General features: G+C 56.3%; 13 protein-coding genes. 9 read left to right on the top strand and 4 right to left on the bottom strand.

Going from position 1 to position 47,758, the window contains the following annotated elements; translation table 11 throughout:
* Positions 1-389 precede the first annotated feature (389 nt).
* The 3 genes from Poly41_RS31940 to Poly41_RS31950 form a co-directional block, all read right to left on the bottom strand.
* The gene (locus Poly41_RS31940) at positions 390-899 is read right to left on the bottom strand and encodes a hypothetical protein (RefSeq protein WP_146531437.1); all 510 of its coding nucleotides are present in this window, start codon (positions 897-899) and stop codon (positions 390-392) included.
* A gap of 281 nt (positions 900-1,180) precedes the next feature.
* Entirely contained in the window at positions 1,181-1,933 is a 753-nt protein-coding gene (locus tag Poly41_RS31945) for a DsbA family protein (protein WP_146531438.1), read from the bottom strand.
* Positions 1,934-2,384: 451 nt separating this feature from the next.
* Positions 2,385-3,575 (bottom strand): DmpA family aminopeptidase, encoded by a 1,191-nt coding sequence (locus Poly41_RS31950; RefSeq protein ID WP_146531439.1) that lies wholly within the window; start codon positions 3,573-3,575, stop codon positions 2,385-2,387.
* 484 nt (positions 3,576-4,059) lie between these two features.
* On the opposite strand from Poly41_RS31950, the gene Poly41_RS31955 reads away from it, so the two are divergent.
* From Poly41_RS31955 to Poly41_RS31975, 5 genes are all read left to right on the top strand, one after another.
* Positions 4,060-5,601, top strand: a complete 1,542-nt coding sequence (locus Poly41_RS31955) for an amidase (RefSeq protein WP_146531440.1) — start codon at positions 4,060-4,062, stop codon at positions 5,599-5,601.
* Between the two features lie 75 nt (positions 5,602-5,676).
* The gene (locus Poly41_RS31960) at positions 5,677-6,405 is read left to right on the top strand and encodes a hypothetical protein (RefSeq protein ID WP_146531441.1); all 729 of its coding nucleotides are present in this window, start codon (positions 5,677-5,679) and stop codon (positions 6,403-6,405) included.
* A gap of 308 nt (positions 6,406-6,713) precedes the next feature.
* Complete coding sequence (locus Poly41_RS31965) at positions 6,714-7,283, top strand: ECF-type sigma factor (RefSeq protein WP_197231923.1); 570 nt, start codon at positions 6,714-6,716, stop codon at positions 7,281-7,283.
* A gap of 77 nt (positions 7,284-7,360) precedes the next feature.
* Positions 7,361-10,318, top strand: a complete 2,958-nt coding sequence (locus Poly41_RS31970) for a serine/threonine protein kinase (RefSeq protein WP_146531442.1) — start codon at positions 7,361-7,363, stop codon at positions 10,316-10,318.
* Between the two features lie 275 nt (positions 10,319-10,593).
* Positions 10,594-10,911, top strand: a complete 318-nt coding sequence (locus Poly41_RS31975; protein WP_146531443.1) for a hypothetical protein — start codon at positions 10,594-10,596, stop codon at positions 10,909-10,911.
* Between the two features lie 39 nt (positions 10,912-10,950).
* Here Poly41_RS31975 and Poly41_RS31980 read toward each other — a convergent pair whose 3' ends face one another.
* Entirely contained in the window at positions 10,951-11,214 is a 264-nt protein-coding gene (locus tag Poly41_RS31980) for a hypothetical protein (protein WP_197231924.1), read from the bottom strand.
* Between the two features lie 1,072 nt (positions 11,215-12,286).
* Between Poly41_RS31980 and Poly41_RS31985 the strand changes: the two genes are divergently transcribed.
* The 4 genes from Poly41_RS31985 (at position 12,287) to Poly41_RS32000 (ending at position 47,415) form a co-directional block, all read left to right on the top strand.
* The gene (locus Poly41_RS31985) at positions 12,287-12,868 is read left to right on the top strand and encodes an ECF-type sigma factor (protein WP_146531445.1); all 582 of its coding nucleotides are present in this window, start codon (positions 12,287-12,289) and stop codon (positions 12,866-12,868) included.
* A gap of 252 nt (positions 12,869-13,120) precedes the next feature.
* Positions 13,121-17,248 carry a protein kinase domain-containing protein gene (locus tag Poly41_RS31990; RefSeq protein ID WP_146531446.1) on the top strand — a complete coding sequence of 1,376 codons (4,128 nt, stop codon included), beginning with the start codon at positions 13,121-13,123 and terminating at the stop codon, positions 17,246-17,248.
* 461 nt (positions 17,249-17,709) lie between these two features.
* Positions 17,710-46,623 (top strand): CARDB domain-containing protein, encoded by a 28,914-nt coding sequence (locus Poly41_RS31995; RefSeq protein ID WP_146531447.1) that lies wholly within the window; start codon positions 17,710-17,712, stop codon positions 46,621-46,623.
* Between the two features lie 69 nt (positions 46,624-46,692).
* Positions 46,693-47,415 carry a hypothetical protein gene (locus Poly41_RS32000; RefSeq protein WP_146531448.1) on the top strand — a complete coding sequence of 241 codons (723 nt, stop codon included), beginning with the start codon at positions 46,693-46,695 and terminating at the stop codon, positions 47,413-47,415.
* The last annotated feature ends 343 nt before the right edge of the window (positions 47,416-47,758 follow it).

Raw genomic sequence — 47,758 nt, forward strand, 5'->3', positions numbered from 1 at the left:
AGCGAGAGGCATCCAACCAATGATCGCTATCCTGAGCTATCTGACGTCATAACTTATTCTGACCGCCCTGGCTTGGCGTTTAACGCACTTTCTGAACCCCGCGACGATTCCCCTCGAAACCAGGCCCACAGTCGCCTCAGCAGGCGTTTTTCGCGGCCTAATCAAGCGGTTGGCCGTGTTCTGCTTTCCACTTGCGGATAATCGCCAGGCATCGCAACGGATCGACAAACGGAAACGCATTCTGGAAACCGTTCAGTACTCAGACTTGCTACCGCGGTCACGCACGATTTGGACGATCCGCACTACCACATAAGCAAGGACTCTCGTATGCGAAGGCGACCAGCTGTTGAGTGAGCTTTACGAGATAGCGGCATCCAATTGACGCAAGCTCAGTCGCCAATCTTCGAACACTTGACGGTCTTCTGTTTCCCATCCTCCGCATCCGTATATTTCACAAGCATGGTCCTGGCATCCTGCTTTTGATAGACAAAGTCGCTAACGGTTTTTTTGCCATCCATGTCATAGACTGTGTTGGTCCACACCAAATCCTCTCCCGCAACTCGCATCGTTGCTTGACCATTGCCACCGGCAGAGTTGGCGCCCCACATTTTGATCGTCCTGTCTGAAGGATCCCAATGAATCATGCTGAGTCCTTCCCAAGGTCCAATTTCCAAGTCCAGACGAATGACTTGTTTTTGCGCGACCCATTGGTATTTTGCTCTAGTCTTCTGAACCTGACCATCTGGTGCTGTCATCTCGGCCGACCACTCTCCGATCACCCACCCAAGGTGCTTGTTCAATTCATCATGGTTGTTCGGTTGGTTTTGGGCCAGGCTGATTTCGCCCGTCGCAAGAATGAAAGTGGCCACAACGACGAAATGAGTAACGGATGCTCTCATGATTCGGTTCCTTGACAATGCGTTAGTAGAAGCGGATTGAATCAATCATAACGCTTCCATGGAGGCAAGCAATCGTTTGTGCAAAAACATGTGGCTTTGCGATGGCGTAAAGCTTTCGCCGCACATTTGGTAAGAACAGCTTTGAACGGTCGCTTAATCGATCCATTCATCGTTGTGCATACGCGAGAATCGGTGGCCACGGAATCGCATGAATTGCCGCCGATGTCGAGCGGCGCTCCGCCCTTGGTAGGCACCTTGTCACCGAAATCGCGAGAGCCAACTCAATCGATTTCGACGCAGACAAGCTGATCGAGCATCGCAACGATTTCAGTGTTAAGCGTTACGGTGGTCATCCTAACGATGTTGTCGTCCCGTTCCTCGTGCATCGCTTGAAAGACATCGCGGCATGTGCCTCGCGCCACATCCATTCCGTTGTCCTCTTCATGGAACATAAACGCGATCGCTTGCTGCTCTTCGCGGAGTCCGTGTCGTCGCGATCGTGACAGGATCAACGTCCAAAGTGATTGTCCCGCTCGTAGTCGTCGATCGTAACCTCTAGACCGCATGGCGGTAAGCAACCGGCATGCGTTGACCGCAAAATGGCCCTCCACCAACTCAGCCGGCAGACCGTAGAACTCGTTCAGCATTTCATCCCAGCTCTGAAGGAACTCTCCCTCTACCGGCCTGCCTTGTTCGTAGTAGTCGGCGAGTGTTCCAATTTCCAGCCATGGGAACTCTTTTCGCAGGGCCGACGGCATCGCGTTGTCGCCGAGCCACCGATTCAACACGATTGCTAATTGATAAGTATCATCAACGTCAAAGGAGAAAAGAAAACTGTTGTCCCAAAAGAAACGTGCTGAGGGTAATGACACGCGATCGTCAGGAACGAGAAGACAGGATCGATGATGACCGGTAAACTTCAGGTGCTGGTTCCAAGTCCCAACAAACTCCGAGGCGATCGAAAGCTGTAAGTGGGGAGAAACGCCGTATAGGACGTCTTTCAAAACACTTGGTGGTTCGTAGCGGTCACTCATTGCGTTTCGGTAGTTATTTGTCTTTGTTCATTAGAGATGTTCCATCCCTGGTGAAAAACTCATCGAGGTGCGTGGCTATCCGTCCGTTTTTCAGGAGTTTGCAGAAACACATGTCCTGTGGGATGAACAAACATGGACCTGAAAGTCACAGCACTCAACCTTGAGACGGTGTTGCCATCCACATTGTAAGTAACCTTTCTGCTCGACTCTGCAGGAGCGGAATGAACCTCTCTCACTCCAAAATGAGCCGGATACCATCCCGCCTCGAGCACGGCTGCTTACAAACATTTCGCATCACGACTGCAAGGGTTTTCAATCTCTGATTGAGACTCCAGTTTACCCGAAAACGTCCGTTGAGGCGATGAAGTACTGTCAGAAGTCGTGTTGTTGGATCAATGAAATAGGACCGCGGTTGAGGCCAGCGACCAGCAACGCATCAATCGTGCAACCGCTAGTCAGTGCTGCTCGTTAGCCGACCGTATTTCTTCAATACATCTTTCATTTCGTCGTGCGGCAATGCAACAACCTGCGTGTCATTTATGCCGGTCATTGTTTTGGCTGCAACGATCGCGTTGATGATCGCTTCCTCTGTCGCCTGGACGGTTGCTTCAAACAACGGATCGATACGTTCATTTGGAAGCATCTTGACGTTGGCTATCCCCTTGTCGCGAGCAGCCTCCGTGTTCGCTGTCGAGAATGCGACAAAGATATCACCCGACCCGTTCCCAGACGTGGACCCCGTGCGAGCAAGCCCCATTGTGGCGCGTCGCGCAACGCGTTTGAGTTGATGTGGCAGCAAGGGCGCATCTGTTGCAATGACGATTATGATTGATCCCACATCGTCACCCTTGCCCCAAAGCTGCTTGGACAACCCAGGTTTTTCCGCCAGTTCACGCCCTACTGGAACTCCAGCGACCAACAGTTGCTTCTTGCCACCATGATTTGCTTGTACCAGCACACCCACTGTAAAGCCGCCCTCGTCATCCTCGGTCTTCCTCGACGCCGTACCAGTCCCGCCCTTGAATCCGTAGCAAATCATTCCTGTCCCGCCACCAACATTTCCCTCCTCAACCACGCCTGACTTTGCCGACTCGAGAGCCTGAATTGCGTGCTGGGGCCCCACGTGGAATCCATTAATGTCGTTCAACACGCCATCATAGGTTTCGGCAACGATTGGCAACGACCACCACCCGCCCGCATCGGGTTCACCTTGTTTTACCCGCCAAGCAATCACTGCTTCGTGGACTGTGCCAACACTGTGAGTGTTTGTAATCATCACTGGCCCTCGAAGGAATCCACGCTCCTCAATCGATGTCGTCCCCGTCATTTCCCCAAAGCCATTTTGCGAAAACCAGGCAGCGAAGACCGGAACACTGACCGATTTCTTTCCACGTGGGAGGATCGCGGTGACGCCTGTTCGGACCGGACCTTTTCCCACCTCCAGCGAACCATTTCCTGAAATGATGGTCGAGTACCCAACTTCGACGCCCGTGACATCGGTAATTGCGTTGAGTTCACCAGGCGTGCCATCGAATGGGACGCCCAAATCGCGAGCACGGATTCTTCCTGGATCAGCGATTGAACTTGGCCCGGTAAGAATACCGACGAGACCTAACGCGATAAGAGTCGTGGCGAGTCTCATTGTAGCTCTATCCTCATCTTGATTTGAATTACTCGATGTGTCAGGGTCGCGTTCGAAACCCCAGGATCGTCTGGGAATTCGACTCGAACGTATCCTATCCGATGCCGAAATCGGTTGGCCGGTGGTCACTTCCGATTGTCTACCCTGCCGGTAGGCAAGGCTAGCGAACTCAATCGAGAACATCATGGACCGCTAGAACGATTGATCAACTGAGTCGCAAATATGAAGTCGTTTTCGTAACGGCATCCGGCAACATTCACCCCGCTACCATTTTCGATTCGTTGATTTCCGGTGCCGACGCCTCGACCTACCTTTGCGATGATCAAGCATTCGGGCGAGTACTTGTTCGAGTTGATCATGCGTCGCCACGAGTTGTCGTGCGTACCACTATTCGGAGAGCTATGCGGGGACCTTTGGATGAATCGCGGGTACAATCAAATCCCATGGTTGTAAAGTTAGATCGATTAGCAATCGGGGAATTCAGATGGTGTTTTCACGCTCGTCACGGTTTGATCGCCGCTACGCTCTGAAGAGTGGCGGCTGCTTCATCGCGTCAATGCTTGGTTCGTCCGTGGCATCGGCTGACGAGACTCGAGCGCCCGTGTTCACAGATTATGACAAGTACGACGGTGTTGGCCTGTCCAATTTAGTGCGTCAAGGGTTGGTTTCACCGATCGAGTTACTTGAATCCGCTATTAGCCGCGCTGAGGCAGTCAATGCGAAGATCAATGCGATTGTGACGCCGCTCTACGATCTAGCTCGAAAGCAAGCTCGCACAGACTTGCCTACCGGAACGTTCCAGGGCGTACCGTTTCTCGTCAAGGACCTCGGCTACTGGATGAAGGGTATCGAATGCACGGAGGGTTCCAGCCTGTATCGCGGCAATCGCCCTACCGAAGACGATACGGTCGTGAAGCGACTTAAAGCGGCTGGCCTTGTGATCATGGGGCGAACCCATAGTTGCGAGTTTGGCGGTTCAGCCTCGTCAGAATCCGCGATCTTTGGCGTAACACGGAATCCGTGGGATCTTGATCGCATTGCTGGAGGGTCATCGGGTGGTTCCGCGGCAGCAGTGGCAGCCGGAATTGTCCCAATGGCAAGTGGCTCTGATGGTGGTGGCTCCATTCGCATACCAGCCTCTTGCTGTGGCCTGTTTGGGATGAAGGTGACTCGTGGACGAGTGCCGCTCGGACCGAGGGTCTATGAATTGCTTCAAGGACTGGCGACGCTGGGCGTTATCACAAGATCCGTGCGCGATAGCGCCGCAATGTTGGACACAATCGGTGGTCCCGCTAAGGGCGACGCTTATGCGCATCCTCCTCAGAAAAGAAACTACCTTGAGGAACTTGCGATTGAACCTGGTCAACTTCGCGTCGGGCTCGTCACGCGTTCCCCGTCTGGCAGCCCGGTTGATCCGAGTTGCGTGCGGGCGGCCGAGGAAGCGGGGCGATTGTGCGAGCGACTCGGGCACCGTGTCGACGATGTGACGGAATCCTTCGTCAACGAATTTGCGCCAGAGAAACTGATTGTCATGTGGACGACGAGTGCGAGACTGGCAGTTGAACATAGGCTCGCACAGCTTGGTCGCAAGCTCAAGGACGAGGATTTGGAGTACATCACGCGAGTCAATTATGAACAAGCAGGGAATGCCAAAGCGATCGACTTAGAACGTGAACGGTTGATACTTCATGAAATGTCGCGTCGGATGGCGCGGTTTCAACGCAATTACGACATGTTACTGATGCCAACGCTTGGTCAACTGCCGCTAGAGCCAGGACGCTTGTCACAGTCTCGCAACGATTTCGAGGGCTACATTGAGGACCTGTTGACCTTTACTCCGTTTTGCGTCATTGCCAATCAAACCGGCCAGCCAGCGATGTCCGTTCCGTTGCATTGGACGGCTGAGAACCTCCCCGTTGGCGTACAATTCTTCGGCCGTTTCGGCGATGAAGCGACTCTATTCAGACTCGCCTCACAACTTGAACAGGCACAGCCATGGAAGGACCGTCGACCCTTGTTGCGATAACACCGGAAAAACGGACTGCACAACATCCAAAACCACAATTGCCATCGTCCAACAGATCTAGGACAAAATCCGACAATGATCAAACCAACTTTTGTTTTTCTAGCACCACTCGGCTGCCTGTTGATGCTGATCTTCAGGTCCTTAACTCCGTTTCGGATGATGTCGATGATTGGTGAGATGATGCAGCCCGACTCGCGATTTTCCGACGTTACATCCATGGCTCCCGTTGGTGCGTTTGGCGCGGTGATGTTTGGCCTGGGAATGATGTCCTTGACGCTTCTTATGCGAAAGCCGAGTCACATTGCGAGAATCCTACTTGTCTATGCGGCATTGCTGATGATTGCAGGAGCCGCGTCAAACCTCTTCGGTGATTGGCTGATGATGTCTGCTTTCCGCGACTTGGCAATGGCCGATCACATTGACGCCGACGCGTTTCTCGATTCTTTTCGCTGGGCCAAGACTTCGATGTTGGTTGGCTATGCACTCCTACTGGCGGCCACTGCCGCTATTGCCGCAGGTGCGACGAGGATGGAAACCAAAGCTCGCATGGCGCGAACTTCGATCGTGATCGGCTCGATCAGTCTCCTCTTGCTGTTGCTGATGGTGCTCTGGAGTCAGATATCGATACTTCCGTTCTCGGAGGTCCTTGGCGGAGACAGCGTGAATCCGAGTTCCTTGGCAGGTAGCATGAACGGTGTCTTGCGTTCTGATTTCCTTTCCCAGGGATCGATGTTTGGCTTCGCTGTAGCGACGTTGATTGTGGCGGTCTCTCGTCGAAAGGGCCAAACCAAAGATGGGGGCTGACATCTCTCGACTGCGGTCGATTGGACAAAACGACGCGGGTCCCGCGTTCAGCTCTGTGCGTTCGCTGCCCATGACCAATGGGCGTTTGTTCGCTCCGCCTCGGTCGGTTCACCGATGCGACTTGCCCAGCTCCTTCCAGATAGCAAGCGATGCATCCGCTGTCTCGATGAAATCTAGCTATCTGCTGGCAGTGCGCTTCATCTCCGCGAAACAGTCGCCACATCATCGCCGCCAAATGGCCGGTGCCGCACGCCGCCTGTCTTCATCAGGGCTGATGGAATCTGCTCTCCAGCGGTGTTATCCTGGTAATGATGCCCGACGTAACCCAGATTCTCTCCCAGATCAAACAGGGTGATCCTGGTGCAGCCGAACAGTTGCTGCCCTTGGTCTATGAGGAGCTGCGCAAATTGGCGGCTGCGAAACTGACACGGGAAGAGCCCGGGCAAACCCTCCAGGCAACCGCTCTGGTCCACGAAGCCTACTTGCGGTTAGTTGATGTTGAAAGATTCCAGAACTGGAACAGTCGAGGACACTTCTTTGGGGCCGCCGCCGAAGCGATGCGGAGAATCCTGGTAGAGAACGCCCGCAGGCGCCAACGCTTACGACATGGCGGGGGACGGACACGAGTCGACTTGAACTTGGCCGCACCGTCCTCGAAGGAACCAGACGGCGAACTCCTCGCATTGAACGACGGGCTGGATCGTCTGGCCTCTGAGGAACCAGTGGCTGCTGAGGTCGTGAAGCTTCGCTACTTTGGGGGCATGACCACGCACCAAGCGGCCGAGGTATTGGGAATTTCCCCGCGAACCGCAAATCGGCATTGGGCATTTGCCAAGGCATGGCTGTTTAAAGACATGCGTGCCGAAGAAAACTCCTGAAATCTGGGAAAGCATGGCACATTTCTCGTCGCCACGTCGCACTGTTCGTAAACGAGCGTATCCACCAGGAGTTAGCCATGAATGACCGACAGCAGAAGATTCGAGAATTGTTCGACGAAGCCATCGAGATCGAATCTCATAGTGAACGCCACCAATTCGTCGACCAAGCGTGTCACGGAGATCAGGAACTTCAGCGCGAAGTCTACACGCTGTTAAACGCCCACGCGGGGGCGGGCAGTTTCCTCGACTCGCCCCCAAAGGAGATTCAGCCTACCGTCGCCGCGGCCGGCGCGCAGGAAGAACCCGGAACTCAAATCGGTCCTTACAAGCTGCTACAGAAGTTGGGAGAGGGCGGTTTTGGCGTCGTCTACATGGCCCAGCAAACCACTCCGATTCGGCGAAAGGTCGCATTGAAGATCATCAAGCAGGGGATGGATACCCAGCAGGTGATCGCGAGATTTGAAGCCGAACGGCAAGCCCTCGCGATGATGGAGCATCCGAACATTGCCAAGGTCTTGGATGCGGGCGCAACAGAGGCTGGGCGACCCTACTTCGTTATGGAGCTGGTACGAGGAGACCCCATCACCCATTACTGTGACAGAGAACGATTGGACACGGAGGCACGGTTGCGATTGTTCAGGGACGTTTGCCATGCCGTCCAGCACGCACACCAGAAAGGGATCATTCATCGAGACATTAAGCCGTCCAACGTCATGGTGACGCTCCATGACGGGAAACCCGTTCCGAAGGTCATCGACTTTGGCATTGCCAAAGCGACACAGCAGGACCTCACCGAAAAGACGCTGTTCACGGAATATGGCCAGTTCATCGGCACCCCCGCTTACATGAGCCCGGAACAGGCGGAAATGTCGGGTTTGGGCGTCGACACACGAAGCGACATCTACTCGCTGGGAGTGCTGCTTTACGAATTGCTGACGGGGACCACTCCATTCGAAGCAGCCCAATTTCGGCGGGCAGCGATTGATGAGATCATCCGAATGATCCGTCAGGATGAGCCCCCACGACCGTCGTTACGTCTCAGCACGTTGGCGGCAATGCAGCGTTCGCAGGGAAAACCACATGCGGAGGAAGCAGCTGAAGTTGCCGTTAAGACCTCCTCCATTGAGGATATCGCACGCAGCCGTCATGCTGACCCTTTCTCGCTTGCCAAAAGTCTGAGCGGCGATCTTGATTGGATCGTGATGAAAACTCTGGAAAAGGACCGGTCACGACGATATGGAACGGCGATTGAACTTGCCAGTGATGTGCAACGCCATCTGCAAGACGAGCCCGTACTGGCAAGTCCGCCGAGCACCACATACCGCGTCCGCAAGTACGTTCGCCGGAATCGAGGATTCGTCATCGCAATCAGCGCAGTTGCGGCATCGCTGATTGTTGGATTCGCGACAATGGGCATCGGATTCGCTCAAGCACGACAAGGACAGGCTGAAGCACGACGAGGACAGGCTGAAGCGCAACGAGACCGAGACCGTGCGCAACACGATCGAGACCGCGCGGTGCAGGCGGAAAAGGATGCTATCCAGGCGAAGGACAACGCTATTAAAGCGGAGAAGGAACTGCGTGAAGCCGAGTTGAGCTTCACCAAGGAGTTCTTCTTTTCCAACTTGTGGCGAGGAGATTTTCAGACCGCCGAAGAGATGCTGGCTCGGGCGCAAGACTTTGGCGCGACGGAGACTTGGGTACACAACGGCTCCGCAATGCTCGCCCAATTTCAAGGTGATGCGGCAACAGCGCGTAAAGAACTCGACCTGGTACTGAGATCATCTCCCAACAACACGCTCGCATTCGCTTTGCTAAGCATGGTCGACTACTGGGATGGCGACGAGATCGCATGGATGGAGGCTGTGGAAGATCTGCACGAGCAAAACCTAGATGAACGGACCTACGACGAGAAACTAATCGTTGCTTACACGATGGGGCTCGGCTACCCCAAAGAGGCAATTGAAATATTGACCGACTTGGAGACTGACCATCGAAACTATCCGGTCGTTCGTCTCCTGCGAGCCATGGCCCTTCGCTATCGTGCATTGTTTTGCGATGATTTGGGCGAGTCGCAGGAACTTCTACAAGCCGCCTTGGAAGATTTGAATTACGTGGAAGGGTCTCTGCGCCACAGTCCGTTAGCTTTCCAGGCGCTCATCACGATTAATCTGCAGGCCCGCGATGTCTGGAGAAAACTGGCGGTTTCTGACGCCGATAGAGCAGGGGAACTAAACGATGAGGCAAAGAGTTTTGAGCAAACAGCGATTCAATATGCAGATGAAGCCGTTGTTCAATTTCCTCGAAGTTTCGAGGCGATGTGGGCGTGCCTTATTGCCTTTCAGGAGACTGGCGAGAAGGGGCGCCTCGCTGATTTGATCGCCAAGGCGGATCTGCCACACAATCATCCATTTTGGAACCAAACTTGCGCCCTCTACTGGCTGGGTCTTGGTCGGGTAGACGAGGCAAACCAGACGATGGAGAAGATGCAGGACCATCCCCTTGCAGCGGTGGCAAGGTTCCACGAACACTGGATTCAAATATGCGATGCGCAAGCGAGCGATGCAACGTTTCGAGACGGACTGAAACAGGAAGTCTTGCGATACGCGGAAAACAAGATCGCCTCAGGAAAAGGGGGGTACTTGTTCCTCGATTTGTCGACATTGTTAATGCTTGGCGAGCGAGAAAAGGTAAGGGAACTTGCAAGCCGAGCAACGGACGAGCTTAAGGATGTCCTGACGGTGGGTTTCCAACCAGGTTACGACATCCTCATTGAGTTAGATTTTGATCCCGCGAAATTGCGAGACCGATGGCCGAGTTACGATTGGACCGAAGGCCCGGGACTCCTACTTGGCTACTTAGACTTCTACGCGGCGTGCGATGCAATCGGACAAGGCAACCCGGAGGCGGCGAGGGAGTCCTTTCAATCGTGTATTGAACATGGCTGGTTCTTCACGTCCTGGCACTGGGCGTCTCGCGCCTACCTGTCGCGTCTGGATGATGGGTGGCCCCAATGGATTGGCTCCCCAGAATAATCCAATTTGGGGCAACGACGCTTCCCGATCCCTGATAGGGAGGCCGAGTTCGAATGTCACGAAGCGACTTGTCGGTGCGATCGTTGAGAACACCGATTGCCGAATCGACTGAAAGCGATTCCAGTTCCCGGTTAAGGGCCAAGACTACCCGAGACTGAGTAGTTACATCGCACCGAGACGAGCAGAGCAGAGCTGTAAAACCGTATTGCCAAGAACGACGACAAAGATCAACTCCATTGGTTGTTACAACTTGATTAGCGAGAGGCATCCAACCAATGATCGCTATCCTGAGCTATCTGACGTCACAACTTGTTTTGGCTGCTCAGACTTGTCGCCTAACGCGTTTTCTGAACCCGGTGAGATTCACCGCAATCGCGTCAGCGAGCGTTTTTCGCGGCCTAGTCAAGCCGTTGGTTGTATTCGGCTTTCCACTCGCGGATAACGGCCAGGAATCGCAATGGATCGACAAACGGAAACGCAGTTTGGAAATCGTTCAGTACTCAGACTTGCTACCGCAGTCACGCACGATTTGGACGATCCGCCACTACCATCATGAGCAAGGACTCTCGTATGCGAAGGCGACCAGCTGTTGAGTAAGCTTTACGAGATAGCGGCATCCAATTGACGCAAGCTCAGTCGCCAATCTTCGTACACTTAACGGTCTTCTGTTTCCCATCCTCCGCATCCGTATATTTCACAAGCATGGTCCTGGCATCCTGCTTTTGATAGACAAAGTCGCTAACAGTTTTTTTGCCATCCATGTCATAGACTGTGTTGGTCCACACCAAATCCTCTCCCACAACTCGCATCGTTGCTTGACCATTGCCACCGGCACAGCAAGCATTGACTTGATCCGGCCTACATCGGTCATGAATCATCCGGGCTAAGGTACCCACAGCTCAATCAGTTCCTCGTCCAGTCAACCTTCGCTTTTGTCTTCGTCGGTCAAGGCCCAGTATTGGTCGACGGCCTATGCGTCGATCGAGGCACGACCTTGGATTACGCTGTAAGTCGGGTGGGGTGAACATGTTTGCCGCCACATGCCTGGCTGAGGTAGTCGCCCTCATCAGCATCTTCAAGAATTGCCAAGTCGATACAGGTCGAACACCGGAGCCGTTCGCCAGGACACTGTCCACTGTGGATGGTCCGAGGCCACGGGAGTGTGATTCGACGGAAGTGGAGGCACCGCGTTGGCACGTAACTGAGGGGCTCGGCATCCGCTTGGCGACGCCGCGGTGCGCTCAAGGCTGCAGGGAATGCATTGTCGATGGCGAAGGTCGAATCAACGAGAGCGAGGATTGGTGACGACTGGCATCAGCCGGGGACCTGTAAGGTCAAGGATCCGACGACATGGCTGACTGAGGCTTCCGGAGTGCAAACTGCTGACGGTAAAGCTTCGATCGCCTTCCGCAATTTCGGTGTCGAGAAGGAGGCAGTTGACGCGGAGGCGAAATCGGTTCGAAGATCGAATCGGACGAACCCGAGAGGGTAATCCGTCCATTTGGATTGAATTTCTAATGGAAACCCGAATGTCCTCTGAAGCGAGCTTAGTCAACGAATGATGTGCAAATCTCAACCTAGTCTTTTCGCGCCAAAACAAAACGTTTGTCAGGCACAGGATGACCTACTGACGTGCTTGCCGTCCACTGCGCCGAAGCAAATCGACGATCGCTGTTCGTGAGTTTGGCAACACGCGCGATCCATGCAATGTTTTGGCGTTACGCTGATCACGATGTCGGCCAGAGGATAAAAGAGAAGGCTCTCGGCCATATTCCGAAATCTATATCTTTGGCACTCGCGTCTTGAACGCAGATCGGTAAAAGCGTTGATCTGGCGGAATCCCCCCGTTTTAGAAAGAATAACCCCCTCCTTAGAGTGTGTCTTGGTAGAATTCGAGGGCTCAAGTGACGTCTCTTTCAACACTTTGCTGCGAGAGTATTGAGCATTTTACCTGCTGGCGACCCAACGATGAACGACGAAGAGACGGTGCTGACCCACAAGCCGCTTGGAGAAATTGCGGCAACCAAGGACCTGTTGCCAATTGTTTACACGGAATTACGGCGGATGGCGTCGGGCAAGTTGCGTCGTGAAGGCGGCAATCACTCGCTGCAGACCACCGGCTTGGTACACGAAGCCTACGTTCGCTTGGTCAATGAGAATTCTCAGTCTCTCTGGCAATCTCGCGCACACTTTTTCGGTGCTGCCGCCGAAGCGATGCGAAGGATCCTGGTTGACGAAGCGCGCCGTATCAAGTCGCTCAAACGCGGTGGAGATCGCATTCGTGTTTCAGGGCTCTCACGGATTTCTAGCAAGGTAACAGCTGACGACGAACGGATCCTCGAAGTCCAAGCGGCCCTCGATCAACTTGAAAAGGAATCGCCCCGGCGAGCGCAGGTCGTCAAAATGCGTTTCTTCGCGTCGATGACCAACGAGGAAATCGCCAACACACTCGGAGTCTCTGTGCCAACCGTCAAACGGGATTGGGCAGCATCAAGAGTCTGGATTTACCGTCATCTGCAACCGGACGCGGATAGAAAAAAAGAGGGTTAGCGAGCGTTCTTACCTCCCGCCTCTGCGGTCCTTGAACGTCCCTTCGTTGAATGCTGCACAACAAGATCCCCCGGATTGATCGATTTTGTGATCCCATTCGAGCCTCGTTTTCGCATGACAAGTGTGCGGTCACCTGTCGGGTAGCCGGGCTCGCCAGAGTTCGAGACAGAGATCAGGTGACATCTGCTTCGACGATTGAGTATGGCTCCGGCTTACCAATAAAATTACTGATGATGCTTTGAGGTTTGGAAAATGTCGTCCACGAATGATGTTTTAGCGGAAACCTTGCTGGTCAACGCAATTGAGATCGCCTGCCCCGCCGAACGGACGTTATACCTTGAAGCACATTGCGGCCATGACCGCGAACTGCTGCGGCAGGTCGAGTCGATGGTGGCCGACTACTTCGCGGCGGAGAGTCTGCTGCAACCTCCGGTCGGGATTGAGCGAAGCTCGGAGGTCGGTTGGGCCGTCGCCACGTCCCAACTGCCGGTAATCCAGATCGGCAACTACATGCTTCGCGAGCCGATCGGCGAAGGCGGGATGGGTGTGGTCTATGTCGCTGACCAGGTCGTGCCGATCCGGCGCCGTGTGGCGTTGAAAGTCATCAAGCCGGGCTTGGACAGCAAACAGGTTGTTGCCCGGTTCGAAAGCGAGCGACAAGCCCTGGGATTGATGGACCACCCCAACATCGCACGAGTGTTCGACGGGGGAAGGACGGAGGATGGAAGGCCCTACTTCGTGATGGAATTGGTCAAAGGGGTTCCGATCAACGATTTCTGCGAATCTCGCGACCTGGAGCTTCCCGCGAAACTTGATCTTTTCATCGATGTCTGCAGCGCCGTCGAACACGCACATAAAAAGGGAATCATCCATCGCGATCTCAAACCCAGCAATCTGCTGGTCACGATGCTCGACGACAAGCCGGTGGCCAAAGTCATCGACTTTGGAATCGCCAAGGCGACCACGCAGCCGTTGACCGACGGCACGGTTTACACCGGCTTTGCCCAGTTGATCGGAACCCCCGCCTACATGAGTCCCGAGCAGGTGGAGATGAACAATCTGGACGTCGACACTCGCAGCGACATCTACTCGCTCGGCGTCGTCCTGTACGAGTTGCTGACCGGATCGCTGCCGTTTGATCGCCAGACGCTCAAGGAAGCCAGCTTCGACGAATTGCGGCAGTTGATTCAAGAAAGTGTACCTCCGCGACCTAGTCAGCGGATCAGCACCCTAGCGGCCAAAGCGGAATCGACGTTTCATGATCGCCGTCGCGTCGATCCGCGGAAACTGGCCGATTCGCTCAAACGCGAAGTCGACTGGATCGTTCTCAAAGCGTTAGAAAAGGATCGCAAACGTCGATACCAATCGGCAAGCGACTTCGCCCATGACATTCGCCGATACTTAAACGATGAACCGGTCAAAGCACATCCACCGTCAATGGGATATCAGCTTGGCAAGTACGTCAAGAAACATCGAGCCTCGCTGACAGCCGCAAGCTTGATTTTTCTGACGGCCATCGCGGGCGCGGCGGCGAGCATCGGTTACGCAATCAACGCATTTGAGCGTGCAGCGGAAGCAAAGATCGCAGCGGCTGACGCTCAGCGCGAAGCCACTCGTGCTAACAAGATGACATCCGAGGCAAGCGTGGCGACACAACGAGCGAAATTCAATGCACAACAAGCCGATGAGGCGCGGCAACGCGAGGCACTTGAGCGTAACCGCGCGGAACAAGCACTGTATCGCGCCGACATGCGATTGGCAGCGTCGGAGATCCGCGAAGGTTTCCACTCTGACGCACGTGAGACATTGCTGAATCACGCACCCATCTATGGTTCCGCCAAGACCGGATCATGGGAATGGAGCTATCTGCTGGGCGAATCCAGCCAGAGTTCGATAACCTGGAGGGTGTCACAGGCTCACGTAGCCGGCGTCGATTGGAGTCCCGATGGCAAGCAAATCGCGACCGTTAGCTATGATGGTTCATGCCGAGTATTCAATGCCGCCACGGGCCAGCAGGATCAAGCATGGCATCTCGGGAAAACAATATTGAAATGTGTCGCTTGGGCTCCGGACGGACAAAGTCTGGCCTGGGGGAGTGCAGCTGACGAAGGTCTCGTCCGAATTTGGGACAAAGCCACCGATAAGGTGACGCAGTTCCAGCCCTCGAAGGAATCGGTCTGGTCAATTTGTTGGAACCAATCTGGAACTGAGATTATGACGGGTTCGATTCAAGCGAAAGAGCTTGAAAACAGATCCGAGAATTTCAACGTGTTTGAACGACACGATGATGATTGGACACGGATTCACAGTACATCGACCACGAATCACATTCATCACGCCGCATGGAATCATGAAGGATCGAAGATCGCGGTCGTCATGAATGACTCGCTTGAAATATTGTCCCCAACCGGACTGGAACGACTGTTTCGGATCGATGAACCAAAAAGGATTACCAAGGGAGCGTGGTCGAATGATTCACAGCGACTTGCATACACATGCGAGAATGGTGAGTGCGTCATCTTCGACGCCGAGCGGAATCAGGAGACCAAGCGATTTTCGGCACATTCAGGGATTTTCAACCGGGTCGCTTGGAGTCTGGATGGTAGTTACCTTGCCACGGCGGGTAACGATGGCGACGTCAAAATCTGGACCACGAATACGTGGAGTTTGGTCAAACGCATTCAGGCCCACGTTGGGATGGTAAATGCGATTTCGTGGAGGCCCGATTCACAAGAGTTGGTGTCTGTTGGCAGTGATGGATTCGCAAACGTCTGGACACTGAACGATCCACAGGACCGGCATGCATGGGACATCCCAGATCTTTTGACAGAGGCGTCGTTCGCTTGGAACGAAGCGGGGCATTTACGTGTCATTCGAGGTCCCCGCCAGCTCGCCGATGTGGATCCGCGAACGGGGCGTGTGGTGGCAACTCTGGCTCCTCCTGTCGGAAATGATTTGTTTTTGTTGGACGAGAATTGGGCCGTGGATAGGTCCTCTCGTCGCTTGCTCTCGTTGTTGAATCCTGCGTTGGGGTACGATCTCTTAATGGATGGCGGCCAAGTGATCGCCCTTTCACCTGACAACAAACGTGTGGCTCTTCGGCCCTCATGGAATTCGACTCCTGCGCTGTTTTCATTGAATGGATCACGGCACGTGCTTTGCTCCGACGATCCTATCAGGTCTGTTCAGCAGATCGCGTGGTCTCCCTCCGGCGAATCGATCGCGATGGCCGGGAACGGCAACGTGTCGGATGATGGCACAATTGGATACGCGGGCTGGCTCCACGTCTTCGATACGGACGGCTCAGGACATCGACGAGCCCGCGTTGGCCGTCATCGCGTGACCGCGACTGCGACGTGTTGGTCGCCGGATTCTCAGTGGATTGCGGCTGCATCCAAAGATGGTACTTGTTGCGTTTTCGCCACTCGTGACCTCCGTACACGCTGGACTCGGAAATCACATCGGGGATCGGTGCGCTCACTTGACTGGCATCCCGATGGAAATCGCGTCGCTTCGGCAGGTGAAGATCTGAGCGTCAAAATTTGGGATCCAACCACCGGTGCTGTCTTACTCTCGCTGCCCACTGAAAAGGGTATCGATCGCGTGAAGTTCTCGCCCGATGGAAGCATGCTGGCCGCCATGCAGGACGACGGACCTCTGCTCGTTTGGGATGCTCGGCATGGGCAGCAGATTGCCAAGTCAGACCACACCCGAGCGAGACTACAAGCACGAGTCAACCTGGCTTACTCTGATGCGATTGATCAGCAGGACTGGTCGACAGCACGCTTGATGCTGCATCGCGTGCTGAAATTTCCGGACGACGCTGTCACAGCCAATTTCTATCAGGCGGCGTTACTTGCCGTGCACGCGAAAGATCCTGCATCGTTTGCAGAGTGCTGTCGACGTGCTATCGATGACTCGCCAGCTGCAGGGATGGTCGTTGATCAGTATTCCGCTGCTTGGACGTGCGCGTTAGGTCCACATGGCCTCGACGACTATTCGCCAGCAATTTCGCTGGCGAGATCCGCGGCGGCGAGTGATCCCGCGAAACAGTCGTATTTCTGCGGTTTAGGGGCGATTTTGATGAGAGCTGGCGAGTACACGGAGGCAAAGCAGCAACTGGAAAAAGTCGCGGAATTGGAAACCGATTTCAGTACTTCTGAGTCATACGCCTATTACTTTCTGGCGATGACCGAATACAAACTCGGCAATTCAGCCGCGGCCGAGCAGCAGTTGCGGCAAGCGAACGCCGCAGCCGAGACGGAACTGGCCGGATTCATCGCGTGGCACCGTGGTTTGACAATCGAACTGCTGCGGAACGAGGCAACCGCGTTAATCGCCCCGCAAAGTGGTGACACCTTGGATGACACTCGCGATTGAGCGGATGACGGCGAAGTTTCGCCACAGATCGAGCTCGATTCGATAACGAGTGGGCGCAGACTCGGTTGGAAGCAGCTTCGTTGTTTTCAGAAACGTCATTCACGGCTTCACCTTCCAGAACGAGATTGTTGTCACGTGTCGAAGTCATGTTCCGGGCGAACTCCTTAGCGTAGAGACTCACTCGCTGGCGCTTGGAATTTCTGTTGTTTTTGCCTGGAAATAGCCTCTTGAGGATTTTTTGGCGGTTTCCTTGATCCCTTAAGCCGGTGGATTACGCATGAATAGGTACCCTGGGGGCTGCGCATCCCCCCGCAATGCGGTTGATCAAGCTAGGCGGACAGGCCATCAGGCCACTCTCCGAAGCGTGGGCGAAATGTCCTGTTCCCGAGTGGATCGCGATCATTGGTTGTTTGCGGAGATGTTGAGTTGGAAAAGCGGTAACAAAGTGTGGAGAAGCTTCCGTGAAAAAGACAGATCGAACCGGCAAGAAATCATCGGCCAGAAGACGGCGTCCTCGCCGAGATCGCTTGACCATGGAGCGGCTGGAAGACCGCCGGATGCTGGCTCAATTGGTTTGGGACGGTGGCGGAGATGGGACTTCGTGGTCCGATCCATTGAACTGGGATTTGAACCAACCACCCGGCGCGACCGACGAGGTCACGATCAACCAGACCGATGGAACACCGGTGCGTCTGACGTCCTCAGCGACGGTCCAGTCGCTGACGCTCGGCAGCATAGGTAATCCGACGCAACTGCGCATGGAGGGGGTCGACTTCTCCGCGTCGACGCTGATGATCGGTATCAACTCCACCCTGCTCGTCGATGGATCAAGCACGATTGCGGGCAATATCGAGAACAACGGTGTCTTCGAAGCGATCCACCACATCGTGGATGGTCCGAGCGCGCAATCGACCGTTGCGCTGACGGGAACGTTTCTCAACACTTACAACGGTCTGCTCCGATTGCTGCCTAGCAGCAGCAGTCCCAGCTACGCCGCCTCGGAGGCAACCCTGACTGTCGATTTCCAGAGCGGCCTAACAAACGACGGGGCCATGGAGTTGAGCGAAGGCTCTAGCGATGACGATGACATGGGCAGCACCGTCCTGAAGGTGAGTGGCGGCGTTCTCGCCAACAACGGATTCATTTCCTCAATCATCGGTGACGGAAGTGGCGAGATCGGTACGCGAACGATCATTGGAACAGTCGAGAACTACGCGAACCTAGAAGTTCATCGCAGCTTGACAATGGCGGGTGGACCCGTCAGCAATTTTGGCTCGTTTGACGTGCAGTCGGAGCGATTGGAGATCACTCAGCAGCTAACCAACTTCAGCAATCATGTGCTATCGGATGGTTACTATTCCTTGGCTGGCGAACTGGCGTTTCCCAACGATGGAATCGAGACCAATCAAGCCTCAATCGATTTCTACGGAGCCGGAAGCTCCGTCGTCAACCTTATCGGAGAGAGCTCGCTTGCCACGCTGCAATCGAACGAGGGAGGGCTTTCTCTCTACGCGGGCAAAACGCTGTCGCTGCCCGATCCGTTTATCAATCGTGGCTACATATACATTGGTGATGGCAGCTCGCTGGTGACCACGGGTGACTATCGCCAAAGCGACTTCTTCTACAACGGCACCACGGGAATTGAGTCGGGAGGTACGCTGGCTACTGGCGGCGCCGTTCAGATTGAGGCTGGGGAACTGTATGGAAACGGAACGATCCTCGGCGATCTGGTGAGCAGCGGCTATCTGTATATCTTCGAGGGCGAGCTGACGGTTCAGGGCGACTTTACGACAAGCGGCACTGTTTCGATTTTTCTCGATGACCCTGTTCCCAGTGTCGATGACGGAAAATTGGTTGTTACAGGGACTGCCAACCTGGGCGGCCGAATCGAAGTCGATCCAGAGGAACGTCCAAAGCCCGGCGCCGTTTTCGAGGCGATCACTTACTCCAGCCTAGCTGGTTTCGATGCTGAATTCGACTTTGACTATGGATTCGCTCGCTATTTCACATCCGAGGTCAGTTCGACATCGCTCTCCTTCCTCAGCAAGATGCCAAGCGTTCGCGTCGAACCGGTCGACGGTTTGATCACCACCGAGGAAGGAGGAGCCGCGAGATTTAAGGTTCAATTAGAAGACCTCCCGACCGCGCCCGTGACGGTTGGTTTTTCCACCAGCGACGACACCGAAGGTGCCGTGTCGTCTTCGATGTTGACCTTCACCGCCGCTGATTGGAATGTGCCACAGTACATCACGGTAACCGGCTTGAACGACCCGGAGGACGATGGCGACGTCATCTACACGATCATCAGTTCGTCCACGGCGAGTGCCGACCCCGACTTCGACGCTCGCCCCGTCGCCGACGTGACGCTCACCAATCGTGATGACGAAGGAGTCGATTTTGAACTCGGTGCTCCGTCGAGTGAGTTCACGACCGAGGCGGGTGGGCAGACCGAGTGGACGGTCGCATTGAACCGTCAACCGACTGCTGACGTCACGCTGTTCGTTCGGTCGAGCAACGTTCGCGAAGGGACTGTGTCCGCCGAATCACTCGTCTTCACACAGGCGAACTGGAATCTGCCGCGGAGCGTGACGATCACAGGCCAGGACGACCCGGTCGACGACGGCGACACCGAGTATTCGATCGCGGTGGGTCTGCTCGATACAGATGACCCTCTCTTTCAAAACGTCACCCCGCGTCACGTCTACCTGACCAACCAAGACGACGACACGGCCGACTTCGTTTGGGATGGAGGGGGCGACGAAGTCAACTGGACCGATCCATTGAACTGGACTGGGGATCAAGTCCCGGGGTTCGGAGCCAACGTGTTGATCCCGAACGTGCCGGGCGACGGCCTCATTCAGGTTCTCTACGGCACAGTCAACATCGCCTCCCTGTACAGCGAAGAACGGCTGTATTTGAATTCCTCGGACTTTCATGTCAGTGAAAGTGCGGTCGCGGCAAACGGCCTCGACTTCGAAAGTGGAACGATCGGCGGTGCCTGGACGACGTTTGGGGACTCTTACTGGAGTGACGGCACCCTCGATGTCGACGCGTCCTGGAATAACCTGGGCAACCTGGATATCGGGGGTTTTGCGACGCTGTACCTGTTCGGCATGCTCAGCAATTCGGGCATTATTTCGTTCGGATCCTCTTCCAACATCTACACGCAGAATCCGTCCAATTCGACTCAAGCTGGCACATTGAACAACCTTGCGGGCGGCGTGGTCGAATCTCGCGGCGGAACCATCCAGCCTTGGTACGTCAGCGGCAACTTTGGGACGATCAACAATGAGGGGACGTGGCGAAAGACCACTGCCGATGGAACGACGATCCGCACACCCTTCAATATGAAGGCGGGGACGATCGATGCGCAAGAGGGCACGTTGACCTTGAGTGCCGGCGTCGACAATACGGGCGGGACGTTTCTCTCGGATCCCGACGCGACGATTCAGTATTCGCAGTATGTACAAAGCGGGGTTTTCAGCGGGGTTTATAACGGCACTGGTACGGTGCAGTTCTCCTCCGGGACCATCGACGGGAACAACGTTGAGCTCCGCATGACGGGCGAGGCGAACGTCAGCGGCGGCGCGCTGACGGGCACATGGAACAACTACGACAATTTCGAACTGTCTGAGGGCAACGTCGCGGGTGTGTTCACGAATCTTGGCGACATGACATGGTCGGGTGGCTACGTTTCGACCAGCGGCCAGTTGATCAATCAGGCAGCGATCACGATCGGCGGCCCCTATTATCAGTTTCTTAGCGGGCAGCTCGATAACTTCGGAACGATCGTCGTCGAACCAACGGCCAATTTGATCACGCAGAATCCGTCCAATTCGACTCAAGCTGGCACATTGAACAACCTTGCGGGCGGCGTGGTCGAATCTCGCGGCGGAACCATCCAGCCTTGGTACGTCAGCGGCAACTTTGGGACGATCAACAATGAGGGGACGTGGCGAAAGACCACCGCCGATACGACGACGATCATGACTCCGATTGTGGTTGCCCCCAGCGGGACGTTGCAGGTTGACGAGGGATTACTCAACCTAACGAGAGACTTTGCAAACTTCGCCAACCAGACGCTGACCGGCGGCAGCTACATCGTTCGCGGTGAACTTCGTTTTGTCGGAGCGGACATCGTTACCAACGCGGCGGCGATCGAACTGATCGGATCGGATGCGATGATTCGAAGTGACAGCATGACCAATGCACTCGCCTCGATTGCAACCAACCAAGCCGGTGCAGCCCTGCGAATCAGCGATGGTGCAAACCTCACAACGCCAAGCTCGTTTGCCAACGCGGGTGAGGTGTATGTGGGTGGCGGGAGCACGCTGACCATTCAAGGCGTTTACAACCAGACGACCGGCACAACCTCCACCGGTCTCAATGGGAGTGCTGGGACCGTCGATCCGAGTGGCGACTTCTTTGTCGGATCGGGCGTGCTGTCCGGTGCGGGCTTTGTTGAAGCGAACGTGGTCAATACGGCGGGGGTGATCAGTCCCGGCATCAATGGACCCGCTCTGCTGAGCATCGTGGGTGACTTGACCCAGGGAACTGACGCCACGATCGAGGTGGACATCGCAGGGAGCCAAGCCTTTTCCCAGTATGACGTATTGGCAGTCGCTGGAGAGGCTACTTTGGACGGCACCCTTGCTGTCGCCATTGCCGGTACTTTCCTGCCGCTGCGCGACGACTTCTTTGATGTCCTTGTCTACGACAGTCTGGCGGGGGATTTTTCCGCCATCACCGGCTTAGTGATCGATGCGAATCGGGCACTCGTGCCAAGCCGTACCGCGACAACCTACACCTTGTCCAGCGTAGTAGCCGGCATTCGCGTCGAGCCAGCGGTTGGATTGCAAACGACCGAGGGCGGCGGAACGGCAGCCTTCACCGTCGTCCTGGAAGATCAACCTTCGGCCCCGGTCACGATCGCGCTCGTTTCAGACAACCTGAATGAGGGAACGATCGACAAGACCGAGTTGATTTTCACATCCGCCAACTGGGATCAACCTCAGAGCGTCACGATCACCGGCCAAGACGACTTTGTGGAAGATGGCAACGTTGCCTATTCGGTCGTGACGTCTGCGGCCGTCAGCACCGATCCCCTGTTCCATGGGCTGAATCCGTCCGATGTGCTGGTGGTCAACATCGACAACGACGTTGCCGGATTCACTCTCGGCGCGCCAACGTCACTGCAAACGACGGAAGCGGGTGGAAGTAGCGAGTTCACGATCGTGCTCGACACCGAGCCATCGGCAAGCGTCGAACTGCAGATCGTCTCAGGCACCCCCAGCGAAGGCTCACCCAACGTCGGCAAGGTGACGTTCACGGTCGACAACTGGAATCTGCCACAGACCGTCGAATTCACAGGACAGAACGACAACCTTGACGACGGCGACGTGCTCTACACCGTGACGGTGTCGGTCAAGACCACGACCGATTCCAAGTACTCGGTACTGCCGGCGAAGTCCTTTGATCTCACTAATCTGGACGACGATTCGGCCGGCGTGACGATTGTTTCACCGGCGCAATTGATCACCGCCGAAGCCGGCGGCCAGGCAACGTTCACCCTTGCTCTGTCAAGTGAACCGGTGGCACCCGTTGAAATCTCATTCGTTTCCACAAAGTCGCTCGAGGCGACGCTTGACTCCAGTTCCTACACGTTCTCTCCTTCGACATGGAATCAACCCTTCACCGTTACGGCGACCGGTTTGGATGACTTGCTCGATGACGGCGATGTTCCCTTCCAGGTGGCTTTCAGTCCCACGGTTAGCACGGATCCGCTGTACAACGGACTCAATCTGCTTTCAATCGACGGTCTGAATTTGGGAACCGACACCTTCGAGTTGTCGGTGACTGAGATCACCGTGCCAACATCGGTGGTGTTGCTCGACCCACCTCAGATCGCGGTAGATTGGACGGTCGCGAATTTCGCGCCGATCGATTTGCCGGCGACGATTGCTTGGATCGACCAGATCGTATTGAGCGTCGATGACGTGCTGGGTAATGGCGATGACGTGGTGGTTGCCTCAGTTCCACACAACACCGGATTGCCGGCGGGCCAGTCCTATGCCAAACAGGAATGGGTCACGCTTCCCAATGGGCTTTCTGGACCAGCCCATTTCTACGTCCGCGTTGACTCCGGAGATTCGGTTCCCGAACTGGACGACGTTGTCAACAACGTCTCGGTGCTGCGCGCGACGAATCTGATACTCGATCGACCTGACTTGATCGTCGAACTGGTCACGCCAAATGCGAGCGCCTTCAGTGGAGAAAACGTTACGGTTTCCTGGCGTGTGGCGAACGTAGGCCAGGGCGTCGCAGTGGCCAACTGGGTCGACAATGTCTATCTGTCGAGCGACCAAAGTTTGGATGCCACCGATCATTTCTTGGGGAGCGCTACCCGATCGACCGATCTGGCCAGCGGAGCAACGTACACCACACAACCATCGTTCACGCTGCCCGCCGAACTGGCCGGCGAGTTCTACCTGCTGATCGATACAGATGGTGGCGGTATCGTCAGCGAGTCGGACGAGGCGAACAACGTTACCGCGTCGACAACCACACTGACGGTGTCGCTTGCACCGGTGCCCGACCTCGTGGTCACACAGGTCATTGCTGACAAGACCGATGTTCAGCCCGGACAGACGCTGGAAGTGCAATGGACTGTCAGGAATCAGGGCACGGTCGGCCTCGCATCGCCGTGGTCGGATCATGTCTACCTGTCAACGGATGGAACGCTGGGAAATGCCACGCTGTTGGCGACGATTCCGCGCAGTGAAACTCTGGGAATCAACCAGACGATCGACGTCATGACAACGATTATGATGCCGATCATCGCCGATGGTACCTACCAGCTATTGGTCGTGACGGATGGGAACAACGAGGTCTTTGAACGCGGCGGCGAGTCCAACAACATCAAGTCGGCCGGTTCGCCAATCAATGTCGTCCATGCCGACTTGGTTCCTTTGTTGACCAATGCACCGGCCGCCATGCAGTCGGGTGACTCAACGCTCATCCAGTGGAGCACACGAAACGAAGGGTCGGGAGCCACGTTGGCAGCCTTCGATGATGAACTCTACCTGTCCCAAGACACGACGCTTGACGCCTCTGACCTGCAACTGGGCAGCGTGACGCGCGCGACATCGCTCGCCGCCGGCGGAAACGTCACGCACGGCGTGACCGCGGAGATACCGCTGGCTCTATCGGGTGCCTGGTATTTTCTGGTCGTCGCCGACGCCGGAAATGCGATTGCCGAGGCCGGTTTTGAAAACAACAACATCGTGGCGCAGCCGGTCGCGATTTCATTGGCGCCCTACGCCGATCTGGTCGTGACCTCGGTCACAGCGCCGACTCTTGTCATCGGCGATCCAGCACAAGCTGAAATTGGGTGGACGGTGCGAAATGATGGGACCGGCGTTGGAGCATCGAGTCGCTGGACTGACCGGATCGTATTGTCGACCGACGCGATTGCTGGCAACAGCGATGACGTCGTTGTGGGTGAATTCGTTCGTGACGCGAGCCTTGATCTTGGAAGTAGCTACTCACGACAAGTGTTGATCGATCTGCCGACGGGACTGCAAAATCGATTCCACGTTTTCGTCACGACCGATGCGGAAATGGTCGTCTTTGAGAACTCCAACGAAAGCAACAACACGGCCGAAGCAAGTCAGACTCTCGACATCAGCCCAACGGAGTTTTCCGATCTCGTCGTCGATAGCGTGTCCGCTGCTGGCGCGGCAAGCGGTCAGCCATTGACAGTGACCTGGACCGTGAAGAACGTTGGAATTGCGACGACCAACACGAGCCAGTGGGAAGATCTGATCTACTTGGCGCGGGATGCCGCCGGCACCGATCTGATTCCCAGTGGCACGTTTGACTCGATCTTCGGCGAGTTCGATCACGTGGGCAGCTTGGCGGTCGGGAACAGTTACACGCGATCGGCCGATGTGATCCTGCCCGATGGACTGAGCGGCGACGTGTATGTGATCGTCCATTCCGCGCCGGACGATCCCTATGAGTTCTTGTACAAAGGCAACAATCGCACGATCTCCGGCGCGATCAACGTCTCGCTTTCTCCGTCAGCTGATCTGCGAATGGCATCGATCGGCGCACCGCCGGAATTCAATTCCGGGGGAACGATTGCCGTGACCTGGACGGTGCGAAATGACGGTGCTGGCGACGCGGTGGCTCCCTGGATCGATCGAGTCAGCCTACGCAAAGCGGGGGATCCCAATGCGATCCCAATCACCCTGGGAAGCTACACCTACTCGCTGCCGATTCAGTCCGGCAAGACCTATCTGCGAGCCGAGCAGGTCAAGTTACCTAACGATCTGCAGGGGCTGTACGAGTTGTCGGTGCAAACGAACGTGACGGGCTCGCTGTATGAACAGGGTGCGACGGCCAACAATCAACTTTCTCAGACAATCCTGCTGACCTTGCCCGCGCGTGCGGATCTTCAAGTCCAAGCAATCGTCGCACCGTCGACGGTCTCTGCCGGTGGGACCGCACAATTTGCGTTCACGATCATCAACCAGGGAACGGTCTCGACGAAGGGCGGGTGGCAGGACCGCGTCTATCTTTCCCTCGACAATCTCGTCAGTCCTGATGATGTCGTCGTGGCCACCGTGCCCAACCAGGCCTCGCTCGGACCTGGAGAGCAGTACCAAACGCAGGTCGATAGTATTTTGGTGCCGCGTCGGTTCCGTGGCGACGTTTACGTGCTGATCGAGACCGACACAGGCAACACAATCCAGGAGTTTCCACAGGAAACCAACAACGTCAAGGCTCAATTGCTGAGCGTCGATGCGTTGCCGCCATCTGATCTGGTGACGTCCAACATCGTCTCGCCTGCCCAGGTCTATGACGGCAGTCAGATTGAGGTCCGCTACACCGTCACGAACCTTGGCGTCGGGGAAACCGATGTCGACGGTTGGACCGATACCGTTTGGCTGACGAGGGACAAAGATCGTCCCAACGTTTGTTCCGGCGATATGGCGTTGGGTCGTTTCCAACATTCCGGTTCGTTGGCGATCAACGAGTCGTACGACGAGATCGTGACGGTGACGATTCCCGAAGGTGGAACCCTAGGGCAATGTCGCGCTGATGATCCTCCTATTCCGATTCCCGGCGAGTGGTTTGTCACGGTCTGGTCCGATGCCTATGACGTGGTCACCGAAGACACGTTCGACATCAATATCAATCCCGACGATCCCAACGAGCTGGACAACAACAATTACAAGGCGCGGCCGATCTCGGTTTTGTTGTCGCCTCCGCCCGACTTGGTCGTGACCAATGTGGTCGCCCCCACCCAGGCCACCGGCGGCGATTCGATCACTGTTTCATGGACCGTGGAGAACCAGGGGGCCAAACCCACCAAGAGCGATTCCTGGACGGATCGAATCTACCTCTCAAGCCACGCCGCTCTGGATGATCCCGACGCGAAGTCCTGGGATCTTGGCTCGGTCGAACGCAGTGGGGCCTTGGACGACGGCAGCAGCTACTCGGCGGAAAGAACCTTTGTGTTATCACCCGAAGCGGCTGGCCAGTATGTGATCGTGGTCACGGATGTGAATGACAAGGCCTGGGAGGGGCCGTTTGAGGACAATAACGCGAACTCCGTCGACACCGACATCAACCCGCTCGCCGCCGCGGATCTTCGCGTGACGTCGGTGGCATTGCCAACCGATAGCGATTCGGGACAGGCGGTCGATGTTACCTGGACGGTTGAGAATTTTGGAGCGGATGTCTGGTCGGGCACCCGATTTTGGAACGACTACATATACCTGTCAACGTCTTCGCAGTTCGAACTTTCGCGTGCGACACTGTTGAAAAAAGTCCTTCACAACAACGACACGACGCTTGGCGCTGGCGAGTCCTATTCGACAACAGCTGAGATCGTGCTGCCGCGCGGCGCCGATCGCGAGTACTTCGTTCATGTCTGGACCGACCCGTCGCCGATTCCCGATGGTGGTCCGTTTGAGCCAACGGTTCCGTCAGCCGGACACAACGACGGCAACGTGCAATTCTATCTCCAAAAGGGAGCCGTCTACGAGGGCGGACAACTCCGACCCAACGAATTGAATAATCTTGGCTCCAGTTCCCTCGTAGTGCATTACGCAGAACCCGACTTGGTGGTGACGGATCTGATTCTTCCACCGCCGACTCCGCTGTCGGGGCAGAGCATTTCGCTCAGCTGGACCGTGACGAATCTCGGTAATGCTACAACTTATGCAAATCGGGCGGATTCAAGCAAAGCGGAGATGGCATGGTGGGATCGCGTTTATCTCTCCAAAGACCCTTCGCTCGATAGCACCGATGTGCTGCTAGGCGAGGCCACCCGTGATGAGAAAACGCCGTTGGGGATCGGCCAGTCCTACACGTTGACAACGGACGTCGAGCTTCCCCAGGGCGTGTTCGGTGACTTCTATGTCTTGGTGCTCAGCGACTCCAACATTGTCAATCGGTTCCCGATACCCGACGGCTTCTTGTTGGGCATTGAACGCGAGTTTTCACAACCGGCGGATTGTTGGGGCGCGAGTGGCAACTCAATCGTAACCTGCGATGCATTGTTCGGGACGATGGCGCGAGTACAGGAATTCGGAGACGAAGGCAACAACCTGATCGCGATGCCAATGACCGTCGGATTGGCTGATCCACCCGATTTGCAAGTCACCTCCCTGACGATTCCCGAGCGTGCCAAGCAGGGACAATTCTTTGAACTGACCTACACCGTTTCCAATGTCGGCACTGGCCCCATCCCGCTAGAGCAAGTGAGCTGGGATGATCTCTTCTATCTGTCTCGCGATCCGTTTCTCGATCTCAATGCGGACCGGTACCTCGGCATGCGGGAGACCGCTGTCTCGATCTCTGCGGTCGGCGAAAGCTACACCATCACGCAATCGGTCAAATTGCCGAAGAATCTGGATGGACCGTACTACGTGTTCGTGGTCACAGACCCCGTTCGCGATTCTTCGAGTCCTCGCGGCAAGGTGTTCGAGTATCTGAACGAGAACAACAACTCGACGACCGTTTCACCGCCGCTGATCATCGAAACGCCCCCACCGACGGACCTGCAGGTTCAGACGATTACCGTGCCCGCGTCAGGTCAATCGGGTGAACCGGTGCACTTGGAATGGACGGTTGTCAATGCAGATCCAAGTGTCGTCGCGCAGGGGCGATGGGTCGATGCGGCCTATCTCTCGGACGATGCCATTTGGGATATCGGCGACAAGCTGATTGGGCGAGTCGACGTCGACCAGCAGGCAGCGGGACTTGCTGCCGGCGCAACCTACACCGCGACGCTTGACACCACGCTGCCTCCGGTCAAGCCGGGCGATTATCGCGTGATCGTCCGCACCGACGTGCTCGACGACATCTTCGAGGCACAGAACGAAGCGAACAATCGCACGGCATCTGCCGACGCGATCAGTATGACCGTCGACGCACTGCAGCTCGGCGTCGAATTGGAAACGACACTCAGCACCGGACAGTCGAGACTGTACCAGGTCAGCGTGGGGCCTGGCGAAAGCCTGCGTGTGTCGATTCAATCCGACGCCTCGGGAGCCGCGAATGAAGTCTTCCTCAGGCACGGCGATGTGCCCAACGGCATTCGATACGACGCCGCTTACGAGGGCCAAATCGGTCCCAATCAAAGTGCGATCATCGGGTCCACCCAACCGGGCGAATACTTTGTGCTGGTCCGCGGCCACACCGAACCCAATGACGATACACCGGTCACGATTCTGGCGGAGTTGTTGCCGTTCCAGATCACCGATGTGATTCCCGATGTCGGAGGTGACAGCCGCTGGGTGACCACGACGATTCTGGGCGCGAAGATCGGCTCCACCGCGATCCCGAAATTGGTGCGTCCCCAGTTCGGCGAGTTCGAAGCGGTCAACTACCAGGTCATCGACAGCACCAAAATCATTGCCACGTTTGATCTGCGTGACGCACCACATGGACTGTACGACGTCAAGGTGATCAATCCGGACGGCGCCGAAGCGGTGTTGCCCTATCGTTACCTTGTGCAACGGGCGATCGAGCCGGATGTCAGCATCGGCATGGGCGGACCTCGTGTCTTGGCCCCCGGTGATGTCGGAACCTATGGCGTCTCGGTTCGCAACATCACGAACGTCGACGCGCCGTACGTGCACTTCGAGTTCGGCATACCGGAATTGGGCGCGAACCCGGAAGTCTTCAACTTCCAATATGTCACCTTCGCGTCGAATCTGCGCGGTGAACCCACTGCGGACCAGCTCGATTCGGTTCCCTGGGCCAGCCTTGATTCAGCTGTCAACTCAAACGGTATGAATCTAGCGCCCGGGTACGCGTTGGATCTTCCGACCCAGCGGTTCGCCGGTCTGACGTTCAACGCGCACACGTATCCCGGGTTGAGTGAGTTGGAGGATCGTAACTTCGCGGCGCTACGGGAGCGGATCGACAGGGACTATCCCAAATACGCGGGATACTTGGACAACGGCCCCGAAGGTCTTGACGACATCTCCCCTGGCCTATTCGAGATCTACCAGAAAGAGGGAAGTGTTCTCGACCCGGACATGTGCGATAACATTGCCTTCACCTTCCAGATCACCGCGGCTGCAACTGCCATCACACGCGATGAATTCGTCGCCCAGCAGACCGATCATGCGCTGCGACTGCGGACCGCGATTCTGTTGGATTCGGCCGCGTCGATTCCACTTCGCAACCTGGCGTCCGACGCAAACAGTTGGGTCGCCAGCTATCTCGGGGCATTGGAGGAAGCGCGGGTCCTGCGTGGCCAAGATGATGCGCCCGCCATCCGCGAAACGCCCCAGGTCATCAGCCTGCTTGCGACGTTGACGACAGGCGTCCTTGCCGGACCGGCCGGAGGGGAGATCATCACCGGCGGAAGCCTTGTCGACTTCTTCTCCCAAGTGCGGCAGTGGTACGGACACGATGCCGACCAAATCAGCGCCGGCAATGCCACGCGAGACGACTTTGATCTGGGGCTTGGCCAGCCAACTCACTTTGAGTCGTTCAACATCTACGTCCCCTTTGCAACGTGTCGTGTTGACGTCCCGGGCAGCGTTGACGTTCCGGTACCGGATTCTTCACGATTGTTCGCCGGCGAGGGAGTGACATCGCCGGCCGCTCGCGTGGCGGGTCCGTTTGGATTCGGAACCAAGCAGTTCATTCCGATCGATTCCAGTCTTCCCTACGCGATCGAATTTCAAAACCCTTCGTCATCCGAAGCGACCACCGCAGAAGTAAAGGTTGCCACGCAACTCGACAGCGATCTGGATGTTCGGTCCTTCCGACTCGGCGACATTCGCTTGGGTGATATCCAGGTCCACATTCCAAACGGCCGGAGCACGTTCGATGGTGACTTTGACTTTATCGAAACCAAGGGATTCATCCTGCACGTCAGCGCGGGGATCGATGTTGCCACCGGAATCGCCTCCTGGTCGATGCAGGCGATCGATCCCAACACCGGCGAGCTTGTCCAGGATGCCGAACTCGGACTGTTGCCTCCCAATAACGCGTTGGGCGCGGGGGCCGGTTCGGTCGGCTATAGCGTGAAAGCAAAGTCCGACGCAAGCACCGGAACAAACATCGACATGACGGCGCGGGCGCTGCTGAACAACATGCCGCCGCTCGACACCGTGGCAGTGAAGCACACCGTCGATGCAGTCGCCCCGAGCACGACATTGTCCAAGGTTCCGTTAGGCGCCACCGGCAGCGACTTCCTGGTCTCATGGAACGCCACCGACGACTCGACCGGTTCGGGCGTCAAGCACGTGACCGTTTACGTCGCCCAAAATGGTGGCGATTTCAAAATCTGGAATCAACAAACAACCGAAAGCTCGGCGATCTATTCTGGTATCGCCGGCAGCACGTACGAATTCCTGGCACTGGCAACGGACAACGCCGGCAACCGCGAACTGGCACCGCTGGGAACCACCGCGCCAGATGACGGCAGTGGCGTGAACCTGGGTGACTTCAGTAGCGATTCCAGCTCGACGAGCAACTTGCTTGCGCCGGCCCCCGAGCCGAGTGCGGCACCGTCGACCAATCCGCTGTTCGTTGCCGCGCAGTTGGAGATCCCTTCAGAGTCCTCGACGATTCGACCCACCGAATTCGATACAGTGCTGAGTCCGTTTTATGCGACTTCGTTTGCAACGGATTTTCAAGAAAGTCATGCGGCCATCGGCCCGATGGGGATTGCCTTGGCGGATGACGGCAGCGTTTATGCGACCGGTGGCCCGGGACGTAATCAACTGTTCCTATTTTCGCGCGAAGGGGGCATTGCCGACTCGCCGATCGCGGAACTCTCGCATCCGCTGTTCGATATCGAACTCTCCAGCGACGGGACACTCTGGGCGGCGACCGGTGGTGGCCCGCTGTTACAGATCGATCCAAACAACGGTGCGATTCTTGGACAGTATGGCACTGGGATCACACAGTCGCTGGCGATTGACTCGGTCAGCGGAAAAATCTATGTCTCGTCGGGGCGCGGGGTGGAGCTGTTTGACCCTAGCACCGAAAAGTTCACGCTGCTGAGCAAATTTCGTGTCGGAAACCTAGCGATTCGCCCGGGTGGAGAGTTGTGGGGTGTCGCCTGGCCGAGTCGCGATGCAGTCGTCCGCTTCGATGCTCGTGGGAAAGCCGAAGCGATGCTTGACTTTGCTACCCCGATCGACAGCATCACTTTTGGTGTCCCGGGAACTCAGCTGAGCGATCTGCTGTTCGTGACGCACAATCGTGGCGAACGAATCGATGATGGCAGCGAGTTGACGATGGTCGACCTCGTCACGCTGCAACGGGTCGCGGTTGCCAACGGCGGCACGCGTGGCGACATCGTTCAAACGACCGACGACGGACGCTTGTTGATCAGCCAGTCCAACCAAATCGATGTGTTCTCACCCTCGATTGCGCCGAGAGTTTCGCAGACCAGCCCGCCGGCCGACGGCATCGTCGCGCTGCCTCGTCGAGATATCTTTGTCACCTTCGATCAGCCGATGTATGTCGGGGTGGCAACCGAAATCGATTCGGTTTTGAATTCGTCTCATTATGCGCTCGTGGACGGCAACGGAAACAGCGTTGCGCCCCAGTTGGTCAACTACGATCCGCTGACACAAACGACGGCGTTGACGTTTGATGCGTTCTCACCCGATACCTACACCTTCACCGTCGATGCCGCGATCAAAAGCGAATTGGGTACGCTGTTGGCCGCCCCCTTCAGCATGCAGTTCTTGGCGATCTCTGATTTCTCCGACTTCGTTGACATCGAGTTCAGCAATGCTCGGTCGCATCGCACCGACGGAACCGTTTCGTACGACGTTACCATCACCAACACGTCGGCGAACGATCTTGCATTGCCGCTGATGTTGGTCCTGGATCCAGGCCACGGCTTCGACGGCACCCCGCTTGAGGCGACACGGCAGAGCGAAGAACAGATTTGGCTGGTCGATTTGAGCAACAGCCTGACCGATGGCGTGCTGAAGTCGAATGAATCGACGACCGCGCGAACCGTGACGATTCTGAACCCGGATGACCAACAGGTCGTTGTCGATCACGGCGTCTTTACACTTCCCACCGACAATCTGGCGCCAGTCTTCACCTCCGAGCCAATTCTGACGGCGACCGTCGGCTCGCTCTATACCTACCAGGCAGTCGCCGACGATCCGGATGGCAGCAGCGTCAGCTATCTGTTGTACGACGGACCCTCCGGGATGACGATCGATCCAGGTACAGGCCTGGTCAGTTGGCTACCGACCGGTTCAAACCGCGCCGACGCATCGGTCGTGATCTATGCCTACGATCCACGGGGTGGCTTCGCGATCCAACCCTACACGGTCGAGCTCGAGGGTGGCAATCATCCGCCGGAAGTACGACCGCTTCCGCAAGAGATACTGGCGACCGAAGGCGAGTTGCTGGAGGTTTCGATCGCGGTGACCGATGCTGACCGCGACAACGTTTCGATGTGGGTCGAAAATCTGCCGCCGGGAGCCGTTTTTGACAGCCGAGTCAACGTGCTGCGCTGGACACCGTCGTTCGATGCGGCAGGGACTTATAGCGAAGTCCGCTTCATCGCGACCGATGGGCTGCTACGAGATGAAACGTCGACCACGATCCGCGTGGCGCCGGCCAATCAGGCACCGACGCTGGCCGGACCCGAATCCATTTCGGTACGTGAGGGGGAAACGATTCGCATCCGGCTGAAGGGGGCCGACTCCGATGGCGACTCACTTACCTATCGCAGTCCTCTTTTGCCAGGAGGCTCAACGCTCGATCCGGCGACCGGTCTGTTCACCTGGACGCCCGCGTATTTCCAAGCAGGCGATTTTGAGATCCCTTTCTTTGTCAGTGATGGAACCGACGAGACGTTACGCACGATCACGATCACGGTCCTCAACGAAAACGCGCCGCCACAGTTCAATTCATCAGACCGCTGGCTAGTCCAGGAAGGTCAATTGCTTCGCTTCCGTACCTTTGCGTTTGACCCCGACAACCCCGGCTTTTATCCGCAGGAACGCTTGGCCGATGGGCAGCTGACGCCGCTCGATGGAGATCTTCCCAGCGTCACGTACTCGTTCGCGAATTTGCCCGCCGGGGCGACCTACGATTCCGAACTTGGCATCTTTGAGTGGATTCCCGGCGCTGACGCTGCGGGCCAGTACGCGCCCGAGTTCACCGCTACCGATGACGGCAATGGAACGGGTGTTCCAGCATCCGTAACCACGTCGGTCCCCATCACCGTTTTGAACGTCAATCATCCGCCAGAGATCACTCCGATCGACAACGTGACGCTCGATCGTGGCGCGAACCTGCTGGTCGACATCCAGGCAACCGATCCTGACGGCAATCCGATCACTTTCACGGCGATCGGACGCCCCGGATTCCCGATTCCCTCCTTCGCCAACTTGGTCGACAACGGCAACGGCACCGCTAGTTTCACTTTCGCGCCCGGATTTGGCGATCGCGGCGATTACCCGATCACCGTGACGGCGCGCGACAACGGTGATCTCGGCGGAGCCGCCGACATTCGCTTTGATGAGTTTACGTTCATCGTCACGGTGAACTCGCCCAACGAACCGCCGGTGATTTCACCGATAGGCAATCGCGTCGCCGTCGTGGGTGAACCGTTTGAGATTTTGCTCAGCGTCAGTGACTTGGACGAAGACGCGCTGACGTTTGCGGGAGCCGGGCTTCCCACCGGCGCGACTTTGTCACCGACGCCAACGTACGGCGTCGCAAAATTGTCATGGACGCCGACCGTGGCCGACGTCGGGACACACGACGTGACGTTGAGCGTTACCGATAGCGGTAACGGCAACGCGGCTGATATCTTGAGTGACCAAGAGCAAATCGTGATCACGGTACGCACGGCCAATGCCAGTCCCGTTCTGTCGGCGATCGGCCCGAAATCGGTAACCGAGACCGATGAATTGGTGTTTCAGTTGAACGCGACCGACACCGACGGTGACGACCTGTTTTACAGTGGCAAGTTCCTGCCGCTCGGCGCATCCGTTGACTCGGTGACCGGCCAGTTTCAATGGACGCCCAACATTTTCCAGAGTGGCGTCTATCCGGGTGTGGAGCTGACGGTCAGCGACGGTCATTCCAGCGTCACCGAAGCGATCACGCTGACCGTTGGCAACAACAATCAGCCACCGGTGATCGCACCGATGCCACTACTCTCAGGCCGCGAAGACGCGTTGATGGAGTTCGTGATTGCCGGATCGGACATTGACGGCGACGCCTTGGTCTATACCTCCAGCGCCTTGCCGACGGGCGCCACGCTCGGTCGTACCAGTGGACGATTTACCTGGACGCCAGGATTTGAGCAGGCAGGCGACTATGTGGTTCCGGTGACAGTCACCGATTCGACCGGCGCTGCGGACGCCTTTGATGTGCTGTTGACGATCGATAACGTGAACCGTGCGCCGGAGATCAACGTCAGTGCTCATGAAGTGGCGATTGGCGATACGCTGCGATTCACCATCGATGGCAGCGATCCGGATCTGAACAGCACCCTTGTCTACTCGGCGGTCGGCCTGCCACCAGGGGCGACAATCGATTCGGCGAGTGGGGAGATCACTTGGACGCCTGGTCCTGGCCAGCAAGGTGACTACGTCGTCGCCTATCGCGTCAGTGACGGCAGCGATTCGGACGACCGATCGGCGCTCCTCCGCGCGAGTCTGACACCGGCTGGACCCACGGTGCGCATTGAGTTGACGCCCAGTTTCCCGGTTGAGCCCGGCAAGAAGGTCTTGCTGCATCCGGTGGCTTCGAGTCTCGCCGAGATCGTCACGTTGACCATCCAAGTGAACGGACAAACGCTGCCCCTGGATGCACTGGGTCGGGCTACCTTCGTGCCGACGCAGCCAGGGAAGTTTCCCGTGGTCGCGACGGCCGTCGATGCGGACGGCCTGACGAGTACCTCGGAACTCTTCTTGAAGGTGCGCGACGCCAGTGACACCCTTGCCCCCGTCGTTGGCTTTGACACACCGACCGACGGACTGTCGATCAAGACGCCGACCGACCTGATCGGCACCGTGCAGGACAGCAACCTTGATTTCTGGCGGTTGGAGATTCGACCCCAAGCTTCCGGGCAATGGATCGAACTGGCGACGGCCGACGCAAACGTTGCCAATGCCAGCTTGACGTCGATCGATCCCGGCAACTTGTCGAACGGTTTTTACTTGCTGCGTCTGACCGCACGGGACATCGCAGGCCGCGAATCAAAGGTGTCGACGAACATCGAGATCAACAGCGCGGTCAAATCCGCGCAGTTCACTCGTAGCCAGATTGATCTGTCGGTCGTGCTCGGCAGCGAAACGTTTGAGTTCATTCGCCATTACGATTCGTTCGGGTCCAATCATCCGAGCGGGTTTGGTTTCGGTTGGCGCTGGGCCAGTCGAGAAATGCAGATCGAGACCAATGCCCCGGTTACCGGGCGAGAAAACCTCGGCGTCTTCGCACCGTACAACGCCGGCACGCGACTTTACATGACGTTGCCAACTGGTCAGCGGGCTGGGTTCACGTTTGTTCCGACCGAATTCAAACAGGCCGGCGTGACCTATTTCAGGCCGAACTGGATCGCCGATACCGGAGTCGACTTCACGCTTGCGTCGGCCGACGCGGTGCTGACTCGCGCGGGGAATCGATTCTATGACTTGAAGACCTCTCGGCCGTATCATCCTTCGGGCGATCGCTACCAAGACGAGGCCTTCACCTTGACCGCTCCGGATGGGGCGGCCTACGGCATCAACTCGGCAGGCCATGCGGTATCGCAGACCGATCCTGCCGGTACGACATTCATTCTCAGCGACTCGGCGGTGATCGCCCCCGGCGGCGACCGAATCGATATCGTACGCGGCGCTGCGGGACGGATCGCCTCGATCACCTCGACGGACGGACAAGTCGTTTATACCTACGACGCGCTCGGCAATCTGGTTTCAGCCGTCAACAGCGCGACCTTCGAGAGCGCTCGCTACGGCTACGAATCGACCGATTCAAATCGACTAACATTGCTTGCGTCGAGCCAAACAGGTGGTGAATCGATTTCGTACGGTTCCCCAGTAGCGACGCAGCCGATCAGCGGCGATCTCGGTTCGGCCTATCGATATGTGGGTGCGTCGACAGTCGGAACACATGTAGCCGGTCAAACGGAGCGATACGCCTTCACGATCCGCGATTCCGAATTGGTGTCAACCGCGTCCCAAACCGTGTTGTTGGGAGTTGAGATCAGGGCAACCGGCGGCGGATTGACTCCCGACGTGCCGATGATCGACGGCTTCACATCTGTCGCATCGCAAGTGTCGGCCGATTCCTCGTATGCGTTGTTTGCCATCGACACGGCTGGCTTGAAATTGTTGTCGATGCGCGGCACCAACGACACGACCGCTGGCGACTTCGAAGTCCGTCTTTTCATCGCGGGCGACGTTAACGAAGACGGTGTGGTCGACGGAATCGACGGTCACGCGCAAGCCGCACTCCTTGGAATCGCCAGCGGCCAAGCTGGCTACAACCCGCTGGCCGATCCGAATCGCGACGGAGTGATCAACCAGACCGACGTGCAGATCTTGGGAAGCAACTTCCTGTTCCAGACCAACCTGCCACCGCAGTTGTCGTCAGGGTCGGCCAAGACGCACACCGACCTGGAAGTCACGATTCCACTCGCCGGCATCGCCAACGACCCCGACGGAGATCCGCTCCAGTTCGAGATCACCAGCGTCGTCGGCGGTACGGCCACGGTCGCAGCGGGCGGCACAGCGATTACTTTCGTGCCGTCGCTCGGATTCAGCGGCCCGGCCACGATCAGCCTCACCGCCAACGACGGCTACAGCGCCACGGGAACCGAGACGATCACCGTCGACGTCAGCAACTCGCCGCTGCTGTCACTCGACTTCAATCGCCGCGACCTTTTCATCACGCCGGGCGAACGACATCAGATCGTGGTGACCGGCAACTTTGCCGATGAGTCGGGTGTATTGCTTCCCTCCTCGTACGTTGAATTTGCGACGGGCGACGACACGAAGGTCATCATCAGTCCGCAAGGATTGCTGGAAGCGATCGACCAAGGCGACACCTTCCTCACCGCAACGGCACGCGGCGTCCAAGCGGTCACCGTTCTCAACGTCTACTCGCCCACGAATCCGGAGCCGGAGCTGACGCAGTCTGACCTGAGAGTTTACCCACTCAGTGTTTCGATTCCATTGAATGGTGGAATTCGACAGATACAAGTCACTGGCAACGGTGACTTCCTGGAACCGACGATTCCCTCGGACATCCAATACTTCGTCAGCGACCCGAATGTGGTTGCAGTTAGCGCGGACGGTTTGATCACGTCGGTCGGTTCAGGCACGACGACGGTTACCGTGATTGGCGGTGGCGCGGAGCAGGTCATCAATGTTGCTGTCTTTGCGGCACAATCGGGAACCGTACCAATCGGAGCCGATGGGGGCGTGCTCATCGCAAGCGACGGTTCGCTGCTTCAGGTGGCTCCTGGTGCGCTCGGAGAAACTGTCACCGCGGGAATCACACCACTCGCCGAAAGCAGTTTGCCGTTTCCCCTACCGAGTGAACTCAGTTTTGCTGGAGCGCTTCAGATCGATCTCGACGAATCGGCGCTGGCGTTCCCTGTCCAGCTTGCGATTCCGGTCTCATCGGAGTTTCCTGCTGGAACCCAATTGATTGTCTATCGATACGACTCGATTCCCGATGCCGATGGCAATCCGCGTCCCGCGCTGTTGCAAGAAGAAATCGCGTATGTCGGCGCCGACGGATTCGCGCGAACGAACTCGGAACCGTTCCCAGGCGTGATCGAGAACGGGACGCACGTGTTCGCCAGTCTAGGCTGCGATTTGGCAATTCTCTCGCTCTTGGTGAGTGGCTTGGTTTCAGGCGGCACGTCCTTCCTTTCGCAGAGCGCTGGCACTGCATTGATTGGCGCTGTGGCAACGGGAATATCTGCAGCTGGTGGTGGCTTGACGTTGTCGGCATGCATAGGAGTCAGGCCCTATGAACTGACCAGCGTTCCGGCTGTTGGCACTCCCTCGATCAAGACGCTTGAGATTTCCATAGCCAAGGGCATCAATCGCAAAGAAGCGGCCGCGGGAGACAGCAACCGCGAACCGGCTCCCGAGATCACGTCCGCAAGCCTCATCGACATCGGACCTAATGCAAAAATCAAGTTGACTGGAGTCCGGCTTGAGCCGGAGGCTGGCGAGACTGCCGTTGTGCGGTTCCAGGTTGGATACACGCTCAAGGACGGAACGACGTTCAAGGATGTCCCGTTCAATGAGGCGGGTGTACCCATCCCAGAGGAGATCGCGATTGGCACCGCAAGTGTTTCGTTGATCCACTATGTGAAGAAGCTTAACACGGCGACAGATCAATACAGCGATACGCTCACGTTTTCACGGCAGAAAGACCAGTTCTTCTCGATCGTCTCGGACGAAGACAAATTGAGTGTGTTTGAGACGGGAGCTGATCGGTCTAGTCCAACGTTGCTGGCGAAGGTAGACATCGGTGATTTCGCCCAACGTCAAGCAACGACGCGTGACTCACGAACTTATGTGACCGGGAAAGGAAAGGACAGTCACCTCGGCAAGGGTATTATTTCGGTCATCGATACACTTGCGATGCGAACTGTCGCAACCATAGCGCTGGAAGAAGGCAGTTCTCCCTATGACATTGTGTTGGATGCAAAGCAGCAGTACGCCTACGTTGGAGAACGGTACAAGATCGAGGAAAAGGACAACAAATCGAAGTTCAACCGAGTGTACGTCATCGGCATCGACCCTAAGTCCAAGGATTATCACAAAGTCATACACTTGGATCTCGATCTTGGCGATTCGGTCGGCATCCGCGGCATGAGCTTGGGCGCGAGTACCACACATCCAACACTATTTCTAACGGCACCAACGATCTGGTCCGGCTTTGAAAGCGGTGGGAAAACGGGAACATATCCAGATGGAAAACTCGTGGCGATTGATATCGACATTACGAGTCCTACCTATTTGGAGCATTCATTCGTCTCGGTCCCCGCCGCGGTTTCGGATGTGGATGCGGTATCGATCTCGAATTCAACCGATCGCATTGGCGTGACAGGCTACCTGTCTGCCGATCGGCGCGGGTTTACTTTTTTTGAATTCGATACGCAACAAAGAACATTTGGAGTACCGACCACGGTTCCTGTCATTCTCGGCGATACGCTCGAGGATGGTCTGGGCAAAGACTTTCGACTTGCTGACACATTCAATGTGAACGACGCCAAGGATTTTGTTTTCTCGCCGGATGGGAATTTTGCGTACGTTCTAGGCTACAACTTTCCGAACTTCGACGTCCCGAGTCGCAGCCACGGGAACCGAACCTATGACATCTACTATGTGACAGTCACGTCCGATCTTCCGGCTGGTAGCACCGTCGGCATTATTGACCTTCGGAAACCGCAGTCATCTTTCCTGGTGGCGGCGACACGCCCAATACCGAATGGCTTTCCAGATAATTTGACACTCTCCGACGACGGACTACATCTCTATGTCCACTACCAGAACACGTTCCAAGTCGAAGAGAACAATGAGACGACTTTTCCCCATGGCGGCGTCTTCATCTACGACGCGAAGGAGATGATTGATGAAGTAGAGAGAAGGTCATCCGAGCAAGGCATATCTGACCTGGCCAAGACGCCAATCAATGACCTCAACCCAAAGATCGACGTACGGGCGAATTATGCGTTCAATCCAGATAAGAACACGTTCGAACAGATCAAGGAATTTGATCCGCCAATCAGCCCTTTGCCGGGCGCACCGCTACCCTTAGGGCGAGTCAAAGGTGTCGAGTACGCGGAAGCAGTGTCGTCGATTACCGTCGTTGCCGACTATGACCTGACAGGCAACGGCCCGACCACGTTTGGCAACTACTTGCGGGGAATCGACATCAGCAATGAATATCGTGTCGAACTCAACGCAGTGGGCCAGGAGGAGGCGACAAAGATCGTTTTCGAGGTATTTGCAACAGGGAATCAATCGGTTGCGAAAGCGGAACGTCCGGTCGAGTCGAAGACCGTCATATTCGAAGGTGACGTTGTCAACGAAAGTGTCCTATCGATCGGCACGAATCGCCTGGAGGTCACGGCCTACAATGCAAAAGGGAATGTGGTTGCGACTTACACTGGTTTGATCATCATCACGGACCTCGTGACGCTCAAACTCGATGCCAAGTCGGGGACACCCGACTTCATCGCTGTACATAAGGTCCGCCTGATCGAGCCCATCGACAATGACGTGGCTCATGAAATCACTTTTCGATATGGGTTGCCAGACATTCCTTGGCGTGAGATCTATGACAAGAAGATCGATCTGTTACTTAGAAGCGTCAAGGGAGATGAGATTCTGCGGGTAAAAGGACTCGCAACCACAAGCGAAGCGTCGAAAGAGTTCTCGCTCAATTCGTCTAAGTTCCCCGATGTCGCGCTCGAGGAGAGCTTTGATTACCAGGTGTTTCTTGCACCGAACGGCAGCGCCACGAAGCTCTTTGACACGGACCGTCCGGCAAGCCAGTTCTCGGAGTCGAAAACCGGTAACGCACCTGATCGTCGAGTTGTCTTTCGGTCGATCAAGCGTCCTTCCTGGATGAAGGGGGGCTCGGAACTCAAGCGGACCTTCAATATGAAGACGAGTACATATGAGTTCATGTTTACGTTTCCGGTCGATCATACAGCGGAACCATTAGAAACACTGGCCAATAAGGCGCAGGCCATTCTGGACGGCCTCTCGGAAGAGGACCCCGCTCCCAAACCAAGCCTCTTCAATCCATTCGCGGATAGGCCGACGAAGATCAGGGCCGGCATGGATGTCAAGGTCATCGCATCTTGGGATGTGACACAAGACGTCACGGCAGATTCCGACAAGCTTAGGCTGGAACTGAAGTTGCTTGGCTACGACGTCTACAATAGTCAATACGACCTGAAGGGGATTCTAGAGAGTCCCAATATCATCGAACCGAATAAGGTAACTCTCAAGGTCGATGGGATCCGACTCAAAACGAATGAATTCCCACTGCTGACGGCCGAAACAAAGGCTAAAGCGAAGGGGGAAATCTCTTTTGGTGGGTTCGAGGCAGATGGGAAGTCACTCAAGAAGAGCACGCTTCGAATTCCAGTCAGTGGTATCTTCGGACTTCAAGGTAATGTTGGCTTCGCAGGCAGTCTGTTTGCTGCGCTCAATAGCGTCAATGTTAGCGCCGGTCTTTACGTAGACTTGACGGGAGGGAAACCGAAGATCTTGGCTGAAAAGGACGGACCTGCGACCTTCGTGAAGTTGACGGCGAACGGTACGGTTGGTGGCACGGTTACGGTCGGAGGAGGCGTTGGTGTTTCCGCGTTCAAACTCGACTTCGACCTCCTTAGTGCTGAAGGAACTCTTGCCGTCGCCGCTGATATCGATCTCCAGATGGTCGCGTTGTTCGGTAGTGGAAGCGGCTCACTGTTCCAGTTCAAGAAGCTCACGGGATCTGGAGACCTAAGGCCTACGAAGTTTGACGTCAGCGTTGAGCTACATGCACTTGGAAAGTTTTTCACTCTCGGTGGTGCAAAGTACACGTTGGACAATCTTGATATCCCTGAGAAGATCTCCCTCTTCGAGTTTCAGATCGAGGGAGCCAATCAGTTACGAGTAGAAGGGCCGAGACTTGACGAAAATGAGGCAGATCCTGGCTTGGGGACAGACCTGGGGAGCATAAGCGCAGTTGCTGGGACGACCGTCCGGACTTGGGTGGCCTCTGGATTGACTCGTGATCTTTTCCAGTCAGATAACTCGTTGATAGGCGTCAGCTCCCTCCAGGTTGGTGTGCTCGCCCAGACGAATGAAACTGAAGATGGCCGTGCTTCAATCATGATGGATGACGACGCTGCCGGTTATGGCTGGTTCGTCGATCTGACTTCGGAGTTGCATGAGGAGTTTGTTTGGGACCCAGCGACGGAGCAGTACGTCGCACCGCTGGGGAGCCCGGCATATGGCAAGATCGACTTACTGACGACACTGTCACACGAGTATGGGCATGTTCTCGGCTTGCCGCACAACGAGCGTACTGGCTCGGTGATGTCCGATTCGCTCGCGCCCGGCGTGCGACGGCTGCCGTCCGCACAGGATTTGGTTGGGATTGACGTTGCGGCCGAATCACCGGCAGCGAGCGTGGGAACAACGAACGTCTATCAGAACAATGTGCTTCGTCCCACGGACGTGAACGGTGATGGTGTGACAACAGTCGCCGATGCGATTTCGGTTGTGAACTATTTGGACGGGCAGGTAAGCTTGAATTTCTCGGAAGATTCGGCCCTGCCAAAGACCTGGATGTATCTGGATGTCAATCGCGATGGCCGGGTGACTGCGCTCGATGCACTGGAAGTGATTAACTCTCTCGAAGTGGACGAGCTACGCCAAGACCCTCGTGATTTTGTGCTCGTGCCCGATGCCGAGTTGGTGGTTTCGCCGGTCGAGTATTTGATGCTTGCTCCTCCGGAAGGCATCGTCAACGGCGACTTTGCCGATGCAAGCCCCGCTTCGCCTGGTTTCGGCTGGCAAACCACTGGCGATGCCACGGTTGAGTCTGGCGCCATCACGATTCGAGAAGGAGAACGTTTTCAGTCGGGATTAACACAAACGTTTGCGGTTCCCGCCGGTGTGACCGCGTTGCAGTTTGAAATCGTGGATCTGAATCTCGCTGGGAATGACAGCGGGCCGGAAGATTCCTTTGAAGTGGCGTTGCTCGACGCAGCGACTGGTCAAACGCTGGTGGGGACCGCGGCACCTCTGGCCAACACCGACGCACTGCTCAACTTGCAGTACGACGGCTCGACGTACTTCGCCAACTCGGTACGAGTTCCCAACGTCAATCAGTCGGGTGTCGACAAATTGCCTGCCGTGCCGACGATCGTGACCGTCGATCTGTCCAGCGTCCCGGCGGGCACCCCGGCGACCCTGTACTTTGACTTGCTCGGATTTGGTGATGCGGGCAGCAGCGTCACGATCGACAACATCAAACTGATCAGCGGCGAAGTGCCGAGTTTGAGCTTCTCCCTCGATGCGGCCAGCGACTCGGCGGCGATTGGTGATGATGTGACCAGCATCGCTCCCGTTGATGTGGTTGGTTCGACGTTGGCTGGCGCCATTGTGGCAATCGACATCGATGGCGACGGTTTTGATGATGGATCGACGACCGGGGCCGCCGACGGTACCTTCCGCTTCGACGATCTCAACCTCCTCGAGGGTGTGAACAAGGTCAGCGTCAAAGCGACCAACGGAGATGCCGAGACGATCGCCTCGCGCAACGTGATCGTCGACCGTCAAATCCCCAGTGGTTCGCTCGCCACGCCGGTCGCTGGTCTCTTTACCAACGTCGACCGCGGCTATGTTGAGATTCAATGGAACGACGCCGGCGAAGCGGGCTTGGATTCACTAAGCTTCGACGCGGCCGATATCATGGTGTCGGGCGTGACGATCGACTCGGCTCAGCATCTCGGTGGCGGCCTCGTCCGTTACCACTACGGCAGCGACGGCGACAAATTGAACGAAGGCTCTGTCAATGTCACGATCGTGGGTGGCGAGGTCGTTGACCGAGCGGGCAACACGAATGAGTCTGGCAGTACGACGTTCTCATACGACGGCCAACTTCCCAGCGGCGAGTTGGTTTCGCCAACGCCTGGAGCCACGATCAATGTCGATTCCGGTTATGTCGACGTGACTTGGACGGATGCCGGACCGTCGGGAATCGACCCATCCACACTCGATATCAACGACATTTCCATCGCCGGAGTCACGATCGATCGACTGGAAGATCTTGGCAACGCCCAGATTCGCTACTGGTACAACGACGACGGAAACACGCTGCCCGATGGTACGATCGATGTTGTGCTCGCCAGCGGCGCGGTCAGCGACGTGGCGGGTAATCAATCGCCCGCTGCGACGTTCAGCTTCACGCTCGATCGACTGGGCCCGATTGGCGATCTGGTTTCACCTCGAGCGAATCAGTGGACCAATGTTGATACCGGCTACGTTGACGTCGACTGGGCCGACCGCGGACTGGCGGGTGTGGATCCTGCCAGCATCGACGTCGGCGACGTCACGGTCAGTGAAGTCACCATCGATCGTATCGAACTGCTTACCGATGGCGACGTTCGCTACTGGTACAACGATGATGCGGACGCCTTGCAACAAGGCGAAGTCGTCGTCAGCTTCCCAGACGGTTCCGTCGCCGATCTGGCCGGCAATCCGAGCGAGGCGACAAGCAATTCCTTCGGGTTCGATTCGCTTGCTCCGTCCGGCACGCTGATCTCGCCGACTGCTGGTTCGACGATCAACACTGACGCCGGCTACATCGAAATCGACTGGGATGATGCGGGAACTTCCGGGCTGTTCCATAACTACTTCGATGAATTCGATGTGACGATCACCGGAGTGACAGTGGATCGCTATGAAGTGCTCGAAGGAGAAATCGTTCGCTACTGGTATGGCGAGGACGGTGACAAGCTCCCACAAGGCGTCATCGAAGTTGCCTCGGAAGCCGATTCGGTGGGCGATGTGGCGGGCAATGGGAACGCCGCATTCTCACAATCGTTCACGCTCGACTCGCTCGGACCCGTGGGCGTGCTCAGTGATCCGCTGCCCAATTCGGCGGTCAGTGTTGACAAAGGCTATGTCGAGGTGCGTTGGACCGATCGTGGCTCAGCCGGGAACGATGTCACGACCTACGGCAACGACGACGTGACCGTCTCGGGAGTCGACATTGATCGCGTCGAAAACCTCGGCGGCGGGCTGGTTCGCTACTGGTACAACGACGATGGAGAGTCACTGAGCGAGGGTGTTGTTTCCGTGGCCACTTCCGCCGGTGCGATTCTGGATCAAGCCGCCAACCCGAGTGTCGCGTTCACCGAGTCCTTCACGTTCACTGCTGCGACGATCGAACCAGAGGATGTGACGGATCGTGTTGCGATCGATTTCTACGGACGCCAATACAATCGGCGAACGGGTGTCTATGGATTCTATGCTGCGATCACGAATACATCGAACGTGAATCTACAATACCCCATCAAGTTACGATTAACGGAACTGGGACCAACTGGAACGGCAGTGCTGAACGCAGTTGGCACCGAAGATGGAATCCCGTACTTCATCTTCGAAGGAATTGGCTCGCTGGCTCCGGGCCAGATCACTGCGGCGGTTGTGGTCGCCATCCAACCTCCTTATCGCCAGTCTTACAGTTTTGTCCCGCGAGCGGAGGCGGTCGTCATCAACGGCAACGCTGCCCAGGGCGAAAGGGTCGTTGATACTCTGGCCGACTTCGCTCCATCGCTAACTCCTCTATCCGAAGTGGTTTCACGTCGTTTGCCGATGCCGAGTTTCCAAAACGCGAACAACCGCCACGACGTCAATGCGGATGGAAATGTATCGGCACTCGATGCACTCAACGTAATCAACCACCTGTCTGTGGGAACCGATATGATCGCAGCCGATATGGCGACGGCAATCGATTTGGCTGCAAGCAAGTGGGTGGATGTCAGCGGAGACGGAAACTTGACGGCGTTGGACGCATTGCACGTCATCAACGAACTGAGTCGGCGACCGCTCACAGAGTTTATCCAACCGCCGCAAGGCGAGTTGATATCCGAAAGCCGAAGGGAGTACCAAATCGTTGATCGAGTCTATGCGGATTGGATCGAGGAGCGTGACGAATCGGAACGACGGTCCGTCGATTACGCTGTACAGGCAACGAAATTGGTCAAGCCAGCGATTGGCGATGACACCGAACGTGCGTCCGACGAGAATTCCGACGGTCGCTCCGAAAGTACTGAATTTGTTTTGAAAACCGAGTTGACTTGGCTAGAGTAGTGATCTCTCACTGAACAGAAATAGATGCCACGAGACGCATTTCGTTTGTACCCATACTGGAATTGAGCAATGAAACCTCGAAGATCACGTTGGTCGTTCTTGATCGCGATAGCAGTCTTGGCTTGCATGGCACCGACCGCATCTGCTGGTTTGATGAACGGTGACTTTTCAGACGCCACTGGCTCCCCGTTTGCTGCGTGGACGACCGATCCATTCTTCAATGCGGCGCCAACCGATGGCGGCGGTTTCGCAAGGTTCCAAGTCACTGACTTTCTGATTGATCCAAGTGATCTTTCCTCACCACTCGACGAAGTGCAATTGCAGCAAACGTTTGTGGTACCAAATGATGCAACGACATTATCGTTCGAATTCTTGTTTAGTAGCGCCGCCGGTGGTAGCTCTGACCCCTTCGCTGCCTTCGACGCTTTTCAGGCAACCTTATACGACTCCTTGTTCGATCCCATCAATCCGATTGATCCTTTTCTTCCGGGCTTCTACTCGTTTGACTCAAGCGGTTTCGAGGATAAAGCCGCTGGCGTCACCGTTGAAAATCTCCCTGGTGGCATGAGGCGCGTATCACTGGACATCTCGTCCCTCGGATTACAGGAAGTGACCATCGATTTCCAATTGCTGGGGGATGATGACGAATTGATATCGACGGTTGACCTCGACAACGTCATCGTCTCGCAAGAGTCTGGCGTCGTCCCCGAGCCGATCTCGATTGCGATTTGGGCGGTGACGGGTGTTGCCGCGTTGCCATTCTGCCGACGCCGACGCCGACCAGGAATGTGAGAATATGGATCAATTGCTGATCGTCGAGGCAGAGTTCGGGAGCCAACACTCGTGCTGCGAACTTGGCTTTCTATGCTGTTGACTTGGACAAGGATGAAGTTAGTCCATTCGGCCGACAACGCTTCCCAAGATTTGGCATTTGACTGAGGCGTGCAATCGACATCTTGGCGAGTGCGAATTTCCGTGACACCAAAGCCAAGACGATCATATCGGGCCTCCTGTCTTGATTCGTCGCTACTTGTCCCACTGCTTAAGCAGACGCACCGCTGCTCGAATCCGTTCTTGCTGGCAGACGTAGTCGCAACAACTAGGATACTTCGCTTGCAGCTCCGGGGACTTATCC

Origin of the sequence: Novipirellula artificiosorum, assembly GCF_007860135.1 — a bacterium.
GTDB classification, from domain to species: Bacteria; Planctomycetota; Planctomycetia; order Pirellulales; family Pirellulaceae; genus Novipirellula_A; species Novipirellula_A artificiosorum.

Excerpts from the sequence above, each read along its gene's own strand:
- Poly41_RS31965 (WP_197231923.1), top strand. The coding sequence starts at position 6,714 with ATGATGCCCGACGTAACCCAGATTCTCTCCCAGATCAAACAGGGTGAT.
- Poly41_RS31990 (WP_146531446.1), top strand. The coding sequence starts at position 13,121 with ATGTCGTCCACGAATGATGTTTTAGCGGAAACCTTGCTGGTCAACGCA.
- Poly41_RS31960 (WP_146531441.1), top strand. The coding sequence starts at position 5,677 with ATGATCAAACCAACTTTTGTTTTTCTAGCACCACTCGGCTGCCTGTTG.
- Poly41_RS31975 (WP_146531443.1), top strand. The coding sequence starts at position 10,594 with ATGATCGCTATCCTGAGCTATCTGACGTCACAACTTGTTTTGGCTGCT.
- Poly41_RS31945 (WP_146531438.1), bottom strand. The coding sequence starts at position 1,933 with ATGAGTGACCGCTACGAACCACCAAGTGTTTTGAAAGACGTCCTATAC.
- Poly41_RS31940 (WP_146531437.1), bottom strand. The coding sequence starts at position 899 with ATGAGAGCATCCGTTACTCATTTCGTCGTTGTGGCCACTTTCATTCTT.
- Poly41_RS31985 (WP_146531445.1), top strand. The coding sequence starts at position 12,287 with ATGAACGACGAAGAGACGGTGCTGACCCACAAGCCGCTTGGAGAAATT.
- Poly41_RS32000 (WP_146531448.1), top strand. The coding sequence starts at position 46,693 with ATGAAACCTCGAAGATCACGTTGGTCGTTCTTGATCGCGATAGCAGTC.
- Poly41_RS31970 (WP_146531442.1), top strand. The coding sequence starts at position 7,361 with ATGAATGACCGACAGCAGAAGATTCGAGAATTGTTCGACGAAGCCATC.
- Poly41_RS31955 (WP_146531440.1), top strand. The coding sequence starts at position 4,060 with ATGGTGTTTTCACGCTCGTCACGGTTTGATCGCCGCTACGCTCTGAAG.
- Poly41_RS31950 (WP_146531439.1), bottom strand. The coding sequence starts at position 3,575 with ATGAGACTCGCCACGACTCTTATCGCGTTAGGTCTCGTCGGTATTCTT.